At 72.6% G+C, this 53,205-nt stretch carries 45 protein-coding genes and 2 riboswitches; of the genes, 25 read left to right on the top strand and 20 right to left on the bottom strand.

Features of this window, described 5'->3' with window-relative positions; all coding sequences use genetic code 11:
- Nucleotides 1–293: IS5 family transposase (locus AC2TEW_RS34460; protein WP_484627206.1), on the bottom strand; the 293-nt coding region annotated here is incomplete at its 3' end.
- Nucleotides 294–346: 53 nt separating this feature from the next.
- Nucleotides 347–1,219, bottom strand: a complete 873-nt coding sequence (locus AC2TEW_RS34455; protein ID WP_484627202.1) for a GNAT family N-acetyltransferase — start codon at nt 1,217–1,219, stop codon at nt 347–349.
- A 205-nt stretch (nt 1,220–1,424) separates the two neighbouring features.
- On the opposite strand from AC2TEW_RS34455, the gene erpA reads away from it, so the two are divergent.
- Nucleotides 1,425–1,781, top strand: coding sequence for an iron-sulfur cluster insertion protein ErpA (gene erpA / locus AC2TEW_RS34450; RefSeq protein ID WP_033821746.1), 357 nt, complete (start codon nt 1,425–1,427; stop codon nt 1,779–1,781).
- Between the two features lie 82 nt (nt 1,782–1,863).
- Here erpA and AC2TEW_RS34445 read toward each other — a convergent pair whose 3' ends face one another.
- Together AC2TEW_RS34445 and AC2TEW_RS34440 are read right to left on the bottom strand one after the other, a co-directional pair.
- Entirely contained in the window at nt 1,864–2,481 is a 618-nt protein-coding gene (locus AC2TEW_RS34445) for a hypothetical protein (RefSeq protein WP_484627201.1), read from the bottom strand.
- 153 nt (nt 2,482–2,634) lie between these two features.
- The gene (locus AC2TEW_RS34440) at nt 2,635–2,853 is read right to left on the bottom strand and encodes a hypothetical protein (RefSeq protein WP_051812960.1); all 219 of its coding nucleotides are present in this window, start codon (nt 2,851–2,853) and stop codon (nt 2,635–2,637) included.
- Between the two features lie 221 nt (nt 2,854–3,074).
- Here AC2TEW_RS34440 and AC2TEW_RS34435 point away from each other — a divergent pair, with 221 nt between their 5' ends.
- Complete coding sequence (locus AC2TEW_RS34435; RefSeq protein ID WP_484627200.1) at nt 3,075–4,049, top strand: carbohydrate kinase family protein; 975 nt, start codon at nt 3,075–3,077, stop codon at nt 4,047–4,049.
- A 6-nt stretch (nt 4,050–4,055) separates the two neighbouring features.
- Here the strand turns inward: AC2TEW_RS34435 and AC2TEW_RS34430 are convergent, their stop codons facing one another.
- Nucleotides 4,056–5,498, bottom strand: coding sequence for a cysteine desulfurase/sulfurtransferase TusA family protein (locus AC2TEW_RS34430; protein ID WP_484627199.1), 1,443 nt, complete (start codon nt 5,496–5,498; stop codon nt 4,056–4,058).
- A gap of 468 nt (nt 5,499–5,966) precedes the next feature.
- Between AC2TEW_RS34430 and ctaC the strand changes: the two genes are divergently transcribed.
- From ctaC to AC2TEW_RS34410, 4 genes are all read left to right on the top strand, one after another.
- Nucleotides 5,967–6,821: an aa3-type cytochrome oxidase subunit II gene (gene ctaC, locus AC2TEW_RS34425; RefSeq protein WP_033822923.1), complete on the top strand. Its 855-nt coding sequence runs from the start codon at nt 5,967–5,969 to the stop codon at nt 6,819–6,821.
- Nucleotides 6,818–8,596 carry an aa3-type cytochrome oxidase subunit I gene (gene ctaD / locus AC2TEW_RS34420; RefSeq protein WP_033822924.1) on the top strand — a complete coding sequence of 593 codons (1,779 nt, stop codon included), beginning with the start codon at nt 6,818–6,820 and terminating at the stop codon, nt 8,594–8,596. Before ctaC ends, ctaD begins: the two co-directional genes overlap by 4 nt.
- Nucleotides 8,596–8,994 carry a cytochrome c oxidase subunit 4 gene (locus AC2TEW_RS34415; RefSeq protein WP_484627198.1) on the top strand — a complete coding sequence of 133 codons (399 nt, stop codon included), beginning with the start codon at nt 8,596–8,598 and terminating at the stop codon, nt 8,992–8,994. The genes ctaD and AC2TEW_RS34415 overlap by 1 nt, the downstream gene beginning before the upstream one ends.
- A gap of 192 nt (nt 8,995–9,186) precedes the next feature.
- On the top strand, nt 9,187–10,455 hold the full coding sequence (locus AC2TEW_RS34410) for a L,D-transpeptidase (protein ID WP_484627197.1): 1,269 nt from the start codon (nt 9,187–9,189) through the stop codon (nt 10,453–10,455).
- A 34-nt stretch (nt 10,456–10,489) separates the two neighbouring features.
- On the opposite strand, the gene AC2TEW_RS34405 is transcribed toward AC2TEW_RS34410, so the two are convergent.
- From AC2TEW_RS34405 to ctaE, 5 genes are all read right to left on the bottom strand, one after another.
- Entirely contained in the window at nt 10,490–10,876 is a 387-nt protein-coding gene (locus AC2TEW_RS34405) for a GntR family transcriptional regulator (RefSeq protein WP_484627196.1), read from the bottom strand.
- 117 nt (nt 10,877–10,993) lie between these two features.
- Entirely contained in the window at nt 10,994–12,655 is a 1,662-nt protein-coding gene (qcrB, locus tag AC2TEW_RS34400) for a cytochrome bc1 complex cytochrome b subunit (protein ID WP_484627195.1), read from the bottom strand.
- On the bottom strand, nt 12,652–13,722 hold the full coding sequence (gene qcrA / locus AC2TEW_RS34395; RefSeq protein ID WP_484627194.1) for a cytochrome bc1 complex Rieske iron-sulfur subunit: 1,071 nt from the start codon (nt 13,720–13,722) through the stop codon (nt 12,652–12,654). Before qcrA ends, qcrB begins: the two co-directional genes overlap by 4 nt.
- Complete coding sequence (qcrC, locus tag AC2TEW_RS34390; RefSeq protein WP_033822929.1) at nt 13,719–14,528, bottom strand: cytochrome bc1 complex diheme cytochrome c subunit; 810 nt, start codon at nt 14,526–14,528, stop codon at nt 13,719–13,721. The genes qcrA and qcrC overlap by 4 nt, the downstream gene beginning before the upstream one ends.
- Before the next feature lie 152 nt (nt 14,529–14,680).
- On the bottom strand, nt 14,681–15,301 hold the full coding sequence (gene ctaE / locus AC2TEW_RS34385) for an aa3-type cytochrome oxidase subunit III (protein ID WP_033822930.1): 621 nt from the start codon (nt 15,299–15,301) through the stop codon (nt 14,681–14,683).
- Nucleotides 15,302–15,737: 436 nt separating this feature from the next.
- Here ctaE and AC2TEW_RS34380 point away from each other — a divergent pair, with 436 nt between their 5' ends.
- The 3 genes from AC2TEW_RS34380 to AC2TEW_RS34370 all read left to right on the top strand — a co-directional run bounded on the left by AC2TEW_RS34380 (nt 15,738) and on the right by AC2TEW_RS34370 (nt 19,028).
- Entirely contained in the window at nt 15,738–16,163 is a 426-nt protein-coding gene (locus tag AC2TEW_RS34380) for a hypothetical protein (RefSeq protein WP_484627193.1), read from the top strand.
- A 134-nt stretch (nt 16,164–16,297) separates the two neighbouring features.
- A complete protein-coding gene (gene trpD / locus AC2TEW_RS34375) occupies nt 16,298–17,374 on the top strand; it encodes an anthranilate phosphoribosyltransferase (RefSeq protein WP_484627192.1) in 1,077 nt (358 codons plus the stop codon).
- Between the two features lie 112 nt (nt 17,375–17,486).
- A riboswitch (SAM riboswitch) is annotated at nt 17,487–17,604 on the top strand.
- Between the two features lie 47 nt (nt 17,605–17,651).
- The gene (locus AC2TEW_RS34370) at nt 17,652–19,028 is read left to right on the top strand and encodes an aminotransferase class V-fold PLP-dependent enzyme (protein WP_484627191.1); all 1,377 of its coding nucleotides are present in this window, start codon (nt 17,652–17,654) and stop codon (nt 19,026–19,028) included.
- Between the two features lie 24 nt (nt 19,029–19,052).
- Here AC2TEW_RS34370 and AC2TEW_RS34365 read toward each other — a convergent pair whose 3' ends face one another.
- Complete coding sequence (locus AC2TEW_RS34365) at nt 19,053–19,331, bottom strand: Lrp/AsnC family transcriptional regulator (protein WP_400991717.1); 279 nt, start codon at nt 19,329–19,331, stop codon at nt 19,053–19,055.
- A gap of 42 nt (nt 19,332–19,373) precedes the next feature.
- Complete coding sequence (locus AC2TEW_RS34360; protein ID WP_484627190.1) at nt 19,374–20,156, bottom strand: rhomboid family intramembrane serine protease; 783 nt, start codon at nt 20,154–20,156, stop codon at nt 19,374–19,376.
- A gap of 145 nt (nt 20,157–20,301) precedes the next feature.
- Between AC2TEW_RS34360 and AC2TEW_RS34355 the strand changes: the two genes are divergently transcribed.
- From AC2TEW_RS34355 to AC2TEW_RS34330, 6 genes are all read left to right on the top strand, one after another.
- Entirely contained in the window at nt 20,302–20,601 is a 300-nt protein-coding gene (locus AC2TEW_RS34355; protein ID WP_484627189.1) for a hypothetical protein, read from the top strand.
- 145 nt (nt 20,602–20,746) lie between these two features.
- The gene (locus AC2TEW_RS34350; RefSeq protein ID WP_484627188.1) at nt 20,747–22,225 is read left to right on the top strand and encodes an NYN domain-containing protein; all 1,479 of its coding nucleotides are present in this window, start codon (nt 20,747–20,749) and stop codon (nt 22,223–22,225) included.
- A 298-nt stretch (nt 22,226–22,523) separates the two neighbouring features.
- Nucleotides 22,524–23,552 (top strand): C40 family peptidase, encoded by a 1,029-nt coding sequence (locus AC2TEW_RS34345; RefSeq protein WP_484627187.1) that lies wholly within the window; start codon nt 22,524–22,526, stop codon nt 23,550–23,552.
- A 368-nt stretch (nt 23,553–23,920) separates the two neighbouring features.
- A riboswitch (cyclic di-AMP (ydaO/yuaA leader) is annotated at nt 23,921–24,105 on the top strand.
- A gap of 10 nt (nt 24,106–24,115) precedes the next feature.
- Nucleotides 24,116–25,198, top strand: coding sequence for a C40 family peptidase (locus AC2TEW_RS34340; protein ID WP_484627186.1), 1,083 nt, complete (start codon nt 24,116–24,118; stop codon nt 25,196–25,198).
- 253 nt (nt 25,199–25,451) lie between these two features.
- Nucleotides 25,452–26,516 (top strand): C40 family peptidase, encoded by a 1,065-nt coding sequence (locus AC2TEW_RS34335; RefSeq protein WP_484627185.1) that lies wholly within the window; start codon nt 25,452–25,454, stop codon nt 26,514–26,516.
- A gap of 20 nt (nt 26,517–26,536) precedes the next feature.
- The gene (locus AC2TEW_RS34330; RefSeq protein ID WP_484627184.1) at nt 26,537–27,811 is read left to right on the top strand and encodes a hypothetical protein; all 1,275 of its coding nucleotides are present in this window, start codon (nt 26,537–26,539) and stop codon (nt 27,809–27,811) included.
- Nucleotides 27,812–27,829: 18 nt separating this feature from the next.
- On the opposite strand, the gene AC2TEW_RS34325 is transcribed toward AC2TEW_RS34330, so the two are convergent.
- Together AC2TEW_RS34325 and AC2TEW_RS34320 are read right to left on the bottom strand one after the other, a co-directional pair.
- On the bottom strand, nt 27,830–28,726 hold the full coding sequence (locus AC2TEW_RS34325; protein ID WP_484627183.1) for a carbohydrate kinase family protein: 897 nt from the start codon (nt 28,724–28,726) through the stop codon (nt 27,830–27,832).
- Between the two features lie 127 nt (nt 28,727–28,853).
- Entirely contained in the window at nt 28,854–30,245 is a 1,392-nt protein-coding gene (locus tag AC2TEW_RS34320) for a glycosyltransferase 87 family protein (protein ID WP_484627182.1), read from the bottom strand.
- Nucleotides 30,246–30,465: 220 nt separating this feature from the next.
- Between AC2TEW_RS34320 and AC2TEW_RS34315 the strand changes: the two genes are divergently transcribed.
- Nucleotides 30,466–31,602 (top strand): glycosyltransferase family 4 protein, encoded by a 1,137-nt coding sequence (locus AC2TEW_RS34315; protein WP_484627205.1) that lies wholly within the window; start codon nt 30,466–30,468, stop codon nt 31,600–31,602.
- A gap of 83 nt (nt 31,603–31,685) precedes the next feature.
- Here the strand turns inward: AC2TEW_RS34315 and AC2TEW_RS34310 are convergent, their stop codons facing one another.
- A complete protein-coding gene (locus tag AC2TEW_RS34310; RefSeq protein ID WP_484627181.1) occupies nt 31,686–33,479 on the bottom strand; it encodes an AMP-dependent synthetase/ligase in 1,794 nt (597 codons plus the stop codon).
- Nucleotides 33,480–33,806: 327 nt separating this feature from the next.
- On the opposite strand from AC2TEW_RS34310, the gene AC2TEW_RS34305 reads away from it, so the two are divergent.
- The 6 genes from AC2TEW_RS34305 (at nt 33,807) to AC2TEW_RS34280 (ending at nt 39,472) form a co-directional block, all read left to right on the top strand.
- Nucleotides 33,807–34,241: an SRPBCC family protein gene (locus AC2TEW_RS34305; RefSeq protein WP_484627180.1), complete on the top strand. Its 435-nt coding sequence runs from the start codon at nt 33,807–33,809 to the stop codon at nt 34,239–34,241.
- Between the two features lie 125 nt (nt 34,242–34,366).
- Complete coding sequence (locus AC2TEW_RS34300; RefSeq protein ID WP_484627179.1) at nt 34,367–35,560, top strand: ArsA family ATPase; 1,194 nt, start codon at nt 34,367–34,369, stop codon at nt 35,558–35,560.
- A 129-nt stretch (nt 35,561–35,689) separates the two neighbouring features.
- Nucleotides 35,690–36,016 carry a DUF5304 family protein gene (locus AC2TEW_RS34295; protein ID WP_484627178.1) on the top strand — a complete coding sequence of 109 codons (327 nt, stop codon included), beginning with the start codon at nt 35,690–35,692 and terminating at the stop codon, nt 36,014–36,016.
- A 193-nt stretch (nt 36,017–36,209) separates the two neighbouring features.
- Nucleotides 36,210–37,151 (top strand): ROK family glucokinase, encoded by a 942-nt coding sequence (locus AC2TEW_RS34290; protein WP_484627177.1) that lies wholly within the window; start codon nt 36,210–36,212, stop codon nt 37,149–37,151.
- Between the two features lie 112 nt (nt 37,152–37,263).
- Nucleotides 37,264–38,037 (top strand): endonuclease/exonuclease/phosphatase family protein, encoded by a 774-nt coding sequence (locus AC2TEW_RS34285; protein ID WP_484627176.1) that lies wholly within the window; start codon nt 37,264–37,266, stop codon nt 38,035–38,037.
- Nucleotides 38,038–38,299: 262 nt separating this feature from the next.
- Nucleotides 38,300–39,472 carry a low temperature requirement protein A gene (locus AC2TEW_RS34280; protein ID WP_484627175.1) on the top strand — a complete coding sequence of 391 codons (1,173 nt, stop codon included), beginning with the start codon at nt 38,300–38,302 and terminating at the stop codon, nt 39,470–39,472.
- An 88-nt stretch (nt 39,473–39,560) separates the two neighbouring features.
- On the opposite strand, the gene AC2TEW_RS34275 is transcribed toward AC2TEW_RS34280, so the two are convergent.
- Both AC2TEW_RS34275 and AC2TEW_RS34270 read right to left on the bottom strand, forming a co-directional pair.
- Entirely contained in the window at nt 39,561–40,190 is a 630-nt protein-coding gene (locus AC2TEW_RS34275; protein WP_484627174.1) for a hypothetical protein, read from the bottom strand.
- A gap of 10 nt (nt 40,191–40,200) precedes the next feature.
- Nucleotides 40,201–40,983 carry an alpha/beta hydrolase gene (locus tag AC2TEW_RS34270; RefSeq protein WP_484627173.1) on the bottom strand — a complete coding sequence of 261 codons (783 nt, stop codon included), beginning with the start codon at nt 40,981–40,983 and terminating at the stop codon, nt 40,201–40,203.
- Between the two features lie 288 nt (nt 40,984–41,271).
- On the opposite strand from AC2TEW_RS34270, the gene AC2TEW_RS34265 reads away from it, so the two are divergent.
- The 3 genes from AC2TEW_RS34265 to AC2TEW_RS34255 all read left to right on the top strand — a co-directional run bounded on the left by AC2TEW_RS34265 (nt 41,272) and on the right by AC2TEW_RS34255 (nt 44,181).
- On the top strand, nt 41,272–42,138 hold the full coding sequence (locus AC2TEW_RS34265; protein ID WP_484627204.1) for a lysophospholipid acyltransferase family protein: 867 nt from the start codon (nt 41,272–41,274) through the stop codon (nt 42,136–42,138).
- Between the two features lie 217 nt (nt 42,139–42,355).
- Entirely contained in the window at nt 42,356–43,504 is a 1,149-nt protein-coding gene (gene macS / locus AC2TEW_RS34260) for a MacS family sensor histidine kinase (protein ID WP_484627203.1), read from the top strand.
- Entirely contained in the window at nt 43,504–44,181 is a 678-nt protein-coding gene (locus AC2TEW_RS34255; protein WP_484627172.1) for a response regulator, read from the top strand. The genes macS and AC2TEW_RS34255 overlap by 1 nt, the downstream gene beginning before the upstream one ends.
- A 77-nt stretch (nt 44,182–44,258) precedes the next feature.
- Here the strand turns inward: AC2TEW_RS34255 and AC2TEW_RS34250 are convergent, their stop codons facing one another.
- The 3 genes from AC2TEW_RS34250 to AC2TEW_RS34240 form a co-directional block, all read right to left on the bottom strand.
- On the bottom strand, nt 44,259–44,948 hold the full coding sequence (locus AC2TEW_RS34250; RefSeq protein ID WP_484627171.1) for a hypothetical protein: 690 nt from the start codon (nt 44,946–44,948) through the stop codon (nt 44,259–44,261).
- 221 nt (nt 44,949–45,169) lie between these two features.
- The gene (locus tag AC2TEW_RS34245) at nt 45,170–51,721 is read right to left on the bottom strand and encodes an RHS repeat domain-containing protein (RefSeq protein WP_484627170.1); all 6,552 of its coding nucleotides are present in this window, start codon (nt 51,719–51,721) and stop codon (nt 45,170–45,172) included.
- Between the two features lie 134 nt (nt 51,722–51,855).
- Nucleotides 51,856–53,205: LamG domain-containing protein (locus AC2TEW_RS34240; protein ID WP_484627169.1), on the bottom strand; the 1,350-nt coding region annotated here is incomplete at its 5' end.

Below are 53,205 nucleotides of genomic sequence, written 5' to 3'. Positions count from 1 at the left end.
TCCACCGAGATGTCCCAGTCGATCTCGCCGGCCGCGTCGGCCGCGGCCTGGACCTGTTGCAGGAGCCGTTCCCAGGTGCCGTTGGCGGACCAGAGCCGATGGCGCTCGTAGACGGTCTTCCACGGACCGAACCGCTCGGGCAGATCGCGCCAGTGCACCCCGGTCCGCACCCGGTGAAGGATCCCGTCGATCACCTGCCGGTGGTCCCGCCACCGGCCACAACGCCTGTTGCTGACAGGCAGGAACGGCCGCAGCCGTTCCCACTCGGCATCTGTCAGATCACCCCGCCCCATGCCCGAACCAACGACCAGGGCAAGCAAAAGTCACATGATCGGCCGGACAGCTCCTAGAGGAAGCCGCCGCTCGGGACGTACGGCATCGGCGGCCGCATCCCGCGCAGCGCCACGTACCCGCGGGTCCCCAGGGTGAGGCCGACCTCCAGGCCGATGTCGACCGCCCACTCCTGCTCCGCGGTCAGGAACTCGACCTGTGCCCGCCGCCCGTCCGGCACCCGGGCCAGCGCCTCCCGCAGCAGCCGGCCCGCGATCCGCTTCGAGGTCGCGGCCAGCAGCTTCACCGCACCGCCGTCCCGGTAGCAGTACCCGCTGCCGGCCAGGCTGTCCGCGATCAGCAGCTCGTCGTAGTGGCCCAGCATGAAGTCGTGGTCGGGCCCGTGCGCCGCACCGCGCACCCGGCGGTCCACCGAGTCCAGCAGGTGCCGGTGCCCGGCGTTGCCCGGATGCACCGGGATGTCGCCGGGATCCAGCAGCCCGGCCCGGTCCACGGTGCCCGACAGCGTCATCGCCGGGTGCAGGGTGAAACCCGCCCGCCGGTAGTGCACCGCCGCGGCCGGCGCGGGCGAGGCGCACAGCATCCCGCGCAGACACCCCCGCCCGTACGCCGCCGTCCGCTCCAGCAGCAGCCGCCCGACCCCCTGCCCCTGGGCCTCGGGCGCCACCACGAACAGCGCCAGGATCCAGACGCCCTCGCGGCGCAGCGACAGCGCCGCCCCGAGCACCGCACCGTCCCGCTCGGCGACCCAGCAGCCCTGCGGGTCGGTCCGCGCCAGGTGCCGCACGCGCGCCAGCCGCTGCACGGCGGGTGCCGGGCGGCCGGGCGGGGCCGGGTGCGACCGGTGCAGCCGGCCGAAGGCGGCCCCGGCGAGATCGTCGACGGCCTGCGCGTCCGCCGCACCGTCCCGGAGCTGACGAAGGATCACGTCAGCCATCCTGGCCGCGCGGCGCCCCCGACGTGGCCGGTTCGCCAAGATCGTACGGTGACCATGCCCCCGGGGTGTGCGAGCATGGGGGGTGTGGGGGAGCGGGCGACGAAAAGTCCCCCGGAAGCACCACCGACCGGAAATGATTCCGGGAGGCCGCTGGTTGGCACTGGCGGCAGACAGTCGTCAAAGACCGGGAGTAAGCATGACCGTCCAGGACGAGACCACCAAGGTCGAGAGTGGCATCCAGCTGACCGATGCCGCGGCGGCCAAGGTCAAGGGCCTCCTCGACCAGGAGGGCCGCGACGACCTCGCGCTGCGGGTCGCCGTGCAGCCGGGCGGTTGCTCGGGCCTCCGCTACCAGCTCTTCTTCGATGAGCGTTCGCTCGACGGCGACGTCATCAAGGACTTCAACGGTGTGAAGGTCGTCACCGACCGGATGAGCGCCCCGTACCTGGGCGGCGCCACGGTCGACTTCGTCGACACCATCGAGAAGCAGGGCTTCACCATCGACAACCCGAACGCCACCGGCTCCTGCGCCTGCGGCGACTCGTTCAGCTAAGCCCTGACCTGCCGAGAGGGCGGCCCCGGGAACTCCCGGAGCCGCCTTCTCGGCATGACCGGCCGTGCCGACCGGCCCCGGATCAGCGCGGCCCGCCGGCCGGCTGCGCGCCCGGCTGGACCTGCTCGCCGGTGGCCAGGTCGAGCACGGCCTCGCCGTGGAACGGCTTCGCCAGCGTGGCGGACACCTCGTTCACCTTGACCAGGGCGGCGCACGCCTGCCCCTTGGGCGCGGGCTGCGCGATCACCACCCGGACCCGGATCACACCGGGCGTGGCCTCCTCGGCCTTGAGGCCGTACTTGTCGCAGGTGCCGCCGTAGAACGACACCACCAGCGTGCTCGAGCCGTCGATGCGGTAGCCGAGCGCCGGGTACTTCGGCGCCGTCGGGTCGTGCTCGCCGACCGCGATGCCGGGGCCGGTCGGGCTCGCCGCGGACGGCTCGGCGGTGGGGTCGGCCGGCGGCGTGGACGCCGGGGCGGACGCGGAGGCCGGCGGCGAGGCCGCCGCGCTCGGGCTGGTCCCGCCCGGCGAGGCGGCCCCCGAGGAGGCCGCGCCCGCCGAGGAGCTGTCCGAGGCGGTGGTCGACCCGGCCGACCCGCACGCGGTCAGCGCGCCGGCTCCCAGCAGCAGAGCGGCCAGTGCGGCGGCGCCGCGCCTGCGGGCGGCCCGGAACGGTACGGCTGCGGTCCTGTCGTCCATGCTGTGACTTCCTCCCGAGGGCTGGTCGCAGCGCCCTCCGCGGCGCCGCGCCGGTTCGACGCGCCCCGGAGGGATCCGGTTCCCCTCGCCCGCCGGGTGGGCCCGGCGGGCGGGAAGGCGGGCCGGCCGCCCGGACTGCCGGGCGGCGGCCGGTCAGCCCCCGTAGTCCGGCATCCCGGCGACCAGCCGCTGCGCCCCGGCCGGCACCTCGACCCCGGCCGGCGAGGCCGCGACCGGCTCCGGGCCGGACGCCAGCGGGGGCCAGAACCGCCCGAGCCGCCGCGACGAGCGCACCAGCGCGGCCAGGCTGTCCGGATCGGAGTCCGCGCGCAGCACCTTCGACGGGCGGACGGGGGAGTGGCTGGGCATCATCGGTGAGCGCTCCGATCGCCGTGGCCGCGACGGACTGCCGCAGGCCTGGGGAGGCCCGCGCGGGGCCCCTGTCTGCGACCCTAGGCCCGCCCGGGCGGCCCGGCCAGGCCTACCACGGGGTAGCACACGGACGAGGAAGGTCGGCCCGGCGTGCGGACCCCTGTACCGTAGGTGAGTTCCCGTCCAACGCTTCCGGCCCCAATCCGCCCGAGGAGAACTCCGTGCGTATCGCCGTCGCCGGCTCGATCGCCACCGACCATCTGACGACCTTCCCCGGTCGCTTCGCCGACCAGCTGGTCGCGGAGCAGCTGCACACCGTGTCGCTGTCCTTCCTGGTCGACACCCTCGACATCCGGCGCGGCGGCGTCGGCCCCAACATCGCGTTCGGCATGGGCGCCCTCGGCCTGCGCCCGATCCTGGTCGGCGCGGCCGGCGCGGACTTCGACGAGTACCGCAGCTGGCTGGAGCGCAACGGCGTCGACACCCAGTCGGTGCACATCTCGGAGACCCGGCACACCGCCCGCTTCATGTGCACCACCGACCAGGACCACAACCAGATCGCGTCCTTCTACACCGGCGCCATGGCGGAGGCCCGCAACATCGAGCTCAAGCCGATCGCGGACCGGGTCGGCGGCCTCGACCTGGTGCTGATCGGCGCGGACGACCCGCAGGGCATGGTCCGCCACACCCAGGAGTGCCGCAGCCGCGGCTACGCCTTCGCCGCCGACCCCTCCCAGCAGCTGGCCCGCCTGGAGGGCGACGACATCCGGGAGATCGTCGACGGCGCCGCGTACCTCTTCACCAACGAGTACGAGGCCGCGCTGATCGAGACCAAGACCGGCTGGTCGGCGGACGAGATCCTGAACCGGGTCGGCACCCGGGTCACCACGCTCGGCGCCAAGGGCGTCCGGATCCAGCGCAAGGGCGAGCCCGACATCACCGTCGGCTGCCCCGCCGAGGACCGCAAGGCCGACCCGACCGGCGTCGGCGACGGCTTCCGGGCCGGCTTCCTGGCCGGTCTGTCGTGGGAGCTCGGCCTGGAGCGCTCCGCCCAGCTCGGCTGCATGCTCGCCACCCTGGTCATCGAGACCGTCGGCACCCAGGAGTACCAGCTGCGCCGCAGCTCCTTCCTCAAGCGCTTCGAGGCCGCGTACGGCGCCGAGGCCGCCGCCGAGATCCGCGCCAAGCTCGGCTGACCCGGCTCAGCCGGTCCTGCGCACCAGGTAGGCCACGCCCCGGTCGCCGCCGAACGCGGCGGCCGGGGCCTCGCCGAGGTACTCCTGCCCGCGCATCGCGCACCACGCCGGGATGTCCAGCCGCGCCGCCTCGTCGTCGGCGAGCACCGCCACCCTCCCGCCGGCCGGTACCTCACCGATCCGCTTCGCCAGCTCGATCACCGGCAGCGGACACCGCTTCCCCAGCGCGTCGATCACCAGCGCGTCCGCCCCCGGCTCCTCCGCCGGAGCCGGAGCAGGCACCGGAGCAGGCACCGGAGCGGGTGCCGGTGCCGTCACGGCCATCGGTTCCAGCCCGAGGGGGGCCCGGACCCCCGCGACCAGGTCCGGGAGCAGGGCCAGGAAGCGCTCGACGTCGGCCTCCGCCGCCCCGTACGGGAGCGAGACCCGGACGTTGCCCTCGGTCAGCACCCCCATCGCCGCCAGCACGTGGCTGGGCGTCAGCGTGGAGGAGGTGCACGAGGAGCCGGAGGAGACCGCGAAGCCGGCCCGGTCCAGCTCGGTCAGCAGGACCTCACCGTCCACGTACAGGCAGGAGAAGGTGACCAGGTGCGGCAGCCGCCGGACCGGGTCGCCGACCACCTCGACCTCGGGGACCAGCTGCGGCACCCGGGTGCGGATCCGTTCCACCAGGCCGTGCAGCCGGGCGTTCTCCCGCTCGGCCTCGGTCCGGACCGCCCGCAGCGAGGCGGCCGCCGCGACGATCGCCGGGACGTTGACGAACCCGGGCACCCGGCCGCGCTCCCGCTCGTCGGCCGGCAGCGGCGAGCGGTACCGCACGCCCTTGCGGACGGCCAGCACCCCGACGCCCGCCGGGCCGCCCCACTTGTGCGCGCTCGCCGCCAGCAGCGACCACCCCTGCGGTACGGGCAGCCGGCCGACGCTCTGCGCCGCGTCCACCAGCAGCGGGACCTCGCCGCACAGCCCGGCCGTCTCGGTGACCGGCTGCAGGGTGCCCACCTCGTGGTTGGCGGACTGCAGGACGGCGAGCGCGGTGTCCGGCCGCAGCGCCGCGGCGAACTCCGCGGCCGAGACCCGGCCGTGCCGGTCGACCGGAACGGAGTCGACCGTTCCGCCGCCGGCCTCGTGCTGCTCGGCGGTGTGCAGGACGGCGGAGTGCTCGACGGCGGAGTGCACCAGGTGCCTGCCCCGGCGGTGGCCGCCGGCCAGCGCGCCCAGCATCCCGAGCTGCACGGCCTGGGTCCCGCTCGCGGTGAAGGAGATCTCGTCCGCCCGTGCGCCCAGCACCTCGGCGACGGTCTCCCGCGCGGCGTCCAGCAGCATCCGGGCCTGCCGGCCGGAACGGTACAGCCGCGCCGGGTCGGCCCAGCCCTCGTCCAGCGCGGCGGTCAGCGCCTGCCGGGCGACGGGGTGCAGCGGGGCGGTGGAGGCGACATCGAAATAGGACACGCCTCCCACGCTATCCCCCGGCCGGCCCCGGCTCGGGGGACCGCCTGCGCCGGCCGGACCCGGCTGACGGCGGGTCAGCCCCGGGCCGGGCCGCCGACCGGCGGCGCGGCCGGCCCCCGGCCCCCGGCGCGCAGACCGGCGCGCGACACTCCGGTACGCGGGGCGGTGCTTCCCTTTTGCCTGGTTCGTCCCCGTCCGACGGTCCGTCACCCGCGTGTCGCAGTGCCGTCGCCCGATCGGGTGTGCGACCCTCGGATGCCTGCGATGACCTGCGGGTCCACCCCTTCGGGGCCTGATCGGGTAGCCGGGCGGCGCGTTACCGGGGGCTGCTCGTGAGTGGCGCATAAGGATGCAGTAGCGTTTGGCCCGCATAAGCATTCAAACCGTGCCCGTGGCCGGGCCGCCGGGGGAGCCAAGGCTCCAGCTCAGGGTGGCGCGTTCGCGGGCGAGACTTCGGGAAGGCGCTACGTGAGTCCCAACGGCTCCGACCGCTCGCCGCGGCGCACGATGCGGCGGAAGCTGCCTCAGGCGCTGGCACTGGGCCTCGTCATCGCGTCCGCCACCGGCTGCTCGGCCAACGACCTCCCCAGGCTTGGCCTCCCCACCCCCGTCACCGAGGAAGGGCCCCTGGTCCTCCACATGTGGCAGGGCTCGTGGATCGCGGCGCTGGCAGTGGGCGCACTGATGTGGGGTCTGATCCTCTGGAGCGTGATCTTCCACCGGCGCAGCCGCACCAAGGTGGAGATCCCGGCTCAGACCCGGTACAACGTGCCCATCGAGGCGCTGTACACCGCGGTCCCCCTTGTCATCGTCTCGGTGCTCTTCTACTTCGTCGCCCGCGACGAGGCGACGCTGACCTCCACCTCCGCCAAGCCCCAGCACACGGTCAACGTGGTGGGCTTCCAGTGGAGCTGGGCGTTCAACTACGAGAACACCGAGAACCCGGACCCGGCGAGCACCACCGCCGCGTACGACGTCGGCACCCCGCAGGAGCCGCCGACGCTGTGGCTGCCGGTCAACGAGTCGGTGAAGTTCGTCCTCACCTCGCGGGACGTCATCCACGACTTCTGGCCGATCAACTTCCTGATGAAGCAGGACGTCGTGCCCGGCGTGGTCAACGCCTTCGAGGTCACCCCGACCGCCGAGGGCACCTACCGGGGCAAGTGCGCCGAGCTGTGTGGCGTCGACCACTCGCGGATGCTCTTCAACGTGAAGGTCGTCTCCCACGACGCGTACGAGCAGCACCTCAAGGAGCTGCGGGCCAAGGGCCAGACCGGCGCGGTGCCCTCGGGCATCACGACCCTGGGAAGTGAATCAGAGTGACCATCCTCAACGAGCCCGCCGCGGCCGGCGGGGGCGCCGGGGCCGTCACGGCCGGCGGTGCCACGCGCACCCGCAAGCCGGGTTCCACCATCATCAAGTGGCTCACCACCACTGACCACAAGACGATCGGCACGATGTACCTGGGTACGTCGTTCGCGTTCTTCCTGATCGGTGGCATCCTCGCCCTGGTCATGCGCGCCGAGCTCGCCCGTCCCGGGACGCAGATCCTGTCGAACGAGCAGTTCAACCAGGCGTTCACCATGCACGGCACGATCATGCTGCTGATGTTCGCCACCCCGCTCTTCGCGGGCTTCGCGAACTGGATCATGCCGCTCCAGATCGGCGCCCCCGACGTCGCGTTCCCGCGGCTGAACATGTTCGCCTACTGGCTCTACCTGTTCGGCTCGATCATCGCGGTGGCCGGCTTCATCACCCCGCAGGGTGCCGCCGACTTCGGCTGGTTCGCCTACTCCCCGCTGTCCGACGCCGTCCGCTCCCCGGGCATCGGCGCCGACATGTGGATCATGGGTCTGGCCTTCTCCGGCTTCGGCACCATCCTCGGCGCGGTCAACTTCATCACCACGATCATCTGCATGCGCGCGCCCGGCATGACGATGTTCCGGATGTCGATCTTCGTCTGGAACGTCCTGCTGACCGCCGTGCTGGTCCTGCTGGCCTTCCCGGTCCTCGCCGCCGCGCTCTTCGCGCTGGAGGCGGATCGGAAGTTCGGAGCACACGTCTTCGACCCGGCCAACGGCGGGGCGATGCTCTGGCAGCACCTGTTCTGGTTCTTCGGCCACCCCGAGGTGTACATCATCGCGCTGCCGTTCTTCGGCATCGTGTCGGAGATCATCCCGGTCTTCAGCCGCAAGCCGATGTTCGGCTACTCCGGCCTGATCGCGGCCACCATCGCGATCGCCGGTCTGTCCGTGACGGTGTGGGCCCACCACATGTACGTCACCGGCCAGGTGCTGCTGCCGTTCTTCTCCTTCATGACCTTCCTGATCGCGGTCCCGACCGGTGTGAAGTTCTTCAACTGGGTCGGCACCATGTGGAAGGGCTCGCTGAGCTTCGAGACCCCGATGCTCTGGACGGTCGGCTTCCTGGTCACCTTCCTCTTCGGTGGTCTGACCGGTGTGCTGCTCGCCTCCCCGCCGATCGACTTCCACGTCTCGGACTCGTACTTCGTCGTCGCCCACTTCCACTACGTGGTCTTCGGCACCGTCGTGTTCGCGATGTTCGCCGGCTTCCACTTCTGGTGGCCGAAGATGACCGGCAAGATGCTGGACGAGACGCTCGGCAAGATCTGCTTCTGGACGCTGTTCATCGGCTTCCACGCGACCTTCCTGGTGCAGCACTGGCTCGGCGCGGAGGGCATGCCCCGCCGCTACGCCGACTACCTGGCCTCGGACGGCTTCACCACGCTGAACACGGTCTCCACCATCGGCTCGTTCCTGCTCGGCCTGTCGATCCTGCCGTTCCTCTACAACGTCTGGAAGACCGCCAAGTACGGCGAGAAGGTCGACGTGGACGACCCGTGGGGCTACGGCCGCTCGCTGGAGTGGGCGACCTCCTGCCCGCCGCCGCGGCACAACTTCCTCACCCTGCCGCGGATCCGCTCCGAATCCCCGGCGTTCGACCTCCACTACCCGGAGATCGCCGCGCTGGACTACCTGGAGAACCACGGCGAGCACGCCAAGCACTTCGCCGGCGTGACCCCCGCGCAGTACGACCGCCCCCCGCTGGGCAAGGGCAAGAAGGAGGGTGACGCCTGATGAAGGAGCAGGGCAAGATCTTCATCGGCTTCGCCGTCTTCATCCTGGCGATGGCCATCACGTACGGCCTGTGGTCCAAGGAGCCGGCCGGTACCACCGCGCTGTTCCTGGCCTTCTCGCTGTGCGCCTTCATCGGCTACTACCTGGCCTTCACGGCCAAGCGGGTGGACGCGGGCCCGGGTGACAACCCGGAGGCCGAGGTCGCCGACGACGCCGGTGACGTGGGCTTCTTCGCCCCGCACAGCTGGCAGCCGCTCTCCCTGGCGGTCGGCGGTGCGCTGGCCTTCCTGGGCGTGATCTTCGGCTGGTGGCTGCTCTACTGGTCGATCCCGATCATCCTGATCGGCCTGTACGGCTGGGTCTTCGAGTTCTACCGGGGCGAGAACCAGAACCAGTAGGTTCCTCCGCTCCGGCCCGGGCCGGGCATCCCTTCGGGGGTGCCCGGCCCGCGGCTTTTCCCGCCCGTCCCACGGCCCTTGCGCCCCTTGCACCCCGTCACCCGGGTGGGGCAACGGGCCGGGCGCCGGGGTGCCGTCCGTCCGGGTGCTTCCTACGCTCCGAGTAATCGTCTCAAGAGCTCGGAGGCCGCAATGGGCCGCAGTCGGAGACACACGAACGGGCGGACCGCCGCCGCCGCGATACTGCTCCTGGTGCCGGTCGCGGCCTGTTCGTCAGCAGGCGGAACCAAGGACACCACCACCTTCTCGACGGTGGACGCCGCCCCCCTGATCCACGCCACGGCCGACACCAATGTCGACCCGTCCAAGCCGTACACGGTCACCGCGGAGTCGGGCAGCCGGCTGACCGACGTCACCGTGACCGGGCCCGACGGCAAGCAGGTCGCCGGGAAGCTGGCCGACGACCAGGCCAGCTGGCAGACCACCGGCCGGCTCAGGGCCGGCACCCACTACTCCGTCCAGGTGGCGGCCGACAACGGCCGGGGCGGCCGGGGCCTGACCACCACCGCCTTCACCACCCTGACGGCGCAGAACCTGCTCACCGCCCAGCTGGGCCCGGACTCCTCCGGCAGCGGCATCTACGGCGTCGGCCAGCCGCTCACGGTGAAGCTCTCCGCCCCGGTCAAGGACCCGGCGGCGCGCCAGGAGATCGAGCGCAGCCTCACCGTCCGCTCCGAGCCCGCCGCCACCGGCGGCTGGTACTGGGTGGACGACCAGAACCTGCACTTCCGGCCGCAGGAGTACTGGCCCGCCAACGCCAAGGTCCAGCTGACCTTCGACGCGGCCGGGGTGCGGATCGCCGACGGCCTGTACGGCGGCGACCCCAGCACCCTCAGCCTGCGCACCGGCGACCGGGTCGAGGCCCTGGTCGACGCCGGCAGCCACCAGATGACCTTCAAACGCAACGGAGAACTGGTGAAGACCCTCCCCGTGACCACCGGCAAGCCGGGCTTCTCCACCCGCAACGGCATCAAGGTGGTGCTGGGGCAGGAGTCCCAGGTCCGGATGAGCGGCGAGAGCATAGGCATAGCCGCCGGCAGCGCGGAGTCCTACGACCTCCAGGTCATGTGGGCCACCCGGGTGACGTGGAGCGGTGAGTACGTGCACGCCGCGCCCTGGTCGGTCGGCTCGCAGGGGGTGGCCAACGTCAGCCACGGCTGTACCGGTATGAGTACCGAGAACGCCCACTGGTTCTTCGAGAACACCCGGGTGGGTGACATCGTCCAGGTGGTCAACAGCCTGGGCGACCCGATGGAGCCGTTCGGCAACGGCTTCGGTGACTGGAACGTCAGCTGGGACGACTGGGTCAAGCACAGCGCCCTCGGCAAACCGGTTACCACCTCCGGCTCGCCCGACGGCGGACCGGCCCAGAGCTGGGGCGGCCTGACCCCTCAGGTGTGACGCCAGCGATGTGACGCCACGCAGGCGACCGCCGTCAGGCCCGCTGCCGGGCGCGCTCCCCGTACACCAGGGCGAGCGCGCCCGTCGCCGCTGCCAGCGCCTCCTGTTCGGAGACCCCGAGCCGCAGCGCGTGCCGGGCGTACTCGGCGGCCGCGGCGGCCGTCAGCCGGTGCGCGGTGTCCCCGGCGGCGGCGATCAGGGTGCCGCGCCGGCCGTGCGTCTCCACCACCCCGTCCGACTCCAGCTCCCGGTACGCGCGGGCCACCGTGTTGGCGGCCAGGCCCAGCTGCTCGGCCAGTGCCCGTACGGTGGGCAGCTTCAGGCCGACCGGCAGCTCCCCGCCGCGGGCCAGCTCGGCGATCTGGGCCCGGACCTGCTCGTACGGCGGGACGGCGGAGTCGTGGTCGACGGACAGCTGCACGGACGCTCCTGACGGTTCGTTGGGGCAGCCACCATTGTGCCCCGTGGACGGCGACGACGAGGGCCCCTGCGCGCGGTGCGCAGGGGCCCTCGTCGGTGGCGACCGGGTCGGACGGGATCAGTGGTGGCCGTGGCCGCTCTCGATCTCGCGGAACTCCTCGGCCGTCGGCTTGGCGATCTGGGATCCCTCGCCGTAGAAGCCCTCGGAGAGCTTCGCCCGGGTCTTGGCCAGCACGCCGGCCTTGCGGGCGACACCGTTCTCGTCGGTCTCCGCGGGGAGCTCGACCGGCTGCGGCTGGTCGTGCGAGGTGAGGGTGTGCAGGTCCTTGGCCGCCAGCGGCGCGTGGACCTCGACGAACTCACCGTGCGGCAGGCGCTTGATGATGCCGCTCTCGCGGCCGTGCAGCACCTTCTCCTTGTCCCGGCGCTGCAGGCCGAGGCACCAGCGCTTGGTGATGAAGAAGACGACGACCGGCACCACGAAGAACCCGACCCGCACGAAGTACGTGATGGAGTTCAGCGACAGGTGGAAGTGGGTCGCGAACAGGTCGTTGCCACCACCGACCAGCAGCACCAGGTACAGGCTGATCCAGGCCGCGCCGAGCGCGGTGCGGACCGGGGCGTTGCGCGGACGGTCCAGGATGTGGTGCTCGCGCTTGTCACCGGTGATCCAGCCCTCGATGAAGGGGTAGACCGCGATGGCGACCAGCACCAGCGGGAAGATCATCAGCGGCACGAACACACCCATGTTGAGGGTGTGGCCGCCCCAGACCGAGATCTCCCAGCCCGGCATGATGCGGATCAGGCCCTCGGAGAAGCCCATGTACCAGTCGGGCTGGGCGTCGGTCGACACCTGGTCCGGACGGTACGGGCCGTACGCCCAGATCGGGTTGATCGTGGCGATCGCCGAGATGGCCGAGATGATGCCGAAGACCAGGAAGAAGAAGCCACCGGCCTTGGCCATGTAGACCGGCATCAGCGGCATGCCGACGACGTTCTGCTCGGTCTTGCCCGGGCCAGCCCACTGGGTGTGCTTGTGGTAGAAGACCAGGATCAGGTGCGCCACCAGCAGGCCCAGCATGATGCCGGGGATGAGCAGCACGTGGATGGTGAAGAACCGCGGCACGATGTCCATGCCGGGGAACTGGCCCCCGAACAGGAACATCTGGATGTAGGTGCCGACGATCGGCACCGCCAGGATCGCGCCCTCCATGAACCGGATACCGGTACCCGACAGCAGGTCGTCGGGGAGCGAGTAGCCGAAGAAGCCGTCGAACATGCCGAGCACGAGCAGCAGGAAGCCGAAGACCCAGTTGATCTCACGGGGCTTGCGGAACGCGCCGGTGAAGAAGACGCGCATCATGTGCACGAGCATCGCCGCCACGAAGACCAGCGCGGCCCAGTGGTGGATCTGACGGATCAGCAGGCCGCCGCGGACCTCGAAGCTGATGTTCATGGTCGAGGCGTACGCCTCGGACATCCGGATGCCGTCCAGCGGAGTGTACGGACCGTGGTACGTGACCTCGGCCATGCTCGGCTTGAAGAACAGCGTCAGGTACACACCCGTGAGGATGATGATGATGAAGGTGTAGAGGCAGATCTCGCCCAGCATGAAGGACCAGTGGTCCGGGAAGATCTTCCGCAGGTTGGACTTGGCGAGGGTGTAGATCCCCAGCCGGCCGTCCACCCAGTCCGCGGCCGCCTCGCCCTTGTTGGCGGGCTTGGCGCGGGTGCTCGCCGGCTTGGACGCGCTGGTGGTCGCGCTGCTCGTGCTGCTCATCGCTTGCGCTCCCAGAAGCTCGGACCGACGGGCTCGTCGAAGTCGCCGGTGGCGACCAGGAAGCCCTGCTCGTCAGTGGTGATCTTCAGCTGCGGGAGCGGGTGACCGGCCGGGCCGAAGATGACGCGGGCGCCGTCCGCCAGGTCGAAGGTCGACTGGTGGCAGGGGCACAGCGCGTGGTGGGTCTGCTGCTCGTACAGGCTGATCGGGCAGCCGACGTGGGTGCAGATCTTCGAGTAGGCGAGGATCCCCTCGAAGCCCTTGTCGCGCGAGGTGCTGTCCTTGATGTCCTCCGGAGCGATCCGGATGAGCATCAGGGCGTCCTTGGCGATCTGGACCTGGAAGTCCTCCGAGTCCTCCTCCAGGCCCTCGGGCTTGGCGAAGGTCAGCGAGCCGACGAGGACGTCCTCGGGCTTCATGGGCTCGTTGGTGTTCATGTTGATCAGCTGCAGCGGCTTCTGGGCCGTCGCGGCCTCCCAGCCGGTGTGGTTCAGCTTCTGCTGCGGCATCGGACCGAGGTCGCGCAGCAGCACGACACCGGACAGCGGCACCATGGCCATCGAGCCGATCAGGGTGTTGCGGATCATCTTGCGGCGGCCGAAGCCGGACTCGGCGGCGCCGGTCCTGAACTGCTCGATGACGTCCGCGCGGACCTCGTCGTCGGCCTCGATCGGGTGACGCTCGGCCGGCAGCTCGTGGTCCGACATCAGCGTGCGGGCCCAGTGGACCGCGCCGGCGCCGATGCAGAAGAGCGCCACCCCGAGGGTCAGGCCGAGCGCGAAGTTCAGCGCGCTGACCTTGCCGAGCGGGAAGATGTAGACGATCTTGTCGATGTCGAGCACGACGTACGAGGCGATGAAGCCGATCGTCGCGAGCATCGAGACCACGAACATCAGCGACACCTGGCGCTCGGCCCGCTTGGCGGCCCGCTCGTCGATGTCGGTGCGACGCGGCTCGTGGACCGGCAGGCCCGGGTCGGCGAACGGGTCGTCGTGGACGGCGACCGCGTGGCCGTGGGAGTCGCCGTGCGACTCCGGCAGGTTCTCTTCAGAGATGTCGTGGCTCATGACTTCTTGGCCTTGGTGGTGTGGGCGGCGACCCAGATCGCGACCGCGATGAGCGCGCCGAGGCCGAAGATCCAGCCGAACAGGCCCTCGGTCACCGGACCGAGGCTGCCCAGGGCCAGACCGCCGGGGTTGGGCTCATCGTTGGTGGTGTGGCGGACGAAGGCCACGATCTGCTTCTTCTGCTCCTCCGGCATGGTGGTGTCGGGGAACGACGGCATGTTCTGCGGGCCGGTCTGCATGGCCTCGTAGATGTGCTTCGGGTCGACACCGTCCAGCGACGGGGCGTACTTGCCCTTGGTGAGGGCACCGCCCTGGCCGGCGAAGTTGTGGCACTGGGCGCAGTTGGTGCGGAACAGCTCGCCGCCCTTGGCGACGGCGTTGGCGTCCGTGGCCGTGTACTGCTCCTCGGTCGGGATCACCGGGCCGGGGCCGAGCGAGGCCACGAAGGCGGCCATCTGGTCGATCTGGGTCTGGCTGTAGATGTTCTTCTTCGACGGGACCTGGGCACCGGGCTGCTGCGCGGGCATCCGACCCGTGCCGACCTGGAAGTCCACGGCGGCCGAACCGACGCCGACCAGGCTCGGGCCGTCGGAGCTGCCCTGGCCGTTCAGGCCGTGGCAGGAGGAGCAGCCCACGGCGAAGAGCTTCTTGCCCTCGTCGATGGCCAGGGACTGCGCGGAGGTGTCGGCCTGGGCCTTCTCGGCCGGCGCGAAAGCGGCGTACAGCCCCCCGGTGGCCGCCAGGGCGAGAAGTAGGACGACCAGCGCCGCCAGTGGGTGGCGCCGTCGTGCGGAGAGCTTTTTCACGGAATAACCCCGGTGTCAGGATCTGGTCGGCTGGTGGCTGCGTCCAGGTGCCTCGGCTGCTCAGGCCGGGCAAGGGGACGCGCGGTCGGGTCGGTGCGGGGTCCGCGGGCGGGCCCGGTCTCCGGCCGGCGGCCAGCGACCTGATCAGCTGGTTACTTGATCAGGTAGATGGTCGCGAACAGGCCGATCCACACGACGTCGACGAAGTGCCAGTAGTACGACACCACGATCGCGGCGGTGGCCTGCTCGTGCGTGAACCGCTTGGCTGCGTACGTCCGTCCCAGGACCAGCAGGAAGGCGATCAGACCACCCGTCACGTGCAGACCGTGGAAGCCGGTGGTGAGGTAGAACACCGTGCCGTACGGGTCGGAGGAGAGCGAGAGCCCGTCCTTCTTCACCAGCTCGGTGTACTCGAAGATCTGACCACCGATGAAGATCGCGCCCATCACGAAGGTGATGGTGAACCACGAGCGGAGCTTCTTCACGTCACCGCGCTCGGCGGCGAAGACGCCGAGCTGGCAGGTGAGGGAGGAGAGCACCAGGATCGTGGTGTTCACCGAGGAGAACGGGACGTTGAGGGCGCTCGCCTTCTCGGTCCAGAACTCCGAGCCCTTGACCGAGCGGAGCGTGAAGTACATCGCGAACAGGGCCGCGAAGAACATCAGCTCCGAGCTCAGCCAGACAATGGTTCCGACGCTGACCAGGTTCGGCCTGTTGACCGCTCCGTGCGCGTGTCCGGTTTCTGTTGCTGTTGCTGTCGCCACGACGGACATTATGTCGGTCCCTTATTCCGTCTTCACGTCGGGGGGTCTCCCTCGGAGTGTCCGGTGCGTGCGGTATGCCCCGATGGGCTCGGCCGGGCGGGGCGCGGGTGCCGCTCGCTGGGCATTGTCCGATTTCTGACGGTTGTTCGGTGGGCCCCGGACGGGTCCGGCCACCCGTCTGCTCCGCGTGTCCCCCGCCGCGCCCGGGCCGGCGGGGGTGTAGCGGCAGAGCCGTCCGGGTGGTCCGCGGCGGAGGGGGTGACACAGGTACACCCGGGAGAGTGAGTGCCGCGCGCGGCGGCTTGAGCGAGATCGCGTCAGGGGCTCACCACGACGGGTGGGCCGGAGTAGCATCCGGGGTGAACGTGGTCCGGATCACACCGGCCGCGCTGAGCCGACACGCACGACACCTATTAATGGGGACGAGCACCCGGGAGCAGGGCCCATGGCGCACACGACCGACGAGACGCTCACCGTTCTCGTCTACAGCGACGACCGCAACACCCGCGAGCAGGTGACCCTGGCACTCGGCCGCCGGCCCGCCGCCGACCTCCCGGAGATCGAGTACCTGGAGTGCGCGACCACCCCGGCGGTGCTGCGCGCCCTGGAGAAGGGCGGGGTCGACCTCTGCGTGCTGGACGGCGAGGCGGTGCCGGCCGGCGGGCTCGGCCTCGGCCGGCAGCTGAAGGACGAGATCTACGGCTGCCCGCCGGTGCTGGTGGTGATCGGACGCCCGCAGGACGCCTGGCTGGCCGCCTGGAGCCGGGCCGACGCCGCCGTCTCGCACCCGGTGGACCCGGTGGCGCTGGCCGAGGCCGCGGCGACCCTGCTGCGGGCCCGGGTGGCCCGGCGCACCCCCGCCCACCACTGATCCGGCGGGCTCCGCCCCGACCGGTCGTCTCACCAGGAGAGAAGCCGTCCGGACATTCCGGCGCGGGCGCCGCGCCGCTCGCTAGGCTGGCTCCGACCCGATGACGACGTACCGATCGAGAGCTGGAGTCAGCCATGGTGAACGTGCACCCTGCGAACGGCGGCGACGACCCCGCGCAGGTGGTCCGCACCTGGCCGGACGTCCTGAGCGCGCTGCTGAAGGGGGAGGACCTCGGCCAGGCCGACGCGGCCTGGGCGATGGACCGGATCATGACCGGCGAGGCCACCCCGGTCCAGGTGGCCGGCTTCATGGTGGCCCTGCGGGCCAAGGGTGAGACGGTCGACGAGGTCTCCGGCCTGGTCGACGCGATGTACGCGCACGCCGAGCCGCTGCACATCCCCGGCCCGGCGGTGGACATCGTCGGCACCGGCGGCGACCGGGCCAAGACCGTCAACATCTCCACCATGTCGGCGATCGTCGCGGCGGCCGCCGGGGCCAAGGTGGTCAAGCACGGCAACCGGGCCGCCTCCTCCGCCAGCGGCTCCTCGGACGTGCTGGAGCGGCTCGGCATCCGGCTCGACCTGAGCGCCCGCCGGGTCGCCGAGGTGGCCGAGGAGACCGGTCTGACCTTCTGCTTCGCGGCCAAGTTCCACCCCGCGATGCGGCACGCCGCCCAGGCCCGCCGCGACCTCGGCGTGCCGACCGCGTTCAACATCCTCGGCCCGCTCACCAACCCGGCCAAGGTCACCGCGCACGCCATCGGCTGCTTCGACACCCGGCTGGCCGGGCTGATCGCCGGCGTACTGGCCCGCCGCGGCTCCACCGCCCTGGTCTTCCGCGGTGACGACGGCCTGGACGAGCTGACCATCTCCACCACCTCCCGGATCTGGCTGGTCAGCGACGGCCAGGTGACCGTGAGCGGCTTCGACCCGCGGGACGTCGGGATCGAGCCGGTCGGCCTGGAGGCGCTGCGCGGCGGCGACCCCGAGTACAACGCCGCCGTGGTCCGGCGGCTGCTGGCCGGCGAGCGCGGCCCGGTCCGCGACGCGGTCCTGCTGAACGCCGCCGCCGCGCTGGTCGCGCTGGACCTGACCGGTGCGCCGCTGGCCGAGCAGCTGGCCGCCGGCATGGAGCGGACCGCCGCCGCGATCGACTCCGGCGCCGCCGAGGCGACCCTCAAGCGCTGGGTCGAGGCGACCACCCGCGGCTGACCGCCCACCGGCGAGGGGCCCGTGCTGCCACGGCATCGCGGGCCCCTCGCGCCGTCCGGATGCCGGAACGGTGTTTGACCACTCTCCGGAAGCTGGCCTAGAGTCCGTGCCAGGTCATGAGTGACAGCGACAAGCCCCAGCTTGCTGTCCGGCAACCCTCCGTCCGTGGCGGGGTGCCCTGGGTGAGGACCGGGCCACTCGGCGATCCGTCCGCGTGGCAAGCGCGGACTTCCGGCATCGCACTCCCGGGGTCCTTTCCCCAGGAGGAGTGCATCCCGTGACCCTTTCCACCGACCTCTGCGCCACCGGCCTCACCACCCCGCTCGCCGTCCTCGGCCACGACGTCCAGGTCCCGCTGGTCAGCGGCGAGAAGGTCACCTACGCCGCGCTCGACTACGCCGCCAGCGCCCCCTCCCTGCAGCGGGTCTGGGACGACGTCGCCGCCTACGCCCCCTACTACGGCAGCGTGCACCGCGGCGCCGGCTACCTGTCGCAGCTGTCCACCGACCTGTTCGAGCAGAGCCGCCGCACCGTCGCCGACTTCCTCGACCTGCGCGAGGGCGACCAGGTGGTCTTCACCCGGGCCACCACCGACTCGCTCAACCTGCTGGCCGCCGCCGTGCCGGCCGGCACCCGGGTGTTCGCCTTCGAGACCGAGCACCACGCCTCCCTGCTGCCCTGGCGCCGGGCCGGGATCACCGTCGGCTACCTGCGGGCACCGCGCTCGCACGCCGAGGCGGTCGCCGCGCTGGAGGCCGCGCTCGCCGAGGCGGGCGACGGTCCGAAGCTGCTCTGCGTCACCGGCGCCTCCAACGTCACCGGCGAGCTGTGGCCGGTCGCCGAGCTCACCGAGGTCGCCCACCGCCACGGCGCGCGGGTCGTGCTGGACGCCGCCCAGCTCGCCCCGCACCACCGGGTCTCGGTCCGCGACCTGGACGTCGACTGGATCGCGTTCTCCGGCCACAAGCTGTACGCGCCGTTCGGCGCCGGGGTGCTGGCCGGCCGCAGCGACTGGCTGGACGCGGCCGAGCCGTACCTGGCCGGCGGCGGCGCCAGCCGGACCGTCGCCCGCGAGGTGGACGGTTCGGTGGCCGTCGAGTGGCACTCGGGCCCGTCCCGGCACGAGGCCGGCTCGCCCAACGTGATCGGCGCCTACGCCATCGCCTCCGCCTGCCGGGCGCTCACCGAGGCCGGGTTCGACGCGCTGCAGGCCCGCGAGGAGCAGCTGATCGAGCGGCTCAAGGCCGGGCTGGCCGGGATCCCCGAGGTCAAGGTGCTCAGCCTGTTCGGGACGGACGCCACCCGGGTCGGCGTGCTCTCGTTCGTGGTGGAGGGCTGGAACAGCTCGCACTTCTCGGCCGCGCTCTCCGCCGAGTACGGGATCGGGGTGCGGGACGGCCTGTTCTGCGCGCACCCGCTGGTGCGGACCCTGCTGGGCGGGCAGGAGGCGGCGCCGTCGGAGTGCGGCGCCCCCGAGGCCTCACTGCCCGGCGAGCGCAGCCTCAACGCGATCCGGGTCAGCTTCGGCGCCGGCACCCCGGACGAGCACCTGGAGCGCTTCCTCGGCGCCGTCCGCGAACTGGTCGCCGACGGCGCCCGGTGGACCTACCGCAACGAGGGCGGCCGCTGCGTCGCCGACACCCGCCGGGCCTGAGACCGCCGGGCGGGCGTGCCCGGCCTACTCCAGGCCGAGCGCGAACGCGGCCTCCAGGTCGTGCTGGGAGTAGGTGCGGAAGGCGATGTGGGTCTCCGTGTGCTCCACCCCGGGGACCTTGTTGACCTGGCCGGGGATCACCTCGGCCAGGTCCTCGTGCTGCCGGACCCGCACCATGGCCACCAGGTCGTAGCTGCCGGTGACCGAGTAGACCTCGCTGACGCCCTCGATCGCGGCGATCGCCTCGGCGATCTCGGGGATCCGGTCGACGCTGGTCTTGATGAGGACGATCGCGGTGATCACGCTGGGCTCCTGTGTGAGGGGACGGGCCCAGCGTATCCGCCGTCAGGTGGGGCGTCTGCTGCCCCGCGCACACCCGGCCCAGGCGAACAGCCACCCGGCCGAGAACCCGATCACGTGCACCAGGTACGCCACCCCGGAACCGCCCGCCCGCACCGACCACCACTGCAGCGCGAACCACAGGCCCAGCACCGCCCAGGCCGGGAACCGCAGCGGCAGGAACAGCAGCACCGGCACCAGCGTGGTGACCCGTGCCCGCGGGAACAGCCGCAGGTAGGCGCCGAGCACCCCGGCGATCGCCCCGGAGGCCCCGACCAGGGCCCGGACCCCGTCCGGGGACCCGGCCTCGGCGAGCGCGTAGCCGTAGGTGGCCAGGTAGCCGACCGCCAGGTAGCAGAGCAGGAAGCGGATCCGGCCGAGCCGCTCCTCCACCCCCGGCCCGAAGACGAACAGGAACAGCATGTTGCCCACCAGGTGCAGCCAGCCCGCGTGCACGAACAGCGAGGTCAGCACCGACAGCGCCGGGCTCTTGCCGGGGTCGGGCAGCAGCGTGCAGCCGTCCGTCGCGGGCGGCAGGGCGGTCAGCTGACCGGCGGTCAGCGGGTGCCGCCCGATCAGCTCGGCCGGGACGGCGCCCCAGCGCTGCTCGTACCGCTGCTCGGCGCAGACCCGGTCGGTGCCGGTGCCGTAGGCCGGGTTGAGGCCGAAGCTCGGGCCGAGCAGCAGGACCACGGCGCTCAGCGCGATCAGGCCGAAGGTGACCAGCGGCGGGCGGGTGGCCGCGGCGGCCGGCGGCGGGGGCGCCTGGTCGAGTACGGGAAGGACCATCCGGGGAGCATTCCTCGCCGGGCCGCCCGCGACACCGGCGGCTACTGCGAGCGGGTGAGTGCGGGTTCCGAGACCGGTGGCGGGCCGCGGGGGCCCAGGCAATAGGCTGGTGCGCCCGGAACCGGATCATCCGAGAGGACCGCCGATGAGCATCGCCGCCCCCACCGCCGAGACCCGCTGGCGCTGCACCCTGTGCGGCAACCTGACCCGTTTCGACGTGACGCGCTCCGCCCGGGTGGTCGAGTACCTGCACTTCGACCTGGCCGGCGAGTCGAAGGTGGAGGAGACCGAGGTGCTCAGCGAGACCCTGGAGTCGGTCCGCTGCCGCTGGTGCAACGCCGTCGACCAGGTCGAGCTGGTGGCCCGTCCGGGTGCCGAGGAGGGCGCCGCCGGAACCGGTGGCGAGGGATCCGCCGACCCGGCCGGGGAGCAGCCCGGCGCCTGACCCCGGGCCCCGGGCGGGCCGCCGCCGATGTGTGGCGTGCTGTCGGTGGGGCACGGTAGACGGGACAATTGCAGAGAGCGGTGAGTTCCGGGGCAGCGGCAGACGGCCGTACGGACCCCGCCGGACCAGGATCGGAGCCGAGGACGTGGTGGACGCAGCGAGGGGGCCCGCCGAGCCGCAGGGGCAGCAGCCCGCCGCGGACCCGGCGCTTCCCGGCACGGACCCGGCGCTTCCCGGCACGGACGCAGGCACGGCCCCGGCCGGCTCCCCGGCCGAGGAGGCAGCCGGGGAGGCGGCCGGGGCGGCCGAGGCCGCCGAGCACCTGGACCGCCCGCTGCCCGAGGGCGTCCGCCGCCGGGTGGTCGGCCTGGCGGCCGACGCGCTCGGCGGCATCCCCGCCGCCGACCTGCCCGCCTCGCTGCGCCAGTACGCGAAGTTCACCCCCGCCCGGCGGGCCAAGTACGCCGGGACCGCGCTGGCCGCCGCGCTGGAGGCGGACCCGGTGTTCCGGCTGCGGATAGCCGACCGCCTCCGCCTCGGCCAGCCCGACCTGGTGCGGTCCCTGGAGTCGGGCACCGTGCCCGGCGCGGCCGACCCGATGGACGTGGCCGCCGGCGCCTACCTGCTGCGGACGGCCGGCTGGACCCGGGTGGTCGTCGAGGCCGGCGAGGAGGTCGAGCGGGCCGGGGCCGAGGGCGCCGCCGCGGAGGCCGCCCGGCTGGTCGAGAAGCTCCAGGAGGAGCTGTCCGAGGTGCGCGCCACCGCCCGGGCCGACCTGGAGCGCCAGCGGGCCGAGTCGGAGGGCGTCCGCAAGGAGGCCGAGTCGCTGCGCAAGCGGGTCCGCAGCCTGGAGAGCGACACCCGGCGGGCGCAGGCCGAGAGCCGCAAGCTGCACGGTGAGCTGGAGGCGCTGCGGGCGGCCGGGACGACCGAGCGCAGCGCGGCCGAGAGCGAGGCGCGCCGGCTGAAGCACCGGGTCACCGAGCTGGAGGCCGCGGTCGAGGCCGGCCGCCGCTCCGCGCGCGAGGGCCGCAGCGTGGAGGACATGCGGCTGCGGCTGCTGCTGGACACCGTGCTGCAGTCCGCGCAGGGCCTGCAGCGGGAGCTGGCGCTGCCGGTCGCGCAGCTGCGCCCGGCGGACCTGGTGGACGCGGTGGCCCCGGTCTCCGCCTCGCCGAACGACGTGGCCAGGCGCGGGCTGGCCGAGGACGACCCGGCGCTGCTGGACCAGCTGCTGGCGATCCCGCAGGTCCACCTGGTGGTGGACGGCTACAACGTGACCAAGTCCGGCTACCCGGCGCTGCCGCTGGAGCAGCAGCGGATGCGGCTGCTCGGCGGGCTGGCGATGCTGGCGCAGCGCACCCAGGCCGAGGTGACCTGCGTGTTCGACGGGCAGGACCTGGACGTGCCGGTGATGATGGCGCCGCCGCGGGGGGTGCGGGTGCGGTTCAGTCGGACCGGGGAGACCGCGGACGAGCTGATCCGCCGTCTGGTCCGGGCGGAGCCGCAGGGGCGTCCGGTGGTGGTGGTGTCCACCGACAAGGAGGTCGCGGAGGGCGTGCGCAAGGCCGGCGCACGCCCGGTGGCCTCGGTGCTGCTGCTGAACCGGCTGGCCCGGGCGTAGCGTCCCCTCCCGGCGGGCGGGCGGGGACGCCGGTCGGGTGCCCGGGATCTCGCCGGGCGGGTGCCCGGGGGCCCGCCGGTCGGGTGTCCGGGGGCTGCCGGGCGTCAATCGGGCTGAGCGGCCGTCACCCGTGCGTGGCCAGGATGTGTCGGCGGCGTGAACGGCCCTGGCGGGTAGGAAGTTCGTTCCGATAGGGGAGTGGCGCCGGAGCTTGATCTTCACTAGGGTCTGGCGTCAAACCTATATTCCGGACTTTCGCTCGTTCGGGTGAGTCCAGCAGGAAGAAGGAGCTACCCCCTTGGCCTCCCACCGCCGTCCTAAGCAGCCGAGCCGTGCGCGGGTGACCGTGCTGACCGCTGCCGCAGCGACCGCGGTCGCCCTGTCCGCCCAGGTCAGCGCCCACGCGGCGCCCGCCAAGCCGAACAAGGACGAGGTCAAGGCGCAGGTCGACAAGCTGCTCGACGAGCAGGAGCAGGCCGCCGAGCGCTACAACGGCGCCAAGGAGCGGGCCGACCAGCTGCGCAAGCAGGCCGACCAGCTCCAGGACCAGGTCGCCCGCGGCCAGGGCCAGATGACCGAGCTGGCCTCCGGGCTGGCCGCGGTGGCCGGGCAGGAGTACCGCTCCGGCGGTGTCGACCCGTCGATGCAGCTGATGCTCTCCGCGGACCCGGACGGCTACCTCGCCCAGGCCTCCAGCTTCGAGCAGGCCGCCAGCACCCAGGCGGACACCCTGAAGTCGCTGAAGGACCAGCAGCGCCGGCTGGACCAGCAGAAGCAGGAGGCCGCGACCGTCCTCGCCGAGCTGGACCGCTCCACCCAGGCGCTGAACGACGCCAAGGCCGAGGTGCAGTCGAAGCTCCAGGACGCGCAGAAGCTGCTCAGCCAGCTGAGCGCCGCCGACCGGGCCGCCGTGCTCGGTGACAAGGCCTCCCGCAGCGACTCCCGGTTCGACCTCAGCAACCTTCCCCCGGCGAGCGGTTACGCCGCGGCCGCGGTCGCCGCCGCGATGAGCAAGCAGGGTTCGCCGTACGTCTGGGGCGCCACCGGCCCGAGCAGCTTCGACTGCTCCGGCCTGATGGTCTGGGCCTACGCCAAGGCCGGCGTCTCGCTGCCGCGCACCTCGCAGAGCCAGGCCACGGTCGGCGTCAACGTCGGCACCAACATCGCCAACGCCCAGCCCGGCGACCTGGTCATCTACCACAGCGACGCGCACCACGTCGGGATGTACATCGGCAACGGCCTGGTGGTGCACGCCCCGCACACCGGTGACGTGGTGAAGGTGATGAAGGCCGACGCGATGCCGATCAAGACGATCCGCCGGGTCTGACACCCTGTCCCATATCGGACATTCGGTGTCACTCGGGATGAACTGACGCCGCTGCAGCTCTCCATGGACGCCCGGACGGGTCGAGATCGCGCTGTGATCTCCGACACGTCCGGGTGTCCCATTATCCGGCCATATTCGTAATACTTATCGGCCGAGCGTAGATGTCCCGTCACTGTCGGTCGTAATCACAATCGAACTTAGCCAGAATTACGACTTTTTTCTGACAACGATTTGAACGGATCACGGATGGGTTACTAGGGTCATCCCACGGACCGCCGCCCAGTCGTCCATCCAACCCGGGTGGCAACGGTGGTCGCCGCCGAGTCCGAGACGCAGCTGGGCAGTTCGACTGCCCACGGGGAAGCCCCTGACGGGGGTCGCTGTCGATCGGAGCCGGGGAACCACGTTCCTCGGGGTGAATCGGCGCCAGGTCGGCCGCCACGGCGGCGCGCGGAGGTCCGCGTGCCGGACGGGTGGCCGGTGAGGCGTCGTAGGGCGTCTCTTCCGGCCCGAACCCGTCAGCTCACCCGGTAGGCGGTGTGAGGGAGAAGGAGTCCGCCTTCGTGGCGTCCCATCGTCGTCCCAAGCCTGCCGGCCGGGCCCGTGTCTCGATCCTGACGGCTGCCGCCGCCACCGCGGTGGCCCTGTCCTCGCAGGCCGGCGCGCACGCCGACCCGGCCCCCAGCAAGGACCAGGTCAAGCAGCAGGTCGACACGCTCAACGAGCAGGCCGAGGTCAAGACCGAGGAGTACAACGCCGCGGTCGAGAAGGAGCAGGGGCTGCAGAAGCAGGTCTCCCAGCTCCAGGACCAGGTCGCGCGGCAGCAGGCCGAGGTGAGCACCATTCAGGGCAGCCTGGGTGAGATCGCCGCCGAGCAGTACCGCACCGGCGGGATCCCGCAGACCGTGCAGCTGATGCTGTCGGCCAGCCCGGACTCCTTCCTCGGCCAGGCCGGGGCGATGAACCAGGTCGGCAGCTCCCAGGCCGACGTGCTGAAGTCCTTCAAGGGCGAGCAGGCCAAGCTCGACCAGCAGAAGGCCGAGGCCGAGCAGAAGCTCGCCGAGCTGGACTCCACCACCCAGCGGCTGAAGGCCGACAAGGAGGAGATCCAGGGCAAGCTGGCCCAGGCCCGCAACCTGCTCGACTCGCTCACCCAGAAGGAGCGCGACGAGCTCGCCGCGGCCGAGGCCAAGGCCGCCGCCGACGCGAAGGCCAAGGCGACCGGCGGTCAGAGCACCGAGCGGGCCTCCCGCGACGCGGCCCGCACCGACGTGGCCGTCAACGTGCCGGCCGGCTCGCACGCCGCCGCCGCCATCGCGGCCGCCCAGTCCAAGCTCGGCACGCCGTACTCCTACGGCGCGGCCGGCCCCGACAGCTTCGACTGCTCGGGCCTGATGAAGTGGGCCTACGCGCAGGCCGGTGTGTCGCTGCCGCGGACCTCGCAGGAGCAGCGCAGCGCCGGGACCAACGTCGGCACCAACATCGCCAACGCCCAGCCGGGCGACCTGATCATCTACAACAGCAGCGCCAGCCACGTCGCGCTGTACGTGGGCAACGGCCAGGTCATCCACGCCCCGCACACCGGTGCCGTGGTGCGCTACGAGACGGCGACCATGAGCCCGATCAACGCGATCGTCCGCCCCTGACGCGGTCCGCACCCTTCGTCCGCCGGCCCGGCGCTCCCCGTGAGCGCCGGGCCGGCGGCGTTGTGCCCCGGGCCTGCGAGGCTTCGCGGCCTTGGGCCAGGTGTCCGATTAGTGGTCAAATATTCGCTACTGGAGGGGTTTGGACTAGATCGCCGTGACTCGCTAACGTCTGCCCCCGGACCTCCGCGAGGACGGCCGCCCCCGCCCGGGGCGGCGGCGGTGGCCCGGCCCGAGGAACGGGAGTCGCCGCCGCATGACCGTGCACCGCCGTCCCCACCTGCCGGGCGTCCGGCGGCTCGCCCGCGCGCTGGCCGTCACGGCCGCGACCACCACCGCCCTCGGCGTGACGGTCGCCGGCAGCGCCCGGGCGCTGCCCGGGCCGCCCGCCGAGCCGGTCGCCAAACAGGACGTCAAGGCCCAGGTCGACCGGCTCTACGACGAGGCCGAGCAGGCCAGCCAGAAGTTCGAGGCCGCCCAGGAGTACCAGCAGCGGCTGCAGAACGAGACCTCGGTCCTGCAGAGCCAGGTCGCCACCGGCCAGGAGGACCTCAACCGGCTCCGGCAGGACCTCGCCGCCCTGGCGGGTGCCGAGTACCGGGCCGGCGGGATGGACCCCGGCGTCCGGCTGATGCTCGACTCCGACCCCGACGCGTACCTGGCCGGGGCCAGGGCGCTGGACCAGGCCGCCCAGCGGCAGAACGACACCCTGCGCCTGGTGCTCGACCGCCAGCGCCGGCTCGACCAGCGCCGCTCCGAGGTCGGCGCCAAGCTCGCCGAACTGGAGGAGGTCCGGCGCGCGCTGGCCCAGAGCAGGTCGGAGGTCCGCGGCCGGCTCGCCAAGGCCCAGCGGCTGCTGAACGGCCTCGGCTCCGCCGAGCGGGCCAGGATGGTCGCCGACGACGCCCGCGCCGCCGAACAGCGCGCCACCCGCGGGACCGACCGGATCGACCTCGGCGACCAGCCGCCCTCCTCCGGCCGGGCCGCCGCCGCGCTGGCCGCCGCCGTGAGCAAGATCGGATCGCCGTACGTGTACGGGTCGACCGGTCCCCGTACGTTCGACTGCTCCGGTCTGATGTACTGGAGCTGGCGGCAGGCCGGAGTGACCCTGCCCCGCACCTCGCAGGCGCAGGCCTTCGCGGGGCAGCGGATCAGCCTCGGCGAAGCACGGCCCGGAGACCTCGTGATCTTCTACAACGACATGCACCACGTCGGCATGTACGCCGGCGGCGGCGTGGTCGTGCACGCGCCGTACCCGGGCGCCCGGGTCCGCTACGAGAGCGTCAACGCGATGCCCGTCTCCGGGGTGGTACGGGTCTGAGCGGCGAGCCGGAACAGCTGGTGACCAACCTGCCCCCGGGGTCCGGGGACGGGCGGCCCGTGCTGTCCCGGCGCACCGCGCTGCTGCTCGCGGCCGGCGGCCTGGCCCAGCTCTCGCTGCCGCTGCTGCGGCCGGCCGCCCGGCCCGCGGCGGCCGTCGCGCCGGGCGCCGCACCGCTGCGCCCGGTGGTCGAGGACCTGCTCGCGCGCCGGGCGCAGGCACTGCTCGGGCTGGACCGGGCCGCGCTCGCGGCCGGCACCGCGCCCGCCGCGCAGCCGGCCCAGCAGGCCGCGCTGGACCGGCTGGCGCAGGTGCCGTTCGCCGCGCTGGCCTACCGGCTGACCGGCTTCACCGAGCCGCCGCCGGAGGCGGACCGGATCACCGTCACCGCCGAGCTCGACCACCGGCTGGCCGGGCTGGACGACCATCCGGCGACGCTGACCCGGCGGCTGGCCCTGGTCCGGCTCGCCGACGGCTGGCGGCTGGCGGAGGACGAGCCGGCCGGCGCCCCCGCGCTGTGGGACCTCGGTACGGTCCGCGCGGTGCGCGGTGCGCACTGCCTGGTGCTGGGGCTCGCCGAACAGGACCGGGTCGCCGAGCTGGCCGCCCGGGCGGACCGCGCGGTGCCGGACGTCGACGCGGTCTGGGGGGATGCCTGGGCCGGTCGGCTGCTGCTCGAACTCCCCGCCACGGAGGTCGACTTCGCCCGCGTGCTGGATGTCGCACCGGAGGCCTACCAGGGCATCGCGGCGGTCACGGTGGCCGCCGCGGGGGCGCCCGAGCACACCCCGGCGGACCGCATCGTGGTCAACCCGGAGGCGTACCGGGGTCTGAGCGAGCTGGGCCGGCGGGTGGTCGTCACGCACGAGGCCACCCATGTCGCCACCCGGGCCGACACCCACGCATGGACCCCGATGTGGCTGTCCGAGGGCGTTGCCGACCACACCGCGTACCTGGGCACCGGGCGGACCGCCCGGCAGATCGCGCCCGCGCTGGCCCAGGACGTCGCGGCGGGCCGGGCGCCGACGGCGCTGCCGACGGACGCCGCGTTCACGGCGGGCACCGAACGGATCGGGCAGGCGTACGAGCTGTCCTGGCTGGCCTGCGAGGTGCTGGCGCGGGAGTTCGGCGAGCGCGGCCTGGTCGGGTTCTACCAGGAGTACGGCCGCTCGGGTCGGCCCGCGTCCGGGGAGAGCCCGGACGCGGTGCTGGACCGGGTGCTGCGGGCGCGGCTGGGGATCAGCGCCGCGTACTTCACCGCCCTGTGGACGGCGGAGGCGGCCCGGCTGGCCTGACGGCGGCCGGCCGTACGGTCAGCGCAGGGCGGCGGCCAGCCGGTCCGGGCCGATCAGCGCGGTGTGGGTGCCCGCGGAGGTGCAGGCCCAGGCGCCGGCGGCCGCGCCGGCCCGCATGCACTCCTCCACCGGCCGGCCGGCCAGCCGGCGGCTGAGGAATCCGCTGACGAAGGCGTCGCCCGCGCCGTTGCTGTCGACCACGGGCCGTCCGGGGTCGGTGGCGGGGAAGTGCCGGACCTCGTCCCGCTCCCGGGTGAGCAGGTGGCTGCCGTCCGCGCCCGCGGTCGCGACCACCAGCTCGGCCCGGCCCTCGGCCAGCACCGCGCGCATCACCTCCTCGTGCCGGCCGCGGCAGCCCGCGGCGGACAGGAAGACCAGGTCGGCGCCGAGCGCGTAGTGGCGGTGGTGCGGGTTCACGCCGTCCCAGGCGTGCAGATCGGTCGAGCAGGTCACGCCGAGCCGGTGGACGTCCGGGAAGAGGTCGCGGGTGACACCGGTGATCGACAGGTGGACGTGCCGGGAGCGCTCCACCAGGGGCAGCCAGAACTCCCGGGGCAGCCGCAGGCCGGCCGGGTGCCGGGCGTCGTAGAAGGACAGCCGCCGGCCCGCGGCGTCCACCAGGTTCACCCCGCGCGGGGTGCCGGCGGGTGCGGGGACGTGGCTGAAGTCCAGGCCGTGGCGGCGGCAGGCGGCCAGTACCAGCTCGCCCTGCGGATCGTCGCCGAGGAAGTCGGCGAACTTGGTGCGCAGGCCCAGGGTGTGGCAGCCGAGTGCGACGCCGGTGCCGGTGTGGCCGGCGTGGTCGGACACCGGGGGGACCTGCACCGAGTCGGCGTCCGGCAGCTCCAGCCGCTCGACCCGCACGATCGTGTCGACCCCGGCGCCGCCGACCACCAGGACGTCGTACTCGGGCATGGCTTCCCCCAGGGCGGTACGGCCGGACGCGCCGCACCGGGCGGTGCCGGGCGCAGGCCGATGCTGCCAGGGCCGCGGGGCGCCTGCAAGGCCTTGCGGAAACTTTCAGGCGGGGAGGGCGGCCCGCTCAGGAGGAGGAGCCGCGCCCGACCGGCTGGTCCAGTCCGTCCAGCAGGGCCTGCTCGTACGCGATGCCCGGGCGGACCGGGTAGCCGACCGGGGCGGGCTCCGCCGGGGCGGGCAGCACCACGGTGGTGGCCGGCTCGATCCGGCGGGTCGACCGCCAGAGCCGGCGGCAGGAGATCACGGTGGCGGCCAGCAGGGTCAGGTTGCGCAGGCTGATCACCGCCACGCCGAGCAGCTGGCTCTTCTGCACCTGCCCGAACAGCAGCGGGAACTCCAGCGTGGTCAGCACCGCGGCGACCAGGATCAGCACCGCGACCGGCTTCTGGCCGGTGCCCCGGACGGTCAGGCAGACCGCGGCCAGGCCGATCAGCCAGATCATGTACTGCGGGCTGATCACCCGGCTGGTGACGGTGAACACCAGCAGCGCCGCCAGCGCCGCGTCGAACGGCGTCGACGGCTGCCAGCGGGCCGCCCGCAGCCGCCAGACCAGCAGCCAGCCGAAGCCGATCGCGGTACCCGCCAGGGACAGCTTGGCGATCACCGGCACCCAGGGGCCGAGCATCTCCTGGGCGCCGTAGTTCATCGTCACCTGGCCGTCCCAGGCGCCGAACAGCCGGGCGAAGTGCAGCGGGAGGGCGCCCAGGGACTCGATCTCGATCCCGCGTTCCTTCTGGAACTTCAGGAAGTCGAAGGCGCCGTTCATCCCTGCGGTCAGCAGGAAGCCCAGCGCGGCGGCGGTCGCGGCGGCGGACGTCCAGGAGCGCCGGGTGCGGCGCCCGCGCGGGGTGCCCGCCAGCGCCAGCACCGGCCAGACCTTGATCAGCGCGCCGAGCCCGAGCAGCAGCCCGCCGAGGGCCGGCTTGCGTGCCACGGCCAGCAGCCCGACCACGGTGACGGCGGTCACGATGATGTCGTACCGGCAGTAGACCGTCGGGCCGAGCAGCGGCACCCCGACCACCCACATCCAGGCGCCGGTGAAGCTGCGGCCCTTGCGGGCGCCGACCCGCATCAGCAGGCCCATGGTCAGCAGGTCGAACAGGCCGCACAGGACGAAGAAGGAGACCAGGTACGACCAGGGCAGCACCCCCGGCAGCATGATCACCAGGGCGGCGCCGGGCGGGTACTGCCAGGTCACGTCGTCGAGCGGGAAGGTGCCGGTGCGCAGGACCTCGAACCAGCCGTGGTAGATCACCGAGACGTCGGTGGAGACGTCGGCGCCGGAGATCCTGACGATGCCGAGGACCATCAGCACGATCAGCACCCGGGTGGCGATCCAGCCGGCGCCCAGGCCCCACAGGGCACCGCCGGCCGGGCGGGCGGCCGAAGGGGGCGGCGCGGGGCGCTCGGTGCTGGCAGGACTGCGCTCGGCTCTGCCGGCCGGGGCCAACTCCACGACTCTCCTTCGTTCGTCACGTGCCACCGGGGGAACGCCGCGGCACCGGCGGCCGTGAGGCCCCGTGCCGGTGGCATCCCCCGGGCCCATCTGCTAGGACCGGCCCCGAGCGGAAACGGTTGCGCGGGCATGCTTCGTTCCCGACGCGCCGGGGTGTTGACCTATGGTACGGATCAGCGAGCGGTACACCGAGCACCCCCCGACCGAGCGAGCCGTGGCAATGCACAAGACCCTGATCGTCACCAACGACTTCCCGCCCCGGCCCGGCGGCATCCAGGCCTTCGTCCACAATATGGCCGTCCGCCAGCCGGCGGGCAGCATTGTGGTCTACGCCTCGACCTGGCGGGACGGCCGCGAGGTGGCGGAGTTCGACGCGCAGCAGCCGTTCCCGGTGATCCGCGACCGGACGAAGATGATGGTCCCCACCCCGCGGGTCACCCGCCGGGCCGCCGAGATCCTCAAGGCCGAGGGCTGCAGCTCGGTGTGGTTCGGCGCCGCCGCGCCGCTCGGCCTGATGGCCCCCGCGCTGCGCCGGGCCGGGGCCGGCCGGCTGCTCGGCATGACCCACGGCCACGAGGCCGCCTGGGCCCAGCTGCCCGGTTCCCGGCAGCTGCTGCGGCGGATCGGCGCGGGCACCGACACCCTCACCTACCTCGGCGAGTACACCCGCTCGCGGATCGCCGCGGCGGTCGGGCCGGCGGCCGCGGACCGGATGGTGCAGCTGCCGCCCGGCGTCGACGAGCAGACCTTCCGCCCGGACTCCGGCGGCGCCGCGGTCCGCGAGCGGCTCGGGCTGACCGACCGCCCGGTGGTGGTCTGCGTCTCCCGGCTGGTGCCCCGCAAGGGCCAGGACACCCTGATCACGGCCATGCCGCAGATCCTGCGGGAGGTCCCGGACGCGGTGCTGCTGATCGTCGGCGGCGGCCCGTACCGCGCCGACCTGGAGAAGCTCGCGGACGCCACCGGGGTGCGCGCGGCGGTGCGCTTCACCGGCGCGGTGCCGTGGGAGGAGCTGCCGGCCCACTACGGCGCCGGCGACGTGTTCGCGATGCCCTGCCGCACCCGGCGCGGCGGCCTGGACGTGGAGGGCCTCGGCATCGTCTACCTGGAGGCCTCCGCCACCGGCCTGCCGGTGGTGGCGGGCGACTCCGGCGGCGCGCCGGACGCGGTGCTGGAGGGCGAGACCGGCTACGTGGTGCCGGGACGCTCCGCCGAGGTGACGGCCGAGCGGATCGTCCGGCTGCTGCAGGACGAGCAGCTGCGCCGGCGGATGGGGGAGGCCGGGCGCCGCTGGGTGGAGCGCTCCTGGCGCTGGGACCTGCTGGCCGGGCGGCTGACCTCGCTGCTGGCCGGCTGAGGCCGCGCGGCTCCGGTCGGACGGACGGCCCGCGTGCTCCCCCCTGGGAGCACGCGGGCCGTCCTGCTGCCGGGGCCGGGCCGTCAGCGCTGGTAGAGCGCCTCCACCTCGGCCGCGTAGTCCTTGAGCACCACGTTGCGCTTGAGCTTGAGCGAGGGGGTGAGGTGGCCGCTGTCCTCCGAGAACACGGTGTCCAGCAGGCGGAACTTCTTCACCGCCTCGGCGTGCGAGACCGCCTGGTTGCCCTCGTCGACGGCGGACTGCAGGGCGGCCAGCAGGTCGGCGTCCTCCCGCAGGTCGGCGAGGGTGGCCTCGGCGGGCTTGCCGTTGAGCTCCTTCCACTTCGGGAAGAACTCCGGGTCGACGGTGATCAGGCAGGCGATGAACGGCCTGCGGTCGCCGACCACCATCACCTCGCCGACCAGGGCGTGGGCGCGGATCCGGTCCTCGATCACGGCGGGGGCGACGTTCTTGCCGCCGGCCGTGACGATGATCTCCTTCTTGCGGCCGGTGATGGTCAGGTAGCCCTCGGCGTCCAGGGTGCCGATGTCGCCGGTGGCGAACCAGCCGTCGCGCATCACCTCGGCGGTCGCCTCGGGGTTGTTCCAGTAGCCCGAGAAGATCTGCGGACCCTTCATCAGCACCTCGCCGTCCTCGGCGATCCGGACGGCGGAGCCGGGCACCGGCTGGCCGACGGTGCCGATCTTCGGCTTGTCGTGCGGGTTGAAGGTGAAGGCGGCGCAGCTCTCGGTCAGGCCGTAGCCCTCCAGCACGGTGAAGCCGATGCCGCGGTAGAAGTGGCCGAGCCGCTCGCCCAGCGGGGCGCCGCCGGAGATCGCGTGGGTGCAGCGGCCGCCCAGCGCGGCGCGCAGCTTGCTGTAGACCAGCTTGTCGAAGACGGTGTGCCGGATCCGCAGGCCGAGCGGCACCCGGCCGGCGTCCAGGGCCCGGCTGTAGGCGATCGCGGTGTCGGTGGCCCGGTCGAAGATCTTGCCCTTGCCGTCCGCCTGGGCCTTGGCCCGCGCGGTGTTGTAGACCTTCTCGAACACCCGCGGCACGCCGAGGATCAGGGTCGGCCGGAACGAGCCGAGCTCCGCGGTGACGTTCTTGATGTCCGAGACGTGGCCGAGCTTGATCGGCGCGATGGCGGCGGCGATCTCCGCGATCCGGCCCAGCACGTGGGCCAGCGGCAGGAACAGCAGGGTGGAGCCCTCGCCGGTGCGGAACAGCGGCTCCAGCCGGGTGGTGACGTTGCCGAGCTCGGAGATGAAGTTGGCGTGGGTCAGCTGACAGCCCTTGGGGCGGCCGGTGGTGCCCGAGGTGTAGACGATGGTGGCGAGCGAGTGCTCGGTGGCGATCGAGCGGCGCTCGGTGACCGTCGCGTCGGCGACCTGGCGGCCCTCCTCGGCGAGCGCGGCGAGCGCGCCGGCCTCGATCTGCCAGGTGTGCTCCAGTGCGGGCAGTTCCCCGCGCAGGCCGTCCACCAGGGCGGCGTGGGCGGCGGTCTCGGTGACCACGGCCACGGCGCCGGAGTCGCCGAGGATCCAGCGCACCTGCTCGGCGGAGGAGGTCTCGTACACCGGGACGGTGACCGCGCCCGCGCACCAGATCGCGAAGTCCAGCAGCGTCCACTCGTACCGGGTGCGGGACAGCACGCCGACCCGGTCGCCGGGCTCGATGCCGGCGGCGATCAGCCCCTTGGCCGCCGCGTGCACCTCGGCCAGGAACTGCACGGCGGTGACGTCCTGCCAGACGCCGTCCACCTTGCGCCCGAGGACGGCCACGTCCGGGTGCCGCTCGGCGTTCTGGTGGACGAGGTCGGAGAGGTTACCGCCGCTCGGTACCTGGTAGCGGGCCGGAAGGCTGTACTCGAGCAAGACTGCTCCTCGTCTGCGACGCTGCGGGACGGCAGGACGTTACTGCCCGGTAGGTCGATTCGACCAGGGGGGTCGGCTCCGGTGTTCCGATCGTCACACCGGGCGGGCCGGGGCCGGGCCGTCCCACCGGCACCTTACGGCAGGGCCGCCGTGACCCACGGGTAGCGGGGTGCCCGCCGGACCCTCGCGGACCCCTCGACGGCACCCGCGGGCGACCGGACCGGGCGACCGGGCGGCGTCACCGGGCAGGGGCACCGGCCGGGGTGCCCGCCGGATCGCGATAGCCTCTGCCCTGGGCGCACGGCCGAAGAGACGCGGAGGGCTGTCATGGCGGAGCACACCAGGTCGAGCATCATCATCGAGGCCACCCCGGCCCAGGTGATGGCGGTGATCGCCGACTTCGCCGCCTACCCGGCCTGGACCGGCGAGGTCAAGGAGATCGAGGTGCTGGCCAGCGCGGACAACGGCCGGGCCGCCGAGGTGCGGCTGCTGCTGGACGCCGGGGCGATCCGCGACGAGCACGTGCTCGCCTACACCTGGGACGACGACCGCGAGGTCTCCTGGACCCTGGTCAAGAGCCAGATGCTCCGCTCGCTGGACGGCTCGTACGCGCTGGCGCCGCTGAAGAACGGCTCCACCGAGGTCACCTACCAGCTCGCCGTCGACGTCAAGATCCCGATGCTGGGGATGATCAAGCGCAAGGCCGAGAAGGTCATCATCGACCGTGCACTGGCCGGCCTGAAGAAGCGCGTCGAGGGCTGACCCGCCCGACCGCCGCCTTCCCCTTCCCCCTTTCCCTTCCTCTCTGCCCCTTGCCCGGCCCGGCAGCGCCCGGACCCGGGCGGACCCCCGGGGCCGAGGCCCGGACGCGCCGAGCGGAGACACCCGTGGCACCCCGCACGATCCTGGTCAGCGGCGGCGGGGAGGCGGCCGTCACCGTCGCCGCCGCCACCGCGCTGCACCACGCCGCGGCCGGACGCCGCACCCTGCTGCTCGCCGCGGACGACCCGCACCGCGCCCTGGACGCCCTGCTCGGCACCCGGGTGTCCGGCCGGCCCGCCCGGTACGCCGACCACCTCGACGTCGCCCGGATCGACGAGCAGGCCGCCTTCCGCGACACCCTCGCGGCGCTCGAGGGCCGGCTCGCGCCCGCCCTCACCCTGCTCGGCGCCGAACCGCTCGACCCCGACGAACTCACCCCGCTGCCCGGCACCCGCCAGCTCGCCCTGCTCCGCGCGCTGCGCCCGGGCCCGGCCGGGGACGACGCGGAGGTCCTGGTGGTCGCCGGCCCGCCCCCGGCCGAGCTGATCGCCACCCTCGCACTGCCCGAGCAACTCGACCGCTACCTGACCAGGCTGCTGCCCGAACAGCGGCAGGCCGCCCGGGCGCTGCGCCCGCTGCTGGCCGCCGTCGCCGGGGTGCCGATGCCCGCCGACTGGCTGTTCGAGGCCGGCGCCACCGCCCGGACGGCACTGGCCGAGGCCCGCGAGGTGATCGCCGCACCCACCACCACCGTGCGGCTGGCCGTCGACGCCGACACCCAGCGGCCCGCCGAACTGCACCGGATCCGCGCCGGGCTGGCCCTGTACGGCCACCGGCTGGACGCCGTGGCCGCCCACCGCGCCCTGCCCGCCGGCGCCACCTCCTCCCCGGACCCGTGGCTGGCCGCCCACGCCGCCCACGAGGCCGAGCGGCTGGCCGAACTGGCCGCCGGACTCCACGACGTCCCGCTGCTGGTCGCCCGCCGGCCGGAGGTCGCCCTGGAGGACATCGCCGCGCAGCTGTACGCGGCGGGCGAACCGCAGGCCGGGCCGGCCGCCCGGCCCCGGGTGGAGGACCGGCTGGCCGAGGACGGCCTGCTGCTGTGGCACCTCCCGCTGCCCGGCGCCGACCGGTCCGAGCTCGAACTCGTACGCCGCGGCGACGAGTTGGTGCTCGGCGTGGGCGGGTACCGGCGGATCCTGCTGCTGCCCTCCGCGCTGCGCCGCTGCACGGTCGGCGGCGCCGGCCTCGCCGACGGCGTCCTGACCCTGCGCTTCGCGCCGGACCCGGCACTCTGGCCCCGGGGCGCGGGGGAGTAGCGGGGAGCAGCGGGGCCGCCGGGAGTGGTGGCCAGGCCCAGGGGCCGGCCCGCCCCGTTCGGGTGCGGCGCGGCGGGTCGGCGCGGTCCGGTAGCGTCGGTGGCTCCATTGCGGCGAGAGGGACCACTGATGGCGGACCAGGACACGGACCGGAACGCGGACCGGAAGACCGACCGATCCGAGCGGAGCGGCGACGGCGAGGCGTTCGGCCCGGAGCTCGGCCCGCTGGTCGAGGAGGTGCGCCGGTTCGCCGAGACGGTCGGTGGCAAGGCCCTCGAGTTCGGCGTCCGGTTCCGGGAGAGCAACCCCGAGGTGTACGGACACCTGGCCGCCGCGGGCGGCGAACTGCTCGCCGCGTACCGGGCCGCCGTGGCCGGTCACGAGCGGCGCTGGTCGGCGCCCGGACACGCCGAGTCGGAGCACATCGACGTCGACGGAGCGTCCGACAACTTCTGAAGCTGCAGGTCAGCCAGTGTGACCGAAAGTTCTGCTCATGTCACTCAACGGGTCGAACATTACGACTTTTGAAGGCGACTCCGGCATATTCTCGAAAATTGCCTTCGTTTCATGTAGGTCTCGGTGTGTACGGGAGCACCGGTCAGCGGGTAGCGTTTCGCTCAGCGGGAACGAGTGAATAGCTGAGGGACACATGGCTCTGACCATCGGCGTCGATGTCGGCGGAACGAAGATCGCGGCAGGCGTGGTCGACGAATCCGGCGAGATCCTGGCCAGGACCCGGGTACCCACCCCGGCCGACCCCCAGTGGGCGGTCGACGCCATCGCGCAGGCCGTCCGCGAGCTGAAGGAACAGCACCCCGAGGTGGCCGGCGTGGGCGTGGGTGCCCCCGGCTTCGTCGACCGGGACCGCTCCACGGTGATCTTCGCGCCCAACATCGACTGGGAGAACGAGCCGCTCAAGACCCGCATCGAGGAGCTCACCGGGCTCCCCACCGTGGTCGAGAACGACGCCAACTGCGCGGCCTGGGCCGAGTTCCGGTTCGGCGCCGCGGCAGCCCACGAGGACATGGTGCTGATCACGGTCGGCACCGGCATCGGCGGCGGCATCGTGCTCGACGGGCGGCTGCACCGCGGCCGCTTCGGCGTGGCCGGCGAGATCGGCCACCTCAACATGGTGCCCGACGGCCTGCTCTGCGGCTGCGGCGGCCACGGCTGCTGGGAGCAGTACGGCTCCGGCCGCGCCCTGCGCCGCTACGGCCGGGAGAAGGCCGCCGCCGACCCGATCGCGGGCAAGCGGATGCTGGAGCTCAACGACGGCGTCGCCGAGACCATCCGCGGCATCCACATCACCGAGGCCGCCGAGGACGGCGACCCGCTGGCCCTGGAGTGCTACGCCGAGCTGGCCGACTGGCTGGGCCGCGGCATGGCCGACCTCGCCGCCCTCTTCGACCCGGGCGTCTTCGTGCTCGGCGGCGGCGTCTCCGACTCCGGCAGCCTGCTGCTCGACCCGGTCACCGCGGCCTTCCGCACCTACCTGACCGGCGGCGTCCACCGTCCGCGGGCCGATGTGGTGCTCGCCTCGATGGGCTCCGCCGCCGGGATCGCGGGCGCGGCCGACCTGGCCCGGACCTGACCCTCCGGGGTGTCACGGCGGGGTGTCGCGGCGGGGCGGGGCCCGACGGCCCCGCCCCGCCGTTCCGTGCTGATGCCCCGTCAACTGCCGTGCAGGCCCTAGCATCGGCACCGTGACGTCAGTGACCGACCTGCCCGAGTCCGGGGCCGAGAGCGACGGCGCCCAGCGGGTCAGGGTGCTCAGCTACAACATCCGTTCGCTGCGCGACGACCGCGAGGCGGTGGCCCGGGTGATCCGCGCCTGTCGGCCCGACCTGGTCTGCGTCCAGGAGTCGCCGCGCTACTGGAAGCCCTCCAAGCAGGCCGCCTGGCTGGCCCGCCGGACCGGCACCGTCATCCTCTCCGGCGGCGGCCGGGTCGCCGCCGGGCCGCTGCTGCTCGGCCGGATGCGGGTCGACGTCCTGGCCACCCGGGACCGGCTGCTGCCCAAGACCAGGGGGCTGCACGCCCGCGGCTTCGCCACCGCGCTGGTGCGGATCGGCCGCTCGGTGCCGTTCGCCGTCACCAGCTGTCACCTCAGCCTCGACCCGGACGAGCGGCAGCGCCAGTTCGCCCTGCTGCCGGGCCAGTTCGACCCCGGGGAGCCCGGCCTGATCGCCGGCGACTTCAACGAGCACCCCGACGGACCGGGCTGGCGGCAGCTGGCCGCCGACTTCCAGGACGCGCACCCGACCGCACCCTGGGGCGGCACCAACACCTCGGTGCCGGACAACCCGTACCAGCGGATCGACGCCGTCTTCGCCACCCGCGACCTCACCGTCCTCGGCTGCGGGGTGCCGCACGACCTGCCCGGCCTCGACCCGGCCGACCTGCTCGCGGCCACCGACCACCTGCCGCTGCTCGCGGTGGTCCGGGTCCCGGCGGCCGCCCCGGCCGGGGACGGCTGATCCCGTCCTGGCGCGTGCCGTCACGGGCTCGTACCGCCGCGCCGCGGCCGGGACGGAGGGGGAGAGCGAGCGCGTCGACGGAGTGGGGTGCGCCGCCCGTGCCCGGTCACCCGCGCGTGGGTACGGCACCCGCCGGCGAGCCACCGGATCGGGGGGCTCCGGAGCACGGACCGGCCGCGACGGCGGCCCGGACCCCGGCCGGATCGCGGACTGCCCGGCGAGCCGGAGGCCGGGTGTGCCGGGCGCCGCGCACAGTGGTGGCGTGAGCGAGACGACGGCGCCGGAGGCGGCCGGGACGGCCGAGGAACACCGGGCGGGCTGGTTCGAGCTGTTCTTCGACCTGGTCTTCGTGGTGACGGTGAGTGTGCTGGCGCGGGCCCTGCACGGGGACCCGGACGCCGGGGACTTCGGCACCTTCGTGGTGCTGTTCTTCCCGGCCTGGTGGGCCTGGGCCAACCTGATGGTGACCGTCAACGTCTTCGGCTCGGCGCGCCCCGGGGTGCAGGCGATGCTGCTCTGCGCGATGCCGGGGCTCGGGCTGATGGCCGCCGCCGCGCCGGACGGCCTCGGCTCCCGCGCGTGGGCGTACGCGCTCGGCGCGGCCTGGGTCCGGCTGGTGTTCTTCCTGATCTGGTTCGGCCAGGCGCGGCGCCGCGACAACGCGCTGCCGCTGTGGCGCCCGGTGTCGTACTGCCTGGTCCCGGCCGCGCTCTGGGCGGTGTCGGCGGCGGTGCCGGGGCCGGGCCGGTTTGTGCTGTGGGGAGCCGCGATCGCCCTGGAGGTGGTGCTGCTCGCGGTCCGGACCGGTCTCACCGAGGAGTTCTACGGGCGGCTGTCGACCGAGCACCTGGTCGAGCGGATCGGCCTGTTCGTGGTGATCGTGCTCGGCGAGAGCGTGTTCACCGTGGTGGCCACGCTGGCCGACCACTTCACCGGCGCCTCCGCGCTCGCCGCGCTGGCCGGGTTCGTGGTGGTCGCCGAACTGGCGTTGATCTTCTTCTACTGGGGTACCGCCAACGCCGCCCGCGGCCTGGACCGCGCCCAGGCCGGCGGCGCCACCCGGGCGGTCCGCGACACCGTGATGTACCTGCCGTTCCTGCTGGTCTCCGGCATCACCGTGATCGCGGCCGCGCTCGGCACGGCCGTCGCCGAACCCGACCACCACCTGCCGACCGGCGCCTGCTGGGCGCTGTGCGGCGGCGTCCTCGCCTTCTACACCGCCAACGCCGCGATCGCCCTGCGCTACGGCGACACCGCCCGGACCGTCCTCGGCTGGTACCTGCCCTGCCTGCTGCTCACCCTCGGCGGCCTGCTGCCCGCCGCCCTGCTGCTGCCCGCCTGGGCGGCGGTGGCCTGCGCGGCGGCGGTCGTGTTCGCGCTCGCGAAGATCTCCCGGTACCTCGGCCGCCGGTCCGGCACGCTACCGGCGGCCTGAGGCGCGCCGCGCGGGCGGCGGGCCCCGCCGAGGACGGCTGTCCGCCGAGGACGGCCGCATGCCGCCCTCGGCCCACCGCGCCGCCCGCTCAGACCACCGCACCGCCGGTCGGGTCCTCCGGCTCGTCGTCGTCCCGGTCCTTCATCCGCGCGACCAGCGTGGCGAACCCGCCCAGGAACGCGGCGACCCCCACCCAGGCGGGCCAGCCGGAGACCTCCCGCCAGACCAGCGCGTCGAACAGCAGCAGGGCCGGCCCGCCCAGCACGGCCATCCAGGCGAACTTCGCCGTGGTGTCGGCCGGCGGCAGCGGTGGCGGCTCCGGCGGGACGAAGTGGCCCTCGTCCGGGTCCTCGGCGGCCGTGTAGTCGCGCGGGCCCGGTTCGCTGCGCCGGGGGCGGGGCTGCGGCGCCAGTTCGTGCGGCAGTCCGGCGGCCGGGTCCTGGCGGGTCGCCCGCAGGTTCTCGATCTCCGGCCACTGCGGATCGGTGAGGTCCACCGGGTCGTCGAACTGCGCCACCAGGGCGGCGAAGATCGCGTCCTGCTCGGCCTGGCTGCCACCCGCCGGACGGCGGACGGCCTCCGCGGCCTCCGCACCCTCGCCCGGTCCGGTCCGGTCGGCCCGGCCGGTCGGGCCGGTCGGGCCGCTGGGGCCGGTGGGATCGTCCGCGGCGCCCCGGGGCAGCTCCTCGTCGCCGCCCGCCTTGTTGGTCTCGTGCACTGCCGGCCCTTCAGCCCGAGTGGTTGTCGGCATCGACGGTCGCCACCGGTGCCAGCCGCCGGATGAAGTCGAGGCTCGCCTCGAAGATCAGCCCGGCGTCGTGGTCCAGCGTCGCCACGTGGTAGCTGCGCTCAAGGAGCAGCTCGGTCACGTCCGTCGAGGATATCCGGGCGAGCACCAGTTCCGAGTTGGCCGGCGAGACCACGTGGTCCTGCGGGCTGTGCAGCAGCAGCACCGGCTGCTCGACCTCGGGCAGGACGGACTGCACGTCCTTCCACAGCCGCGACAGCGACCAGGCGGCGTGCAGCGGGGTCCGGTCGTAGCCGAGCTCGGTGGCGCCCTCCAGCGCGATGTCGTTGGCCACCCCGGGCAGGCTCGGCACCACGTGCCGCAGCACCGGCAACAGCACACTCGCGGGGTTGTCCGAGCGCACGGACGGGTTGACGAGCACCAGCCCGGAGATCTTCGACCGGTGCCGGGAGGCCAGCCGCAGCGCCAGCGCGCCGCCCATCGACAGTGCGCAGACGAAGACCTGCTCGCACTCCTCGAGCAGCCCCGCCAACGCCCGCTCGGCCTCGGCGTACCAGTCCTCCCAGCGGGTCAGCTGCATGTCCTGCCAGCGGGTGCCGTGGCCCGGCAGCAGCGGTACCGACACGGTCAGGCCGGCCGCCGCGAGGTGCTCGGCCCACGGGCGCATCGACTGCGGCGAGCCGGTGAAGCCGTGCACGAGCAGGACTCCGACCGGGCCGCCCTGGTGGCGGAAGGGTTCGGCACCGGGCAGCGGTGACGGCATCTGCGGACTCCTTCGTGGGCGGGGGACGGAGGTCGGCCGATCGTCCCACGACCGGGCGGCCCCGTACAGGGCATCCCCGGCGCCGGGCACCGGGGACGTCAGGGGCAACGCCGGGGCCGCGCGAAACCTTCCGGCCGCCCCGCCAGCCCGGGTCCCCGCGCCCGTGCCCCCCTTCCCGCGCTGCCCGCCCGGACCGATCCGACGGCCCCGCCGGTACTGAGCCGACACCCGGGGGCATTAGGATCGTCCGGTCCGCATAACAGGAGGCCCGGGTTGTTCTACCGACTGATGAAGATGATCGTCGCACCGCTGCTGCGGATCTTCTTCCGGCCCTGGATGGAGGGCGAGGAGAACATCCCCGACGAGGGGCCCGCGATCCTCGCCAGCAACCACCTCTCCTTCTCCGACTCCTTCTTCCTGCCCGCGCTGCTCAAGCGCCGGGTCACCTTCATCGCGAAGGCGGAGTACTTCACCACCCCCGGCCTCAAGGGCCGGCTCACCGCGGCCTTCTTCAAGGGCGTCGGCCAGCTCCCGGTGGACCGCTCCGGCGCCCGCGGCGCGGGTGAGGCGGCGATCCGCAGCGGCATCGCGGTGATCGAGCGCGGCGAGGTCTTCGGGGTGTACCCCGAGGGCACCCGCTCGCCCGACGGCAAGCTGTACCGCGGCAAGGTCGGCGGCCTCGCCCGGGTCGCGCTGGCCACCGGCGCGCCGGTGATCCCGGTCGCGATGATCAACACCGAGAAGGTGCAGCCGCCCGGCCAGGTCGTCCCCAACTTCGGCATCCGCCCCGGCATCCGGATCGGCCGCCCGCTGGACTTCTCCCGCTACCAGGGCATGGAGAACGACCGCTTCATCCTGCGTTCGGTGACGGACGAGGTGATGTACGAGATCATGCGGCTCTCCGGCCAGGAGTACGTCGACATCTACGCGACGGCGGCCAAGCGGCAGCTCACCGAGGACAAGAAGCGCGCCGACGCCGAGCGCAAGGCCGTTCAGAAGGCCGAGGCCGCGGAGCACAAGGCCGCCCAGAAGGCGGAGAAGGAGGCCGAGAAGGCCGCCGCCGCCGCCGAGGCCGCCGCTGCCGCCGCGGACGCCGAGGCCGGTGACAAGCAGGACCGCGCCGCCGACCAGCAGGACGAGACCGGCGGCAAGTAGCCCGCGAGCCGAGAGCCGGGAGCCGGGAGCAGGGGGGGAGATGGCGGAGCTGGACTCCTCCGGTCCGGTACCGGTCCGGCAGGCCGGACCGGACACCCCGGCCGCGGCCGGCCCGGTCGGTCCGTCCGGCCTGCCGAGCCCGCCCGGTCCGTCCGGCCCGGTCTCCGTCGCCCGCGCGCTCGCCGCGCCGCTGCGCGGCAGTCTCGGCGCCGGCGGGATGTCCGTCGAACTCCCGCTCTGGCGGGCCATCTCCTACTTCCGGGTGATGGCCCTCGCGTACGCGGTGGTGCGGTTCTTCAACGCGTACCTGGACGTCCGGCACCCGGTGGCCGGCTGGATCTACCTCGGCGCGCTCACCCTCTGGACGCTCGCCACCTCCCGGGCCTTCGCCAACCCGCTGCGCTGCAGCTGGGCGGTGCTCGGCACCGATCTCGCGGTGGTGGTCACCGGCGTGCTGCTCAGCGGCTACGTCGACACCCCGGAGCGGATCCGGGCCGGCGCGCTCACCCTGCCCACCATCTGGGCCTGCGGCACCGTCCTCGGCGCCGCCTGCAAGGGCGGCTGGCGGCCCGCCGCGCTCTTCGCCACGGTGATCGGCCTCGCCAACATCGGGGGCCACGGCGGTGTCACCCCCGACAACCTGCACAACATCGTGCTGCTGCTGATGGCCGGCTGTGCCGTCGGCTACGTGATCGAACTCGCCCGCGCCAGCGAGGCCGTCCTCACCCGGGCCCTGCAGGTCGAGGCCGCCACCCGGGAACGCGAACGGCTCGCCCGGGACATCCACGACGGCGTCCTCCAGGTGCTCGCCCTGGTCCAGCGCCACGGCGACCGGACCGACCCGGCCGACCCGGGCGGAGCTGGCGGCCCTGGCGGTCTGGGCGAGCTCGGCCGGCTGGCCGGCGAGCAGGAACGCGCCCTGCGTGCCCTGATGAGCGGCGCCCCGCTGCCCGCGGCCGGAACCGCCGCCGCCGAACTCGACCTGCGGCAGCTCCTCACGCCGTACGCGGACGAGCGGATCACCGTCTCGGCGCCCGGTACGGCGGTGCTGCTGCCCGGCCCGGTGGCCGGGGAACTCGCCGCCGCGGTCGGCGCCGCCGTCGACAACGTCCGCAAGCACGCGGGTCCCGCCGCGCGGGCCTGGATCCTGGTCGAGGACGAGCCCGACGCGGTCACCGTCTCGGTCCGCGACGACGGCCCCGGCCTGCCGGCGGGCCGCCTCGCGGAGGCCGAACGGGCCGGGCGGATGGGCGTCTCCCAGTCGATCCGCGGGCGGCTGCTGGACCTCGGGGGCAGCGCCGAGCTGTACTCGGCACCGGGGGAGGGCGTGGAGGTGGAACTCCGGGTGCCCAGGAAGGGGAACTGATGTCGGACCAGCAGCAGCCACCGGTACGGGTGATGGTGGTCGACGACCATCCGATGTGGCGGGAGGCGGTCTCCCGGGACCTCGCGGAGGCCGGGTTCGAGCTGGTCGCCACCGCCGGCGACGGCGGGGAGGCGGTCCGGCGCGCCCGCGCGGCGCAGCCGCAGGTGCTGGTGCTCGACCTCAACCTGCCGAGCCTGCCCGGGGTGGAGGTGTGCCGCCAGGTGGTGGGGCACGACCCGGCGCTGCGGGTGCTGGTGCTCTCCGCCAGTGGTGAGCACGCCGACGTGCTGGAGGCCGTGAAGTCCGGCGCGACCGGGTACCTGGTGAAGTCCGCGGGCCGCGAGGAGCTGATCGACGCCGTCCGCCGCACCGCCGCCGGCGACCCCGTCTTCACCCCGGGCCTGGCTGGCCTGGTGCTCGGCGAGTTCCGCCGCCTGGCCGCCGAGCCGGCCGCCCCGGCCTCGCCCGCCGCCCCGCAGTTGACCGCCCGGGAGACCGAGGTCCTGCGGCTGGTGGCCAAGGGCCTGTCGTACCGTCAGATCGCCGAACGGCTGGTGCTCTCGCACCGCACCGTGCAGAACCACGTCCAGAACACCCTCGGCAAGCTCCAGCTCCACAACCGCGTCGAACTGGTCCGCTACGCCATCGAACAGGGGCTGGACGACGACCTGGGGTGAGGCCGCCCGGTCGCTGTCCTCGGCGGATCGAGCGGAGCGCGCGTCATGAGTGATTCGACGGACCCAGGGCCGGGGCGTCAGGAATGGAAGCGAAGCCGGACCACGAGGCAGTCCGGTGAGAGGTTCTCCAGGTAGTCGTCGGCGAATCGGAAGTAGTCACCCGTGCGGCCGAGCTCGTTGCCCCAGCGGTCGGAGGTGCCGTCGATCCAGTGGCCGTCCAGTGTCAGCAGGTAATTCGTCGGAATCACCCTCGACGTCTCGCGGCGCATGAACTCCTCCTGGCTGCCGCGGAAATGGCTGACCGGATCGGTCAACCGGGGGAACAGCCGGCAAGCCTCGGGTGAGGTGTCGGCCGCGTGGATCAGCGGCTGTGCGAAGTAGTCCTCGCGTGCCCGGGCGACGGGGTAGGCCGCGAGATCACGGCGGGCGCGCTCGATGAAGTCCTCAAGCGGGGACGCGGGAGGGTAGTCGGCCGAGAAGAGCTGCCACGCCCGGAGACGTTCCGCGGCGAGTTCGGCAACCGGTGCCCGGGCGGCGTCGAAGTCGAGCAGCCCCCGGGGCCCGCCGTCCCAGCGCAGCGGTGTCCGTTCGCGGGTGGTGCCGTTCGGAAGGGACGGATCGAAGATCAAACGGGGGTCTTCGTCATCCTCCGGGGCGACCGGGAAACCGTCGCCGTCGTACCCCCCGTAGACGTGCCACCAATCCCATTCGCCTTGCCAGGCGGGCCCACCCGGCTGCTCCTCGAAGTCGTAGTCGAAGGGAGCCATGGCAGCGTCCAGCGCTGCCCTGACCTCTCCCGGAGGGGTCGGGGGGAGACAGACGGTCAGAAGATCACGTGCCATGGTGCGCGCCTTGGGGAGTCGGGTGGAGGGGGCCGCATGGAACGGCCTGCCGATCCTACTGACCAGGGCCGGGGTCGGCGATCGGCCCCGGCCCGGCCCGCCGGAGTGGACGGCGGGGCCGGGCCGGGGTTGGGCTGTGGTGGTGCCTACGCGAACGGTTGCGGCTGGGGAAGGATCATTTCCCGCTCACCGCCGAGGTCGAACGGGTCGAAGATGTTCGCGAGGGTCAGGTCGATGCCCGTCTGCCACCCGTAGGTCTGGACGTCGTGCTTGGCCTCCATGGCCTGCATCGGGAACGTGATGACGTTCAGGATGGGGATGCGCCCCAGGCCCTTGGCGAGTTTCGAGGTCCTCGGTGCGGTGGGAACCGCAGGCGGCTTCGGTACGCTCACGGACACCCGCACCGAACGCCGCGAGTCGAAGGATCCGTCGGCGGAGAGGATTCTGACGTTCTGGTTCCCGTCGAAGTGGTTGGCGATCTCCCGTGCCTGCGCGGCGTCCTCGGCGACGAAGACGACGTTCGAGGCCTGGCCCTTCTTGGTGATGTCGAGTTTGTTGGTGATGGTGCTGATGCCGCCTCCGACGGTCTTCCCGCCGGTCGCGTCCACCGACTCCACCCCGACGATCTTTCCGTTGCGCCAGGTGACCTTGATGAAGTCGGACGTGGTGCCGATCGGCACGTTGTTCCCATTCGCATCCAGGATGGCGTTCTTCTGGATGATGGGGTTCTTCTCGTCCTGCAACAGGTACTTCACGCCGTTGCCGGTCTTCTCGTCGAAGTAGTTGCCGGAGTTCCTCAAGTCGTCGTTGAGCGCCTGGTAGGCGATGCGTTCGTTCGGGTTGGCGAAGTCCTCGGTCTCGGCCAGGACGTGCGGCACGCCGTAGCCGTCGTAGATGACGCTCTTGCCGTCCTGGGTGCCCGCGGAGTAGGCATTCGCCGGTCGGATGTGATTGCCGGCGCAGTCGTCCGCGTGCGTCCGGCAGTAGTTCTTCTCGTCGGGGTCGAACAGCCCGCTCGGGTCGCTGCGGTTGAGCGGGTCGTTGTGCGAGTAGGTGTAGCCGTTGAGCGACTGCGGATCGTTCTCCGCGAACACCGGGTCGATGCTGATGAACCGGCCGGTGGCGGGGTCATAGTCGCGGGCCCCCAGGTGCACGAGCCCGGTGGGCTCGCTGACGCCGCCCACGAAGCCCCGGCTGCCCGCCCAGGTGGCCGGCGCCGCACCTCGCTGGCCGCCGAACGGAGTGCTCCGCCGGGCGCCGGCGACCCCGGTGACGGCGTCGATGTTGAGCGTTCCCGTGCCGTGGTGGTCGGCGACCTGGAAGGTCACCTTGTTGTCGTCGGTCCGCAGGGCGGTCGCGCCGCCCAGCTGGTAGGAGCGGACTGCGGTGGCCTTGGTCGCGCCCTTGACCAGGGTGAGTTCGGTGTTGCCGAGGTAGAGGGTCCACTTCTCGGCGGCCGGGACGGCGGAGTCGAGGTTGTGCGCGAGCAGACGATTGCCGATCGCGTCGTACAGGTAGTCCGTGGTCCTCGTCGCGGTGTTGGTGGTGCCGCCGCTCGTGGTCCTCAGACTGTCGGTGACCTTGTCGAGCCTCCCCTCGGAGTTCCAGACGAGGGCCTGGTCGCTGCTCTGGTTACCGGACGGCTTGAGGTGGCGGCCGGTGGTGTTGCCCGAGGCGTCGTAGTCGTACGACTCGACGACGGGGGCGCCGACCGATCCGACGACCGTGGTGGTGCTGTTCAGCGTGTGTGGGCGGATACCCGTCGCGGCCGGATAGCCGTAGCCGGCCGTGGCGTCGAGCGCGGTGTTTCCCGTGGGGTCGTGCCGCGTCTCACCGGCTCGGGTGCCATTGGTGTTGTAGCTGTAGCTGCTCCAGTACGGGGCGGGGCCGCCGAGTGCGGCGCCCTTGGGAGTGCTCGGGCAGTCGGTACCAGCGGGGGTGAAGGCCTCGGTGAGGCGGGTCAGGTAGTCGTACTGGAAGCACTGCCGGTCCGTACCCGTACGGGAGGTGTCGGTCAGCGAGGTGATGTTCCCGGCCTGGTCGTAGGTGTAGACGGCGGCACGGGCGGGGGTGGCGATGCCGTACTGGTCGGTGCGGCTGGAGGCGAGGCGCTGGGTGCCCCACTCGTAGCCGTTGGTGACATAGACCTCCTTTCCGGCGGTGCCGTTGCTCAGCGTGGACTGCAGCGGCTTGCCGGTCAGGCTGAAGGTCTGCGCGGTCTGGTACGTGGTGAGGCCGGAGATCGCCGTGGCCCGGTGGAGCTGGTCGTAGGTGAAGGAGACCGACTCGGCGGCGAGGTTGCCCGCTGCGGGGTAGGAGACGGACTGCGCCAGACCGTCGAGCCGGTATGTGGCGCCGGTGACGTAGGTGCCCGCGAGCGCCTCCTGCCCGGGAACGGACGGGATGGTGACCGTGGTGCGGGTCGCCCGTCCGAGCGGGTCGTAGAGGGAGTAGGTGGTCTTGTACTGGTAGCTGGTTCCGCCGATCGTCGCGAAGCGGGTGCTGGTGGCGGGAAGGCCCTTGTTGCCGGCCGGATCCCAGCTCTGGGAGGTCAGCAGCGGACCACCGACAGATCCGTCGTGGGTCTCCACCGGGCGGGACAGGTTGTCGTAGACGGTGGCGACGGTCCTACCTCGGCCGTCGGTCGTACTGACCAGCTCGGCCCGGTCGTTGTAGACCTTGACGGTGGTGCCGGAGTCCGGGTCGACGGCCTTGGTCTGGCGACCGCGCTGGTCGTAGAGCCAGGTCCACACGGTCCCTGCCGGGTCGGTCAACTTCGTGAGATTACCGGCCTGATCGTAGGCGTAGCCGGTGGAGTCGTAGCTGGTGAGGCCGGCGTCCTTGTACTGACGGACCTCGGTGGTGTGCCCGGTCGCGTCCGCGATGGTCGTGGTCGGGGTCGCCCCTGCCGGCGGAGTGACGGTGACGCGGTCGCCGCTGTACTCGGTGAGCGTGGTGGACAGCGGGGTGCCGACCCCGTTCCCGGCCAGCACCGTGGTCTTCACGGTGCGGCCGAGGCCGTCGAAGGTCTTCGCCGTCTGGGTTTCCACGCCGGTGGCGTCGTCGACCTTGAACAGATTGGTCGATGGCGCGCCGGTGGCGTAGTACGGCGCGTAGGTGAGAGCGGCCTGGCCGCGCTCGTCGTAGAAGCTGTCGCTGAGGATCCGCCCACCGTTGTCACCGGGCGACTGCGTCTGTCGCACCCGGCCGTGGCCGTCGTAGAGCGTGTAGGCCGTGTCCTGGGAGCCGTCGGAGTTCAGGCTCAGCGTCGCGACCGAGGTGATCTTGCCATCGGCGATGTTGTAGGCGAACTGGTGATTCGGCGACTGACCGTTGCTCTTCGAACGGTTCGGCTGCCAGACCTTCAGGATGCGGCCCAGGCCGTCGTACTGCAGTTCCGTCCGGCGGTTGTTGGTGTCGATCGTGTCGGCGGTCAGACCGCGGGCGGGCTCGTAGTCGGTGGTGGTGGTGTTGGCGGTCGCGCTGTTGCCGGCCACCGACGGCGCGCCGGTGGTCTTCGACTGGGTCGGTCGTCCGGTGGCCGGGGTGTAGGACGTGACGGTGGTGCGAGCGAGTGGGGACGGGGTCCGCACCGGTGCCGTGGCTCCGGTGGTGTCGTAGACCGAGGTCAGGGCGAGTTCGGTGCTGGACAGCGTCCGGCCGTACGCGTCGAACGTGGCGGAGTTGCCGAGGTAGGACGCGCTGTTGCCGGTCCGGGACGTGAGAGTCTCGGTGAGCGTGACGTTGCCCTTGGTGGGGGCGGTACCTTGAGCCTGGCCGTCGAAGCTCAGCCGGGTGTCGGCCAGGACGACGGAAGTGCCGTCGGGCCGGGTGGCCCGGTCGACGTCGGCCGAGCAGTTCGCGGCGACCGTCTCGGTCCGGGCGACAGCGGTGAGGATCCAGGCCGTGGTGTTGTCCGCGAACGTTGTCCGGGTGCACCGGTCGTCGGTGGTGACCGCGGTGTCGCCCAGTTCTTCGGACTGGGTGGTGCGGCCGTAGTCGTCGATGGTGCTGTTGGAGCGGATCTCCCGCCACTTCGTTCCGGCGCCGTTGTCCATCGAGGTGAAGGAGCGCTTGGCCGCCGTGCCGGTGAGGTTGGCGGTGGTGGTGCCCCAGTCGCGGACGCGCTTGGCGGTCTCCTTCTTCCAGGGGGTGTTGACGTTCTTGCCGAGGATCTTGCCGCCGGGCTTGTCGTACTGCTCGGTGCGGTACTCGAAGCCGGCCCAGGCGTTGTCGTCGGTGAGGGTGGTGCCCTGGCCGTCGTCGACGGTGACGGTGCGCTTCTTGCTCTTGTCGGCGGGGTCGTTGCGGTCGCCGTCCATGCCGCGCAGGTAGTAGTGGTCGGCCTGGGTGGACATGGCGGAGACACCGCCGGTCTCGACCCGGGTGCGGGCGTAGCCGCGCCACTGGGACCAGGTCTTGAGCTTCTCCCTGGTGATGCCGTCCTCGTCGTCGAAGTGCCAGGCGGCGTCGCCGAGGTAGGTGTAGTGGGTCACCATGTCGGGTGCGCCGCCGGTGCGGTCGGTGGCGATGACCGCGTCGACGACGTACTTGTTGAACCACTCGGTGGTGACGGGCACATCATTCGTCGGCTGGTACTGCTGGGGGAAGCAGCGGGTGGTGTTGGTCTGCGGGGTGGGGAGGTTGTTCCAGTCGCAGGCCGCGGCGCTGTAGTTGACGTCGATCTGCCCGCCGAGCTCGTCGGTGATGGTGCCCAGGCGCTGCTTGATGAACGGCGCGCGCCCGTCACCGACCTTGTCGAGGCGGTTGGCCAACTGCTTGTAGGCGAAGCCGGTCTTCGGCATCGGGACCGACGGTGCAGCCCCGGCACCCGTGTGCTGGACGGAGTCGAGCAGCAGCTGGTAGTCGAAGTCCGCGGTGCCCCACTTGTGGGTCAGCGCCCAGGAGTCGATGTCCTTGTAGGTGCCATCGGGCTGGAGGGTCCTGGCGGTGACGCCGGTCAGCCGGGTGCGGGTGAAGAACGTCGGAGAGAACCGGCCGTGGTCGCAGTCGGTGCCGTCGTTGCAGTTCTGATCCCACGGCGTGTCGTACCAGTACTGCCGCTTGGCGTCGATCTGGGCCGGGTCGCAGTTGGCGGCCGTGGTCTCCAGGCAGCGTTCCGCGGTGGCGAAGTCCACCCGGGCCATCGGCGTCACGCTCGCCGAGTAGATGTCCGTCTGCTGCTGGCCGTACTCGATGTGGTCGAGGTGTCCGCCGCGCACGTAGGGGGTGCGGTCGGTGGACTTCAGGTTGCGGCCGTAGTTGTTGGTCTCGGGGGTGTACCAGTAGGTGACGTCGTTGCCCTTGGAATCGACCACCAGGTCGAGGTTCCAGCGCCAGCCCTGCTGGCACCACGAGTGCGCGAAGTCGGCGCCGTTGCACGGCTCGCCGGCGTTGTTGCCGAACACCGGGACGGTGTACACGGACTTGGTCTCGGGCTTGCCGCTGCTCCAGTTGGGGAGGCGGTTGCCGAAGTAGTAGCTGGTGCCGTCGGTGGTGGTGGCGCGGAAGTACTCGCCGTCGTTGTCGCCGTTGCCGCGGGCGCCGTCGCGCAGGCGGACGACCTTGGTGTTGTCGTCGCCCTTGAGCCGGAACTCGTCGCCCGAGACCGGGATCAGTTCGCCGGAGTGCCCGGCGAAGCTGATGGTGGCGTTGTCGGTGGCCCAGCACAGGTCACCGGGCTTGTTGTTGTTGGTCTTCGGCGCGCCGTCGTCCGCGCACGGCTTGTAGGTCCGCTCGACGAAGCCGGGGGACAGGTCGAAGCCGTCGCCGGCCCAGGAGGCCTGGTTGTTGGTGTTGGCGGTGCGGCCGTCGATGGAGCCGGAGCTGTAGGACAGGCCGAGCTTGGGGGTCAGCCCGCCGGGCATCGCGGTCAGCGGCATGTCGTAGGACCAGGTGAACGAGCCGCTGTTCAGCGAGGTCGACCACGAGGACGCGGAGGACAGCGGGGTCGCCTTGTAGTCGCCGCCGGGGCCCGCGTTGCCGGCCGTGGCGGCCAGCACGGTTGCGCCGCCGCCGGCGGCCTGCAGGCTCATGCCGCCGACCGGCAGCGGCGCCGCGACGGTCACCGCGTCGGCGGTGACGGTCTGCTGCTCGACGTTGTTGCCGCCGGGCAGCGGCGTCTGGACGCGGCACTCCGGCTTGTCCGGTGTGGTCAGGACGCACGCCGGCAGCTGCACCAGGCGCAGGCGTGAGCCGAAGCCGGCGCCGCCGGCCTGGGCGAACGCGCTGTAGTCGACGCCGACCTTCGCAGTCGTGCCCTCGGCGCTCTGCGGCGCGGAGACGCTCAGCAGCACCCCGGATATCCCGGCCTTGCGCGCGAGGTCCTGGCCGAGGACCTGGACGTCGGTGTCCTTGGCCGGTGTCCCGGTGGCGGTGAGGGTGACCGGCAGGTCACCGGCCTTCGCCGCCTTGCCCGCCTGGGCCGGGATGGTGACCTTGGCGGTGCCGGCCTTCGGCCAGGCGGTCCGGTCGGCGGCGGGCACGCTGACGGTGGTGTCGGCCTTGCGGTCCTTGACCTTGCCGGCCGAGCCCTTGACCGGCTTCTCCGGTGAGGACGCGGACGGCTTGGTCCAGTCGGCCGCGGCAGCCGCCGCGGCCAGTGGCAGCGTGGGCAGCAGCGACCCGACCAGGGTCGCGGCCACCGCGGCGGCGACCCTGGTCCGGGACCGCCGCCCGGCAGCCCTTTCCCTACTCATTCGTTCTCCTTCGAGAGTGACGGCGTCAGCCGTGGATCCGGCCCGCCTCGCCGCCGTCCGGCCACCTGCGGGCGGGCGGACGACAGCGAGACGGGCCGGAGAACGGGGAGTTCTCCGGCCCGCTCGGGGGTTGATCAGGGACCGGTCGCCGAGTCCAACTCGGTGTTGTAGTCCGCGAGCCGGGCGATCTGGGCGGCGCTCAGCACGCCCTGGAACGCCCACACGTCGTCCAGTTCGCCGGAGAAGTACTCACCGAACGTGCCGGTGGCCTTCGCCCGGCCGAACTGCAGGCCGCCGGTGGCGTCGAACGGGCGTACCGCCTGGGCCCACGAGGTCCGGCTGGTGCAGTCCGCGGCGCCGGTGGTGCAGACCTGGTTCTCCAGGTCGCCGTTGACGTACAGGCTCAGCCGGCTGGACAGGGCGTCGTAGGTGAGCGCCAGGTGCGTCCAGTTCTCCAGCACCGACGGCACCGGGGAGTGCACCACGATGGTGCGGGCGGCGCCCGCCGCGTCGGTGCCGGCCAGCACGGCCTGCCACTCGCCCAGGTGCTCACCGGTGTTCGGGTCGTCCTTGAGGTAGTGCCAGCGCAGCGTGGCCGCGTCGCCGGTGGTACCGCCCTGCGAGAGCACGGTCATGTCCCGGGTCGGGGAGCCCGCGGTGTTCGCCCAACCCGCCAGGGTGAAGCTCTGGTTGGTGTGGACCGGGGCCGCGCTCGTGGCCGCGTAGGCGGCGGTGCCGTTCAGCTGCAGCGTGCCCGGGTTGACGTACAGGCCGCCCGCGGCGTTGAGGGTGGCGCCGCCGCCGAGCTGTGCGGCGGGCTTGGCCGGCCCCTCGCCCGGGCTGGCGAGCGGGGTGCCGGTGGCGGTGTTGAGCTTCCACCGGCCGGCCAGCTGCGGACGCTGCGCGACCAGGTCGGCCGCCTCCGCGCCCGTCACGACCCGGTCGTAGATCCGCACGTCGTCCAGGTCGCCGCCGAAGAACTCGGCGTTGGCGCCCTCCCGGTTGACGGCGCCGACCTGCAGCGGCCCGGGGTTGGCCCACGGCGCGGTCTGCGTGTAGTCCGCCTCGCCGACCAGGAACCCGTTGATGTACAGGCGGGTCTTCTTCGCCACCGCATCGGACACGCCGAGCAGGTGGACCCACTGGTTGTCGGTGCCGGAGAAGCAGGGCACGCCGTTCACCGTGGAGCCCGGTGCGCAGTCGGGCTGCGCGGCCCGGACCAGGGTGTCGGCGGAGGTGTCCTCCTTGTACCGGCCGAAGATCCACTTCTTGCCGTAGGCCGAGTAGTACAGCGAGAACTCGTTGTTGTGCTGGCCGTTCTGGGTGACCGCCATCTTGGCGATGGTGTCGCCCGCCGCGGGCTGCGGCAGCCGCGCCCACGTCGACACCGAGAAGCTCCGCGTCCCGTCGACCTGCGGACGCGCGGTGCGCGCGTAGCCGGTCGTGCCGTCGAAGTGGACCGCCTTGCCGGCCGTCCCGGGCAC

This window comes from Kitasatospora sp. NEAU-CNBT7, from assembly GCF_057220535.1.
This window is presented reverse-complemented; position numbering and strand designations above follow the sequence as displayed.

What these genes read in the sequence shown, in the direction of transcription:
- erpA (WP_033821746.1), top strand. Translation starts at nt 1,425, where the DNA reads ATGACCGTCCAGGACGAGACCACCAAGGTCGAGAGTGGCATCCAGCTG.
- AC2TEW_RS34445 (WP_484627201.1), bottom strand. Translation starts at nt 2,481, where the DNA reads ATGGACGACAGGACCGCAGCCGTACCGTTCCGGGCCGCCCGCAGGCGC.
- AC2TEW_RS34440 (WP_051812960.1), bottom strand. Translation starts at nt 2,853, where the DNA reads ATGATGCCCAGCCACTCCCCCGTCCGCCCGTCGAAGGTGCTGCGCGCG.
- AC2TEW_RS34415 (WP_484627198.1), top strand. Translation starts at nt 8,596, where the DNA reads ATGAAGGAGCAGGGCAAGATCTTCATCGGCTTCGCCGTCTTCATCCTG.
- AC2TEW_RS34410 (WP_484627197.1), top strand. Translation starts at nt 9,187, where the DNA reads ATGGGCCGCAGTCGGAGACACACGAACGGGCGGACCGCCGCCGCCGCG.
- qcrB (WP_484627195.1), bottom strand. Translation starts at nt 12,655, where the DNA reads ATGAGCAGCACGAGCAGCGCGACCACCAGCGCGTCCAAGCCGGCGAGC.
- qcrA (WP_484627194.1), bottom strand. Translation starts at nt 13,722, where the DNA reads ATGAGCCACGACATCTCTGAAGAGAACCTGCCGGAGTCGCACGGCGAC.
- ctaE (WP_033822930.1), bottom strand. Translation starts at nt 15,301, where the DNA reads ATGTCCGTCGTGGCGACAGCAACAGCAACAGAAACCGGACACGCGCAC.
- AC2TEW_RS34380 (WP_484627193.1), top strand. Translation starts at nt 15,738, where the DNA reads ATGGCGCACACGACCGACGAGACGCTCACCGTTCTCGTCTACAGCGAC.
- trpD (WP_484627192.1), top strand. Translation starts at nt 16,298, where the DNA reads ATGGTGAACGTGCACCCTGCGAACGGCGGCGACGACCCCGCGCAGGTG.
- AC2TEW_RS34360 (WP_484627190.1), bottom strand. Translation starts at nt 20,156, where the DNA reads ATGGTCCTTCCCGTACTCGACCAGGCGCCCCCGCCGCCGGCCGCCGCG.
- AC2TEW_RS34355 (WP_484627189.1), top strand. Translation starts at nt 20,302, where the DNA reads ATGAGCATCGCCGCCCCCACCGCCGAGACCCGCTGGCGCTGCACCCTG.
- AC2TEW_RS34335 (WP_484627185.1), top strand. Translation starts at nt 25,452, where the DNA reads ATGACCGTGCACCGCCGTCCCCACCTGCCGGGCGTCCGGCGGCTCGCC.
- AC2TEW_RS34325 (WP_484627183.1), bottom strand. Translation starts at nt 28,726, where the DNA reads ATGCCCGAGTACGACGTCCTGGTGGTCGGCGGCGCCGGGGTCGACACG.
- AC2TEW_RS34315 (WP_484627205.1), top strand. Translation starts at nt 30,466, where the DNA reads ATGCACAAGACCCTGATCGTCACCAACGACTTCCCGCCCCGGCCCGGC.
- AC2TEW_RS34305 (WP_484627180.1), top strand. Translation starts at nt 33,807, where the DNA reads ATGGCGGAGCACACCAGGTCGAGCATCATCATCGAGGCCACCCCGGCC.
- AC2TEW_RS34295 (WP_484627178.1), top strand. Translation starts at nt 35,690, where the DNA reads ATGGCGGACCAGGACACGGACCGGAACGCGGACCGGAAGACCGACCGA.
- AC2TEW_RS34290 (WP_484627177.1), top strand. Translation starts at nt 36,210, where the DNA reads ATGGCTCTGACCATCGGCGTCGATGTCGGCGGAACGAAGATCGCGGCA.
- AC2TEW_RS34270 (WP_484627173.1), bottom strand. Translation starts at nt 40,983, where the DNA reads ATGCCGTCACCGCTGCCCGGTGCCGAACCCTTCCGCCACCAGGGCGGC.
- AC2TEW_RS34265 (WP_484627204.1), top strand. Translation starts at nt 41,272, where the DNA reads ATGAAGATGATCGTCGCACCGCTGCTGCGGATCTTCTTCCGGCCCTGG.
- macS (WP_484627203.1), top strand. Translation starts at nt 42,356, where the DNA reads ATGTCCGTCGAACTCCCGCTCTGGCGGGCCATCTCCTACTTCCGGGTG.
- AC2TEW_RS34255 (WP_484627172.1), top strand. Translation starts at nt 43,504, where the DNA reads ATGTCGGACCAGCAGCAGCCACCGGTACGGGTGATGGTGGTCGACGAC.
- AC2TEW_RS34250 (WP_484627171.1), bottom strand. Translation starts at nt 44,948, where the DNA reads ATGGCTCCCTTCGACTACGACTTCGAGGAGCAGCCGGGTGGGCCCGCC.
- AC2TEW_RS34245 (WP_484627170.1), bottom strand. Translation starts at nt 51,721, where the DNA reads ATGAGTAGGGAAAGGGCTGCCGGGCGGCGGTCCCGGACCAGGGTCGCC.